The sequence below is a fragment of the Winogradskyella algicola genome (genome assembly GCF_005869935.1).
In the GTDB taxonomy this organism is placed as follows: Bacteria; Bacteroidota; Bacteroidia; order Flavobacteriales; family Flavobacteriaceae; genus Winogradskyella; species Winogradskyella algicola.
Genome location: NZ_SZQF01000007.1, coordinates 173,014 through 228,247, shown reverse-complemented (window position 1 = coordinate 228,247; position 55,234 = coordinate 173,014). Strand labels below are relative to the sequence as shown.

At 33.6% G+C, this 55,234-nt stretch carries 51 protein-coding genes and 1 other RNA gene (1 of these 52 cut by a window edge); 19 read left to right on the top strand and 33 right to left on the bottom strand.

Translation table 11 applies throughout. The features are described 5' to 3' along the window. The 4 genes from FC091_RS12170 to FC091_RS12155 form a co-directional block, all read left to right on the top strand. A partial coding sequence (locus tag FC091_RS12170; protein WP_138434541.1) for a gliding motility-associated C-terminal domain-containing protein occupies nt 1–2,390 on the top strand: 2,390 nt, incomplete at its 5' end. A gap of 11 nt (nt 2,391–2,401) precedes the next feature. Next, nucleotides 2,402–3,337 (top strand): PorP/SprF family type IX secretion system membrane protein, encoded by a 936-nt coding sequence (locus FC091_RS12165; RefSeq protein WP_138434540.1) that lies wholly within the window; start codon nt 2,402–2,404, stop codon nt 3,335–3,337. A 12-nt stretch (nt 3,338–3,349) separates the two neighbouring features. Further along, complete coding sequence (locus tag FC091_RS12160; protein ID WP_138434539.1) at nt 3,350–5,251, top strand: OmpA family protein; 1,902 nt, start codon at nt 3,350–3,352, stop codon at nt 5,249–5,251. Nucleotides 5,252–5,323: 72 nt separating this feature from the next. Continuing rightward, a complete protein-coding gene (locus FC091_RS12155) occupies nt 5,324–5,914 on the top strand; it encodes a hypothetical protein (protein ID WP_138434538.1) in 591 nt (196 codons plus the stop codon). Nucleotides 5,915–5,982: 68 nt separating this feature from the next. Here the strand turns inward: FC091_RS12155 and FC091_RS12150 are convergent, their stop codons facing one another. Both FC091_RS12150 and pdxH read right to left on the bottom strand, forming a co-directional pair. Further along, entirely contained in the window at nt 5,983–6,480 is a 498-nt protein-coding gene (locus FC091_RS12150) for a CAP domain-containing protein (RefSeq protein ID WP_138434537.1), read from the bottom strand. 189 nt (nt 6,481–6,669) lie between these two features. Next, a complete protein-coding gene (pdxH, locus tag FC091_RS12145; protein WP_138434536.1) occupies nt 6,670–7,317 on the bottom strand; it encodes a pyridoxamine 5'-phosphate oxidase in 648 nt (215 codons plus the stop codon). A 51-nt stretch (nt 7,318–7,368) separates the two neighbouring features. Here pdxH and FC091_RS12140 point away from each other — a divergent pair, with 51 nt between their 5' ends. Further along, on the top strand, nt 7,369–7,815 hold the full coding sequence (locus FC091_RS12140; protein ID WP_138434535.1) for a hypothetical protein: 447 nt from the start codon (nt 7,369–7,371) through the stop codon (nt 7,813–7,815). Here the strand turns inward: FC091_RS12140 and FC091_RS12135 are convergent. The 6 genes from FC091_RS12135 to rpsA all read right to left on the bottom strand — a co-directional run bounded on the left by FC091_RS12135 (nt 7,812) and on the right by rpsA (nt 13,495). Continuing rightward, a complete protein-coding gene (locus FC091_RS12135; RefSeq protein ID WP_138434534.1) occupies nt 7,812–8,717 on the bottom strand; it encodes a ribonuclease Z in 906 nt (301 codons plus the stop codon). The genes FC091_RS12140 and FC091_RS12135 overlap by 4 nt on opposite strands. A gap of 3 nt (nt 8,718–8,720) precedes the next feature. Beyond that, entirely contained in the window at nt 8,721–9,053 is a 333-nt protein-coding gene (locus FC091_RS12130; RefSeq protein ID WP_138434533.1) for a ribonuclease Z, read from the bottom strand. Between the two features lie 3 nt (nt 9,054–9,056). Then, nucleotides 9,057–9,986 (bottom strand): aspartate carbamoyltransferase catalytic subunit, encoded by a 930-nt coding sequence (locus FC091_RS12125; protein ID WP_138434532.1) that lies wholly within the window; start codon nt 9,984–9,986, stop codon nt 9,057–9,059. Nucleotides 9,987–10,000: 14 nt separating this feature from the next. Then, the gene (gene pyrR / locus FC091_RS12120; RefSeq protein ID WP_138434531.1) at nt 10,001–10,540 is read right to left on the bottom strand and encodes a bifunctional pyr operon transcriptional regulator/uracil phosphoribosyltransferase PyrR; all 540 of its coding nucleotides are present in this window, start codon (nt 10,538–10,540) and stop codon (nt 10,001–10,003) included. A 129-nt stretch (nt 10,541–10,669) separates the two neighbouring features. Further along, nucleotides 10,670–11,407 carry a T9SS type A sorting domain-containing protein gene (locus tag FC091_RS12115; protein ID WP_138434530.1) on the bottom strand — a complete coding sequence of 246 codons (738 nt, stop codon included), beginning with the start codon at nt 11,405–11,407 and terminating at the stop codon, nt 10,670–10,672. Between the two features lie 252 nt (nt 11,408–11,659). Next, the gene (rpsA, locus tag FC091_RS12110; protein ID WP_138434529.1) at nt 11,660–13,495 is read right to left on the bottom strand and encodes a 30S ribosomal protein S1; all 1,836 of its coding nucleotides are present in this window, start codon (nt 13,493–13,495) and stop codon (nt 11,660–11,662) included. 256 nt (nt 13,496–13,751) lie between these two features. Here rpsA and FC091_RS12105 point away from each other — a divergent pair, with 256 nt between their 5' ends. Next, nucleotides 13,752–14,171, top strand: coding sequence for a hypothetical protein (locus tag FC091_RS12105; RefSeq protein ID WP_138434528.1), 420 nt, complete (start codon nt 13,752–13,754; stop codon nt 14,169–14,171). A 140-nt stretch (nt 14,172–14,311) separates the two neighbouring features. Beyond that, a complete protein-coding gene (locus tag FC091_RS12100; RefSeq protein ID WP_171032520.1) occupies nt 14,312–14,689 on the top strand; it encodes a LysM peptidoglycan-binding domain-containing protein in 378 nt (125 codons plus the stop codon). 70 nt (nt 14,690–14,759) lie between these two features. On the opposite strand, the gene cmk is transcribed toward FC091_RS12100, so the two are convergent. From cmk to lon, 4 genes are all read right to left on the bottom strand, one after another. Further along, nucleotides 14,760–15,443 carry a (d)CMP kinase gene (gene cmk, locus FC091_RS12095; RefSeq protein ID WP_138434547.1) on the bottom strand — a complete coding sequence of 228 codons (684 nt, stop codon included), beginning with the start codon at nt 15,441–15,443 and terminating at the stop codon, nt 14,760–14,762. Nucleotides 15,444–15,453: 10 nt separating this feature from the next. Then, a complete protein-coding gene (gene porQ, locus FC091_RS12090; protein WP_138434526.1) occupies nt 15,454–16,485 on the bottom strand; it encodes a type IX secretion system protein PorQ in 1,032 nt (343 codons plus the stop codon). Between the two features lie 73 nt (nt 16,486–16,558). Next, nucleotides 16,559–17,332 carry a LysM peptidoglycan-binding domain-containing protein gene (locus FC091_RS12085; RefSeq protein ID WP_138434525.1) on the bottom strand — a complete coding sequence of 258 codons (774 nt, stop codon included), beginning with the start codon at nt 17,330–17,332 and terminating at the stop codon, nt 16,559–16,561. Further along, entirely contained in the window at nt 17,316–19,769 is a 2,454-nt protein-coding gene (lon, locus tag FC091_RS12080; protein ID WP_138434524.1) for an endopeptidase La, read from the bottom strand. Before lon ends, FC091_RS12085 begins: the two co-directional genes overlap by 17 nt. A 231-nt stretch (nt 19,770–20,000) precedes the next feature. On the opposite strand from lon, the gene FC091_RS12075 reads away from it, so the two are divergent. From FC091_RS12075 to FC091_RS12060, 4 genes are all read left to right on the top strand, one after another. Further along, nucleotides 20,001–20,552, top strand: coding sequence for an RNA polymerase sigma factor (locus FC091_RS12075; RefSeq protein WP_138434523.1), 552 nt, complete (start codon nt 20,001–20,003; stop codon nt 20,550–20,552). An 11-nt stretch (nt 20,553–20,563) separates the two neighbouring features. Next, complete coding sequence (locus FC091_RS12070; protein ID WP_138434522.1) at nt 20,564–21,127, top strand: hypothetical protein; 564 nt, start codon at nt 20,564–20,566, stop codon at nt 21,125–21,127. After that, entirely contained in the window at nt 21,105–22,193 is a 1,089-nt protein-coding gene (locus FC091_RS12065; RefSeq protein ID WP_138434521.1) for a hypothetical protein, read from the top strand. Before FC091_RS12070 ends, FC091_RS12065 begins: the two co-directional genes overlap by 23 nt. A 155-nt stretch (nt 22,194–22,348) precedes the next feature. Beyond that, nucleotides 22,349–23,074 carry a head GIN domain-containing protein gene (locus FC091_RS12060; protein ID WP_138434520.1) on the top strand — a complete coding sequence of 242 codons (726 nt, stop codon included), beginning with the start codon at nt 22,349–22,351 and terminating at the stop codon, nt 23,072–23,074. Between the two features lie 78 nt (nt 23,075–23,152). Here the strand turns inward: FC091_RS12060 and FC091_RS12055 are convergent, their stop codons facing one another. Beyond that, nucleotides 23,153–23,749 (bottom strand): DUF4136 domain-containing protein, encoded by a 597-nt coding sequence (locus FC091_RS12055; protein WP_138434519.1) that lies wholly within the window; start codon nt 23,747–23,749, stop codon nt 23,153–23,155. A 215-nt stretch (nt 23,750–23,964) separates the two neighbouring features. Beyond that, nucleotides 23,965–25,491, bottom strand: coding sequence for a polyamine aminopropyltransferase (locus FC091_RS12050; RefSeq protein WP_138434518.1), 1,527 nt, complete (start codon nt 25,489–25,491; stop codon nt 23,965–23,967). Nucleotides 25,492–25,530: 39 nt separating this feature from the next. Between FC091_RS12050 and FC091_RS12045 the strand changes: the two genes are divergently transcribed. Together FC091_RS12045 and FC091_RS12040 are read left to right on the top strand one after the other, a co-directional pair. Continuing rightward, entirely contained in the window at nt 25,531–26,091 is a 561-nt protein-coding gene (locus FC091_RS12045) for a hypothetical protein (protein ID WP_138434517.1), read from the top strand. After that, nucleotides 26,054–27,235 carry a glutathionylspermidine synthase family protein gene (locus FC091_RS12040; RefSeq protein WP_138434516.1) on the top strand — a complete coding sequence of 394 codons (1,182 nt, stop codon included), beginning with the start codon at nt 26,054–26,056 and terminating at the stop codon, nt 27,233–27,235. Before FC091_RS12045 ends, FC091_RS12040 begins: the two co-directional genes overlap by 38 nt. Here FC091_RS12040 and speD read toward each other — a convergent pair. The 11 genes from speD to glgA all read right to left on the bottom strand — a co-directional run bounded on the left by speD (nt 27,220) and on the right by glgA (nt 42,171). Then, complete coding sequence (gene speD, locus FC091_RS12035; RefSeq protein ID WP_171032519.1) at nt 27,220–27,603, bottom strand: adenosylmethionine decarboxylase; 384 nt, start codon at nt 27,601–27,603, stop codon at nt 27,220–27,222. The two genes, FC091_RS12040 and speD, sit on opposite strands and share 16 nt — an antisense overlap. Before the next feature lie 12 nt (nt 27,604–27,615). After that, on the bottom strand, nt 27,616–28,167 hold the full coding sequence (locus FC091_RS12030; protein WP_138434514.1) for a hypothetical protein: 552 nt from the start codon (nt 28,165–28,167) through the stop codon (nt 27,616–27,618). A gap of 77 nt (nt 28,168–28,244) precedes the next feature. Beyond that, entirely contained in the window at nt 28,245–29,171 is a 927-nt protein-coding gene (locus tag FC091_RS12025) for a hypothetical protein (protein ID WP_138434513.1), read from the bottom strand. 30 nt (nt 29,172–29,201) lie between these two features. Further along, entirely contained in the window at nt 29,202–30,533 is a 1,332-nt protein-coding gene (locus FC091_RS12020; RefSeq protein WP_138434546.1) for an MFS transporter, read from the bottom strand. A gap of 69 nt (nt 30,534–30,602) precedes the next feature. Next, nucleotides 30,603–31,433, bottom strand: coding sequence for a M48 family metallopeptidase (locus FC091_RS12015; RefSeq protein WP_138434512.1), 831 nt, complete (start codon nt 31,431–31,433; stop codon nt 30,603–30,605). Between the two features lie 78 nt (nt 31,434–31,511). Beyond that, on the bottom strand, nt 31,512–33,932 hold the full coding sequence (locus FC091_RS12010; RefSeq protein ID WP_138434511.1) for a glycoside hydrolase family 31 protein: 2,421 nt from the start codon (nt 33,930–33,932) through the stop codon (nt 31,512–31,514). Nucleotides 33,933–34,085: 153 nt separating this feature from the next. Next, entirely contained in the window at nt 34,086–35,996 is a 1,911-nt protein-coding gene (gene glgB / locus FC091_RS12005) for a 1,4-alpha-glucan branching protein GlgB (RefSeq protein ID WP_138434510.1), read from the bottom strand. Between the two features lie 4 nt (nt 35,997–36,000). Next, on the bottom strand, nt 36,001–37,632 hold the full coding sequence (locus tag FC091_RS12000; protein ID WP_076615133.1) for a maltokinase N-terminal cap-like domain-containing protein: 1,632 nt from the start codon (nt 37,630–37,632) through the stop codon (nt 36,001–36,003). Between the two features lie 2 nt (nt 37,633–37,634). Beyond that, entirely contained in the window at nt 37,635–39,572 is a 1,938-nt protein-coding gene (locus tag FC091_RS11995; protein WP_138434509.1) for an alpha-1,4-glucan--maltose-1-phosphate maltosyltransferase, read from the bottom strand. A gap of 121 nt (nt 39,573–39,693) precedes the next feature. Then, complete coding sequence (locus tag FC091_RS11990; RefSeq protein WP_138434508.1) at nt 39,694–40,962, bottom strand: glucose-1-phosphate adenylyltransferase; 1,269 nt, start codon at nt 40,960–40,962, stop codon at nt 39,694–39,696. Then, nucleotides 40,963–42,171 (bottom strand): glycogen synthase, encoded by a 1,209-nt coding sequence (glgA, locus tag FC091_RS11985; RefSeq protein WP_138434507.1) that lies wholly within the window; start codon nt 42,169–42,171, stop codon nt 40,963–40,965. Between the two features lie 265 nt (nt 42,172–42,436). Between glgA and msrB the strand changes: the two genes are divergently transcribed. The 3 genes from msrB to lpdA are packed head-to-tail and all read left to right on the top strand — an operon-like array spanning nt 42,437 to nt 44,912. Then, nucleotides 42,437–42,934, top strand: coding sequence for a peptide-methionine (R)-S-oxide reductase MsrB (gene msrB / locus FC091_RS11980; protein ID WP_138434506.1), 498 nt, complete (start codon nt 42,437–42,439; stop codon nt 42,932–42,934). Next, entirely contained in the window at nt 42,927–43,478 is a 552-nt protein-coding gene (locus FC091_RS11975) for a DinB family protein (RefSeq protein WP_138434505.1), read from the top strand. The genes msrB and FC091_RS11975 overlap by 8 nt, the downstream gene beginning before the upstream one ends. A 57-nt stretch (nt 43,479–43,535) precedes the next feature. Then, entirely contained in the window at nt 43,536–44,912 is a 1,377-nt protein-coding gene (lpdA, locus tag FC091_RS11970; protein ID WP_138434504.1) for a dihydrolipoyl dehydrogenase, read from the top strand. Nucleotides 44,913–44,961: 49 nt separating this feature from the next. Here lpdA and FC091_RS11965 read toward each other — a convergent pair whose 3' ends face one another. The 4 genes from FC091_RS11965 to FC091_RS11950 form a co-directional block, all read right to left on the bottom strand. Further along, entirely contained in the window at nt 44,962–45,435 is a 474-nt protein-coding gene (locus tag FC091_RS11965) for an outer membrane beta-barrel protein (protein ID WP_138434503.1), read from the bottom strand. A 2-nt stretch (nt 45,436–45,437) separates the two neighbouring features. Continuing rightward, nucleotides 45,438–45,857 (bottom strand): type II 3-dehydroquinate dehydratase, encoded by a 420-nt coding sequence (gene aroQ / locus FC091_RS11960; protein ID WP_138434502.1) that lies wholly within the window; start codon nt 45,855–45,857, stop codon nt 45,438–45,440. Between the two features lie 98 nt (nt 45,858–45,955). Next, nucleotides 45,956–46,543, bottom strand: a complete 588-nt coding sequence (locus tag FC091_RS11955) for an outer membrane beta-barrel protein (RefSeq protein ID WP_138434501.1) — start codon at nt 46,541–46,543, stop codon at nt 45,956–45,958. A gap of 221 nt (nt 46,544–46,764) precedes the next feature. Further along, nucleotides 46,765–47,373, bottom strand: a complete 609-nt coding sequence (locus tag FC091_RS11950) for a porin family protein (RefSeq protein WP_138434500.1) — start codon at nt 47,371–47,373, stop codon at nt 46,765–46,767. Nucleotides 47,374–47,591: 218 nt separating this feature from the next. Here FC091_RS11950 and xerA point away from each other — a divergent pair, with 218 nt between their 5' ends. Then, a complete protein-coding gene (gene xerA, locus FC091_RS11945; RefSeq protein WP_138434499.1) occupies nt 47,592–48,500 on the top strand; it encodes a site-specific tyrosine recombinase/integron integrase in 909 nt (302 codons plus the stop codon). A gap of 55 nt (nt 48,501–48,555) precedes the next feature. Here xerA and rny read toward each other — a convergent pair whose 3' ends face one another. From rny to FC091_RS11925, 4 genes are all read right to left on the bottom strand, one after another. Continuing rightward, a complete protein-coding gene (rny, locus tag FC091_RS11940; protein WP_138434498.1) occupies nt 48,556–50,133 on the bottom strand; it encodes a ribonuclease Y in 1,578 nt (525 codons plus the stop codon). Between the two features lie 56 nt (nt 50,134–50,189). Continuing rightward, nucleotides 50,190–50,310: non-coding RNA, 6S RNA (ssrS, locus tag FC091_RS11935), on the bottom strand. A gap of 60 nt (nt 50,311–50,370) precedes the next feature. Then, nucleotides 50,371–50,658 (bottom strand): cell division protein ZapA, encoded by a 288-nt coding sequence (locus tag FC091_RS11930; RefSeq protein ID WP_138434497.1) that lies wholly within the window; start codon nt 50,656–50,658, stop codon nt 50,371–50,373. Between the two features lie 19 nt (nt 50,659–50,677). Further along, nucleotides 50,678–50,968, bottom strand: a complete 291-nt coding sequence (locus tag FC091_RS11925; RefSeq protein WP_138434496.1) for a hypothetical protein — start codon at nt 50,966–50,968, stop codon at nt 50,678–50,680. A 178-nt stretch (nt 50,969–51,146) separates the two neighbouring features. Between FC091_RS11925 and FC091_RS11920 the strand changes: the two genes are divergently transcribed. Next, complete coding sequence (locus tag FC091_RS11920; RefSeq protein ID WP_171032518.1) at nt 51,147–52,832, top strand: M23 family metallopeptidase; 1,686 nt, start codon at nt 51,147–51,149, stop codon at nt 52,830–52,832. Between the two features lie 11 nt (nt 52,833–52,843). Next, nucleotides 52,844–55,234, top strand: partial view of a TonB-dependent receptor gene (locus FC091_RS11915; RefSeq protein ID WP_394344069.1) — the 5' portion only. The gene runs 75 nt beyond the window's last position; 2,391 of the gene's 2,466 nt are visible here — the first part of the coding sequence; it begins with the start codon at nt 52,844–52,846; the stop codon falls past the right edge of the window.

The following is a 55,234-nucleotide window of genomic DNA, read 5'->3' as shown; positions in this document are numbered from 1 at the left end:
GTGCAACGGCTAATGATACTTGTGGTAGTGTGACATGGTCTAATGACTATGGTGCTAATACTGACGTAGATTGTGCAAATGGAGCTATTACTGTAACATTTACTGCTACTGATGAGTGTGGTAACACTGCAAATACTACGGCTACATATTCTATTATTGATACAGTTGACCCTGTATTAACAATACCTGCTGATGCTACGGTAGAATGTACTGAAGATACATCACCTGCAAGTACTGGTACTGCAACTGCAACTGACGATTGTGCAACTCCAAATGTAACTTTTAGTGATGTTGAAGTAGCAGACTGTGGAAATACTAAGACCATAACAAGAACCTGGACAGCTACTGATGCATGTGGTAACAGCGTATCTGCTGACCAAACGATTACGGTTGTTGATACTACTGATCCTACAATCAATATTCCTGCAGATGTGACTATAGAGTGTACTGAAGATGAGTCTTCTGCTAATACTGGTGTTGCTACTGGTGCAGATACTTGTGGTACAGTTACCATTACTGAATCAGACGTTGAGACTGCAGCTTGTGGTAATACTAAAACTATTGTTAGAACTTGGACGGTAACTGATGAGTGTGGTAATTCAGTGTCTGCTGATCAAACCATTACGGTTGTTGATACTACTGATCCTACAATCAATATTCCTGCAGATGTGACTATAGAGTGTACTGAAGATGAGTCTTCTGCTAATACTGGTGTTGCTACTGGTGCAGACACTTGTGGTACAGTAACCATTACTGAGTCAGACGTTGAAACTGCGGCTTGTGGTAATACGAAAACTATTGTTAGAACTTGGACGGTAACGGATGAGTGTGGTAATAGCGTGTCTGCTGATCAGACTATTACTGTGATAGACACTACTGCACCAACGTTTAACGAAACGCTTCCTGCGGATATAACAGTTGAATGTGATGCTGTTCCCGCAGCTGAAACCTTAACGGCTAATGACAACTGTGGTGATGCTACGGTAACTTTTGAAGAAACAACGACGGCTAGTACTTGTGATAATGAATATACATTAACGCGCACTTGGACGGCTTCTGATGCTTGTGGCAATGAAACTGTGCATACTCAAGTGATTACAGTTCAGGATACAACGGCACCAACGTTTAACGAAACGCTTCCTGCGGATATAACTGTGGAGTGTGATGCTGTTCCTACAGCAGAAACGTTAACGGCGAATGACAACTGTGGTAATGCTACAGTAACTTTTGAAGAAGCTACTGCGGCTGGTACTTGTGATAATGAATATACATTAACACGAACTTGGACAGCTTCTGATGCTTGTGGTAATGAAACTGTGCATACTCAAATCATAACAGTTCAGGATACAACGGTACCAACGTTTAATGAAGCATTGCCTGTTGATGTAACGGTTGAGTGTGATGCGGTGCCTACTGCTGAAACCTTAACGGCTAATGACAACTGTGGTGATGCTACGGTAACTTTTGAAGAGGAAATTACAAATGGAGCTTGTATGGGTGATTATATAATAGAAAGAACTTGGACTGCAACAGATGCTTGTGGAAATGATAGTATTCATATACAAATCATTACGGTACAAGACACAACAGCTCCAACTTTAGTTACACCTCTTGATGAGAATATTATGGCTTCATGTGATGATATTCCTGAAGTACCAAATTTAGTCTTTGAAGATGCTTGTTCAAATAATATTAGTGTATCCTTTGATGAAGATTCAACTCAAGCCAACGATTTTGAAGATTATTCAATTATAAGAACTTGGACTGTAACAGATGATTGTGGTAATGTAGCAACATTTACACAAAATATCGATGTAGAAATTAGCAACGTTATTAATGCATTTGATGCGAGTCGTTGTGTACTGGATGCTGAGTTTGATTTATTCGATTTACTGTCAGGTGATTTTAGTATGGATGGAACATGGAATGTTGTGTCTGGTGATGCCACTATAGATGGAAGTTTATTCGATCCATCAACAGTAGAAGTTGGTATATATACCTTTATGTACTCTATTACTGATGGACCTTGTCCTACCGAGGTAGAAGTAAATGTGACTATTGATGATGACTGTGTTGTATTACCATGTGGTGCTGAAGATGTTGTTATATCAAAAACTGTGACAGCAAATGGTGATAGTTATAATGAATTCTTTACCATAACTGGTGTAGAAGATTGTGGATTTGTAATTGAATTACAGATATTCAATCGTTGGGGAGCAGAAATTTACAAGAATAATAATTATCAAAACGATTGGAATGGCGATGCTCATGGCTCGTCTGTAGGAAGCTCTGGAAAAGTCCCTACCGGAACTTACTATTATGTTATTAATTTAAGAAATAGTGGATTAAAGCCATTTGCTGGCCCTATCTACGTAGCAACTGATAAATAAACTTAACCGAGATGAAGTTATCTAAATCATTAAGTATTGTAATATTTATATTAGGTATTTCTACTGCCTTTGCACAACAGTTACCTCAATTTACACAATACATGTTTAACACTATTTCTATTAATCCTGCTTATGCAGGTAGTAGAGAAACATTCAGTGCTGTTGGCTTACATAGAAGTCAATGGGTTGGATTAGAAGGTGGACCAGAAACCCAAACATTATCTGTTCATACTCCGCTAAGGAATGAGAAGATTGGTTTAGGGCTATCATTCATAAATGATAAATTAGGATACGAGAACTTTTCATATATCTATGCTGACTTTTCATATACAATTCAAACTGGTGTTAATACTAAGTTAGCTTTTGGTATTAAAGGTGGTTTTACACATTACAATTTAGACGAGGAACTATTAAATGATCCGTCAGTTGTTAATGATCCCTTTTTCAATGAAATTTCTAATCGATGGAGTCCTAATGTTGGTGCTGGCCTATACTGGCACTCGCAACGATGGTATGTTGGACTTTCAGCACCTAGAATTTTAAATACAGACTATAATAACGGACGCCAAGGTCAATTAGACTATATCGCATTAGAACGCGTAAGCTATTACATTACTGGTGGCTACGTGTTTGATTTAAGTGAAACAACAAAACTAAAGCCTTCTGTTTTACTTAAAGCTACTAACGGAGCACCGTTATCATTTGATATTTCTGCTAATTTCTTATTCAATGAAACATTTTGGATTGGTGGTGGTTACAGAATTAATGAAAATGCAGCTGCCATTGGTGGTATAGCTGACTTTCAGGTATCAAAACAATTACGAATTGGTTATGCTTACGAATATCCAATTTCAGATTTAAGACCATATACTAGTGGTACACACGAAGTATTATTGATGTTTGAAGTATTTAAAAGTAAACGTATAAAATCTCCTAGATACTTCTAAAAGAATCGCATTATGAAAACAAGAATATTAGTTCTAACTCTTATACTTAGCTGTTCGTTATCGTATGCGCAAACGAAGTTAGCTGATAAATTCTTCAAAAATTATGGCTACATAAAAGCTATTGAGCTTTATGAAAAGGCTGTAGAAAATGGAGATAACAGTTCCCATGTACTTACACGTCTTGGAGATGCCTATTATAATAATTCTAACTCTGAGAAAGCTGCATATTGGTATGGTGAAGCTTTAAAAGAACACAAAAAAATAGATGCCGAATATTTATACAAGTACATACAGTCACTTAGAAGTATCGGTAATTATGAAGAAGCAGACAAATGGTTTAAAGAGCTAAGTGCCGCACAACAAGGCGACAGTAGACTTAAAGGCTATAACCCTGATGAAGTAGATTTATATGCAAAATTAACGTCAAAAAATGAAGTCGTTGTTAAGGTTGAAAACTTAGACTTCAATTCTGAAAATTCTGATTTTGGATCTTATATTTTCGATGACAAACTCTACTTTGCCTCTGCACGAGATGGTGATGGTAAAATCTACAGTTGGAATAAAGAACCTTTTTTAGATTTATATGAAGTCGCTTTGACTCATAACGATGGTGTTGTTACTTATGGATCGACAACTGAATTACCTGAAAATATAAATACAGAATATCATGAAGCATCTGTAGCTATAACAAACGATGGTAAAACGATGTATTTTACAAGAGATAACGTTAACAAACGTAACCGCATAAAATACGACAAAAAGGGTACTACACATTTAAAACTTTATAAGGCTACTTTAGTAAATGACGAATGGACAAATGTTGTAGAGTTACCTTTTAATGATGAAGTTTTTTCAACTGGTCATCCAGCATTGAGTCCAGATAACAAAATATTATATTTTGTATCAGATCGCGAAGGTGGCTTAGGTCAGTCAGACATCTACGCTGTTTCAATTAATGAAAATGGTTCATATGGAACACCAGAAAATTTAGGTGAAAAGGTAAACACAGAAGGACGCGAAATGTTTCCATATGTAGCTAAAGACAGTACACTTTACTTTTCTTCAGATGGGCATTTAAACTTAGGGCTTCTTGATATTTTTAAATCAGATATATTAAAAGGATTACGTAATGATCCAGAAAATATGGGTTCACCTTATAATAGTGGTTATGACGATTTTGCTTTTTTTATTAATTCTGAAACAGAACAAGGCTACTTCTCTTCTAATCGACCAGGCGGAAAAGGAAGTGACGATATCTACAGCTTTAACGCTAAAGCGTGTAAAGAAGTAATTTCTGGAGTTGCCAGAGATAGTAAAATAAATATTATACTTTCTGGTGTTACTGTACGTTTAATTGATGAAACCGGGAAAATAATAGAAGAGCTATTTACTAAAGATGGTGGAGAATATACATTTACTGTAGATTGCAATAAAACATATACTGTTGTTGGTAATAAACCAGATTACAAAGACGATCAGAAGACCATTACTACAAGTACAGAAGATGAAAAAGTCAATACTTTAGATTTAAGTTTAGAACCTTTGATTATTGATAATCAAATTGTCATAAACCCAATATTCTTTGATTTTGACAAATGGAATATTAGAACAGATGCACAATATGAACTAGAGAACATTGTAGATGTAATGCGCAAGCATCCTACTATGATTATAAAAATTGAATCTCACACAGACAGTCGTGGTGGTGATAGATATAACATGAAATTATCTGATAGACGTGCAAAGTCTACAAGAGATTACATAATATCTAGAGGTATTGATGCAAATAGAATTGTAAGTGCCATTGGTTATGGGGAATCTCAACTCCTTAACAAATGCTCTAATGGTGTAAAATGTACAGAAGAAGAACACCAATTAAATAGACGATCTTACTTTTATATTGTAAACGAATAATTTTACCCTCAAAATTATACCCAAAAAGCAAGCTTAATTGGGCTTGCTTTTTTATTTTATTATAAAATGATAATGATTAGGCCTAGATATATTCAAAAACACCTTTCTCTTTTAATAGGAATTATATTAGTATTCAATTGTAATAGTAAATCAAAAGGTAATTCTCAGAAGCCTAGTGAAGAAGTAATAATTGATACTGTTCACGAAATAAAAAAACACAAGATTATTGCTCCTAAAGGAAATCAAATATTTGAGAATAGTGAAAAACTATATAAACTTAAATGGGAAAATGGTTATATACTTAAAGCAATAAATATATCAGAATGTGATAACTCAAACACGGATGAAGGCATATACAAATTTGATAAAAAAATAGATAGTATAACATTTACTAATGATTCTTTTACAATTAATTTTAAAGCTGTTGAAAATTGTTGTTCTGAATTTTTATGCGAAGCAGAAGTTATTAATGACGCTACCTTAAATGTGATCTATAATGCTTATGGATCTCAATGCTCTTGCAATTGTTTATTTAATATGAGTTTTAAGTTTAGTTATTATAATAGATTAGATGATATTAAGGTTCCAAAAACTAATATTAAAAATGTTGTATTGAATAACAACTCGAATTCTAAAATTAAATTTGACAAGATAGTAAGGTAAATACAAACTAAAAAAGCCACAACTATCGTCATGGCTCTTAGGGGCTATTAATCAACTTTTATTGCGGTCTAACGCTTAATGAAGATATTAGTAAAGTACCATTTGCCTTCATTATTTTTTTCGGCAGAAATATCAAAATCTGTAAAATTGCCTTCTATATTTTCTCTATGGCTTGGACTGTTTAACCAAGCATTTACTACCGACTCAGCAGAGCTAAAGCCGTAAGCAACGTTTTCTGATACTATATTAGCGTTAGCATTAAGCTGTAAACTTTGCTTTCTTTGAAAGAAATTATCATGAGATACATTGTCTACTTCTACCATATAATCGGTATGTGTATAAGCAACAGCTTTAACTGTACTATGATCATGTAATGGGTTAAGGCCTTGATTGATTCTGTGAGCATTGATAAGTTCCATAATTTCAATTTCAATTTGTTTAGCCTGAGGTGCTACAGGTACTTCAATAGAATTGATTTTATCTTCGGCAGCACTATCTGTAGAACAAGATGTAAAGCCTAAGAGGGCAACGATAGCCAATAATGGCAATAGCTTTTTAGCTTTCATAAGTAGGTTAAATTTAGGTTTGGGATTACTAATTTAAAAGCCTACTTACGTCTATTTGTTAAATAAATGTTAAAATCGATTAAAAACATGCATTTTGTCGATTTTTTATGCAAAATATCGATGAAATACACTTTGTGTAAGAAAAATCAGGTACTTAAACGATGTTAATTACCTTTAATCGATAAAAAATCAAGGTGAAAGGCGTTCTATTTTCCAATTGTAATCTTCTTGCAATTGGTAACGTATTCTATCGTGCAATCTGTTGGGCCTTCCCTGCCAAAATTCCATTTCAACAGGTCTTACCATATAGCCTCCCCAATGTTTTGGTCGTTCAATATCTTTTCCTTCATATTCTTGTTCCAGCGCTTTTAATTTTTTTTCAAGCACATCTCTATTTACAACAACTTCACTCTGGTTAGATACTATTGCTCCTAATTGGCTACCTCTAGGACGCAACTCAAAATAACCATCGCTCATATTTTCGGCTATTTTTTCAGCTTTTCCTTTAATTATAACTTGTCGCTCTGCAGCATGCCAGAAAAAAGACAAGCAAACATTAGGATTAGCTTCAATAGCCTTACCCTTCTCACTATTATAGTTGGTATAGAATATAAAACCTTCGAACGTATACTTTTTTAATAGCACTACTCTACTCTTTGGGTAACCATCTAATCCCAAGGTAGATATAGTCATAGCATTAGCTTCATCGATATTAAAATGGTTATCTACTTCTACAAACCAATCTCTAAATAATTCCATAGGATTATCTGAGACATTGTTTAGTAACAACTCCCCTTTTTCGTATGTTTTTCTGTAATTGCTTAAGTCTTTCTCCATAGTTTTACGAAGTTAAATCAATATTTTGTTTCTATCAAAAAAAGTGTAGTTTTGGGTACCCTTAATTCAAATAACAACCCTAACATGTACTTTGAAGACTCTGATTTTTCAAAAACTTTACGCTATGATAAAGTTGTATCCAAGTTTGCCACTTACTATTTACTTGATGATTTTTTTGTCATGGAAGTTAATGAAGGTGAGCATTTTAATTGGGATAAGCTTAATATACTCTTAGATTCTCTGCGAGACCACTATGGCAATCATAAAGCACTAGCTTACATTGCAAACCGTGTTAATTCGTACTCAATTGACCCTGTGCTTTGGTCTTATTTTGATAAGGATGATAGTATTTTAGTTGCCGCCTCTATTGTTAGTTACAGAGATTCTTCATTTATGAATGCAAATATTGAGAAACAACTAGCTAAAATTCCTTTAAAGAGAGCTCACAGCTTAGGTGAAGCTATCAATTGGGTACAGCAATTAAAGGAATTGAATTAAAACTCAAAAGATCTACCATCTTTTGCTAAAAGAACATTTTCAAATTCTTCTTTGGCTTCAGATTTAAATTCTTCATAACCATTGTAACGTGTAGAAAAATGTCCGAGAATTAATGTCTCTACATTGGCTTTTTTTGCAATTATTCCTGCTTGTCGTGCAGTACTGTGCTTAGTGCGCTCACATAGATTTTCATTCTTGTCTAGGAATGTAGATTCATGATACAAAACAGTTGCTTTTTCTATTATAGGAATGATTTCTTCATTATAAACCGTATCACTACAATAGGCATAACTTTTTGACGGAATTGGGTCTTTTGTAACTGAAGCATTTTTAATTAATACTCCATCTTCGTTAACGACATCTGCACCTTGCTTTAATTTTCGGTAATAGGCCTTGTTAATATTTGCGTTTAAAACGGCATTAATATCTAATTTACGCTCGTTTTCTTTTTCCTTGAATAAAAATCCATTTGTATAAACACGATGTTTTAGAGGAATGGTATAAACTTCTACTTTATCGTCTTCAAAAATTAACTCGGATTTTTTAGATGTTAACTCATGAAAAATCAAAGGAAAATTTGTCCAGGAATCTGAAAGTTTTAATTGTAATGTTATGACCTCCTTAATACCTTTTGGACCGTATATATGAAGCTCAGTTTCGCGAGTTAACAAGCGAAACGTGCTTACCAAACCTATTAATCCAAAATAATGATCACCATGAAGATGAGAAATAAAAATGTGTTTTATTCTTGAAAACTTCACCTTATTTCTGCGTAATTCTACCTGAGTACCTTCGCCACAATCAATGAGAAACATGTGGTTTTTAATTTCTAAAACCTGAGATGTAGGATTTGTATTGGTGCGTGGTGTTGCGCTATGACAGCCTAGGATAGTGAGTTGCATAGATTAAAACCCTAAATCGCGTTCAATATCTTCCATTTCTATGATATCGTAGGCTTCATGAATTGTTGGTACAACTACAATTTCATCTGGCATTTGATCTAAATCTGCTTTGTCTGTAACTATTACAAAAGATTTTTTATCGCTTCTATGGTTATTACTTAGGCGAAGAAATTCAATAATATCTTCTAAGCTAATTTGATCTAAACTAGATAAATTAACTATGATATGATAATTCTTGTACTTATCGTAAGCCTGCTCAATATTATTAACCAAAGTTTTTACTGATGCTTTTTCTTGAGTAATAATCGTAATATTTCCGTCTCTATCTACAATCATAACCTACTGTTTTATTTTAGACGCTAATAAATAAATTACAGCCATTCTTACTGCTACACCATTCTCTACCTGATCTAAGATTATGGCTTGCTTAGAATCCGCGACATCACTTGTAATCTCTACACCTCTATTTATAGGTCCTGGATGCATTATTACAATGTCCTTATTTAAGCTATCGAGCAACTCTTTATTAACTCCAAATTGCTGTGTGTATTCACGTGTTGTTGGAAAATAGCTAATATCCATACGCTCGTTCTGTACACGCAACATATTAGCAACATCACACCACTCTAAAGCTTTTCTTAAGTTAGTCTCTACTTTAACACCGAGGTCTTTTATATATTTTGGCAATAAAGTCTTAGGACCGCAAACCATAACATTAGCACATTGTAATTGTAAAGCATAAATATTTGAAAGTGCTACTCTACTGTGTAAAATATCACCCACAATAACAACGTTTTTACCTTTAACAGAGCCTAATCTTTCTCTTATTGAATATGAGTCTAATAAGGCTTGTGTAGGATGCTCATGTGCCCCATCTCCTGCATTAATAATACTTGCGTTAACATGCTTGGATAAAAACACACCTGCACCAGGATTGGGATGACGCATTACTACCATATCTACTTTCATGGAAAGGATGTTATTAACTGTGTCTATTAAGGTTTCGCCTTTTTTTACCGAGGATTGTGAAGCCGAAAAATTTATAACATCAGCTGAGAGCCGTTTTTCTGCTAATTCGAAAGATAATTTGGTACGCGTAGAATTTTCAAAAAATAAATTAGCGATAGTAATATCTCTAAGCGAAGGAACTTTTTTAATAGGTCTATTAATAACCTCCTTAAACTGATCTGCAGTTTCAAAAATTAAATCTATATCTTCTTTTGTGAGATATTTTATACCTAATAAGTGTTTAACACTTAGTTCACTCATTGCTAGTTAATTTTCTATTTATCAATCAAATACACTGCATCTTCTCCTCCATTCTCAATCCAGTTTACCTTAACTTTCTGGTTATCTATAGCATCTACTTGTCGTCCTCTATAATTAGGTTGAATAGGTAAATGCCTACTAAATCTTCTGTCTATTAAAGTCAGTAATTCAATGTTATTTGGTCTTCCAAAAGATTGTATTGCAGTAAGCGCAGATCTTATACTACGACCTGTATACAGTACATCATCTATAAAAACTACATTTTTTCCTTCAACAATAAAATCTATCTCTGTTGTATTAGCTTCAAGAGGTTTGTCGCCTCTCCTAAAATCGTCTCTAAAAAAAGTAATATCGAGATGTCCTATTTGAATATTCTTAATCCTATAGTCTTCTTTTAGCATCTGTGCCAAACGGTCAGCCAAAAATTTACCTCTTGGTTGTATACCTATTAAGACGGTTTCCGAAAAATCATCATGGTTTTCAATAAGTTGGCAAGCCAATCTGTGTAGTATAATATTGACTTCCTTAGAATTGAGTAATACTTTTTGACTCATGTAGTATCCAAACGTTATTGATTCGCAAAGTTAAGTTAATTTCTTAGAGTTTCAAACAAATATAAAAGCATTAAAAAAGTCCATGTTCTACATGGACTTTTTTGTAAAATGGTATTACATGTTTTTAGATTAACGTTTTATAAACTTAGTGGAGTATGAACTAATATCATTCATCATATTCATAATGTAAACACCTCTTGTTAATTTAGAAATATCAATTGTACTATTTACATCGGTATATACGTCTATAAGGCGTCCATCTATGGCATAAATTTTAACTATTGAAGTACTAAAGTCATCTGAAAGTTTTATGCTGTTTTTTAAAATAGTAACTGCATTTGGATTTTCATCTGAACTCCCTAGAGACAACGTGGGATCAAAGCTACTATTCATTGTTATAGAGGTGCCACTTAACAACGAGCTAAGGTCTATGAGTGCTTCATTATTTTTAAAAACCCTGAGGTAGTACACATCCGAAGCATTAATCTCATCAAATATGAGTTCAAAACTACCACCAGCTAAAGCAACTACCGTATAAGAATCACATTTTATTTCTTGAAGAAGACCTAAGTCACCGTTTGGTGCCTTCAAGATTTGGTAATTTATATTAGCTATTAAAGTTAGTCCTGCACTGGCCATGCCAATCTCTAGTTTATTATCACCAGAACTTATAGTATGTTTATAAAAAATATCCTCATAAGGATTACATGCAGGCGATAATCCAGATGCTGTTGCTGAAGTGTAATCCAAAAGGTTTACACTTAAATTAGTACCATTAACTTCAATTGCATTTTCAATTGTGTTTCCGCTTTGAGAATACGATAACGAATAGACCAAAAAGCCTATACTGAGTAAGATTCTTTTCATAATATTAAAATTTGGTTAAACTTTTTTATTATGAGGCCTCAAAATATGTGCTCGTTAGCATTAATATACTAACTACTAGTACCTAGAAGTTAAAAATATAAACGGAGAATAATTGTAAGAATTAGATGATTTGCTTAATTATTTAACTTATTTAACAAAAACATAAAAATTTTTAACATTTTAACATATATTTTCTTACCAAAAAAAAGCCTCTCAATTTTTGAGAGGCTTTAAAATATATTTAGGATTGAATTACTTCTTTCCGTCCATTTTATCTTTAAGTGCTTGTAAAGCATCGTTTGCATCACCTAAAGTAGGTTTAGCTTCTGCCGCTTGTGCTTCTGCTTTCTTAACTGCCTGCTTAACGATTTTAGCTTCTTCTTCTCTAAATACTGCAGTGTGAGATGCTACAACTCTTTTGAATTCTTTATTGAACTCAATAATTTTGAATTCTGCTTCTTCACCTTTCTTAAGTTTAGAACCATCTTCTTTTTCTAAGTGACGTTGTGGTACAAAAGCAACAATATCTTCGTTAAATTCTATTGTAGCGCCTTTGTCTACTATTTCAGTAATAGCAGCAGTGTGAGATGTACCAACAGCAAACTCAGTTTCGTATTTGTCCCAAGGATTCTCTTCGGTTTGTTTGTGACCTAAAGATAATTTACGTCCTTCAACATCTAGTTCTAAAACTACAACGTCTAACTTATCGCCAACGTTACAGAACTCAGACGGATGCTTAATTTTCTTAGTCCAAGATAAGTCAGAGATATAGATAAGACCATCGATACCTTCTTCTAACTCAACAAACACGCCGAAGTTAGTAAAGTTACGTACTATACCTGTATGTCTAGAACCTACAGGATACTTAGACGTAATATCAGTCCATGGATCTGGTGTTAATTGCTTAATACCAAGAGACATTTTTCTGTCTTCTCTATCTAGAGTTAATACTTGTGCCTCGATTTCGTCACCTACAGAAACGAAGTCTTGTGCAGAACGTAAGTGTGTAGACCAAGACATTTCACTAACGTGTACTAATCCTTCTACACCATCTGCAACTTCTACAAAAGCACCGTAATCAGCGATAACCACTACTTTACCTTTTACTTTGTCACCAACTTTAAGATCTTCACCTAAAGCTTCCCAAGGGTGCTTAGATAATTGCTTAAGACCTAACTGAATTCTAGACTTGTTTTCATCAAAATCAAGAATTACAACATTCAATTTCTGATCTAACTCAACAATCTCGTTTGGATGGTTGATACGAGACCATGATAAATCTGTAATGTGAATTAAACCATCTACACCACCTAAATCGATAAATACACCGTAAGACGTAATGTTTTTAACAACACCTTCTAATACTTGTCCTTTTTCTAACTGGCCAATGATTTCTTTCTTTTGCTCCTCAATATCAGCCTCAATAAGTGCTTTATGAGAAACTACTATGTTCTTAAATTCGTGGTTGATTTTAACAACTTTGAATTCCATAGTTTTATTTACGTACTGGTCGTAATCTCTAATTGGCTTAACGTCAATTTGAGAACCTGGTAAGAATGCTTCGATTCCGAAAACGTCAACGATCATACCACCTTTAGTTCTGCACTTAACGAAACCATTTACGATTTCACCTGTATCATGTGCATTATTTACACGATCCCAAGCCTTGATTACTCTAGCTTTTCTGTGAGATAATACTAACTGACCTGTAGCGTCTTCGCGAACATCAATTAATACCTCTACTTTATCACCAACTTTTAAATCTGGGTTGTAACGAAACTCGTTAAGAGAAATTACACCTTCAGACTTAGCGTTAATGTCAATAATAGCATCTCTGTCTGTGATGTGGATTACTTCACCTTCAACAACCTCGTCATCTAAAGTGTCAACGAAATTTTCAGATACTAATTTTTCAAATTCTGCAAGTTTCTTGTCCTCTACCTGCTCAATTCCTTCTTCGTAATTGTGCCAATCGAACTCTTTTAAGAATTTTTCTGGATTTGCCTGAGCTTCAGAAACTACTGGAGCTTCAACTGTTTTTGCTTCAGTTGCTTCAACCTCAGCTTGTTTTGTTTTGTTTTCAGCCATTGCTGATTAAAAATTTGTATTCTGTATTTTCAGAAAGTATAGCGGATAAATTTACAGAAGCTAATTAAAATTTATTTTGTTTTTCCTTTCCTACTTTCTCAAGTCCGCTAAAAAGGAGCGCAAAATTAATCATTTTCAATTAATTAACAAACGAAATAACTTATTTAATTAGCCTATAGCTCAATTAACTAAAAGATAATATTCTATTAATCTTATAAATCAATCATTGAACTAAATTTATTTGAAACTATTTGCAATGAAAAATTTAAGAATATCACTTTCATTATTATTATTATTCTTACTATTAATTACGAGTTGTGATACTGATGACAACAACACTTTAAATCCTTTGATTGAAACTGGGCTTATTGGAGAATGGGAAATTAATGGACGTGGTATTAACAATATATCCTCTTTAGAAGCACTTTGCTGTGAAACCTTAAGTTTTCTGGACGATGACAATAAACGGGATTTAAACGGTTTATATATTTTTGACGAACATGGTATTATCACTAATGGTTCTTTTACTATTAACTTAGACGAAAACACCATTAACTATACCACAGAAAACAGTGATACGAGTACTTTAAAATTTACAATCAATAATTCTGTTTTAGAAGTTTGGTATTTTGACAATTCCAACAGAAACTGGACCACATATGTTAAACAAAATTAAGAATTATGATTAAAAATGTGACTTAAATACATTTTGAGTGTCTTACAATTGAATACAAATTTGATGCTCAAAAAAGCTAATTTTTGGCATATAAATTGGTATATTTACATTACTATTAATACTTATAAATCAAAACAATCATGGTTAAAGCAAAATACCAAGACGTTCTAGACTTAGGGGAACAATTAAACATCCAAGACGGTAAAGTTGAAGAAGCAAACGGTCAACTTAAAGTTTGGGGAACTGCAGCTACACAGTACGAGAAAAATTTACTTTGGGATAAGATAAAAGAAATCGGTGGTGATGAACCTTCTGATATTATGGCAGACATTAAAGTTGCTGATGAATCAGTTTATGCGAGACATACTGTAAAGTCTGGTGAAACTTTAGGGAAAATTGCTAAGCACTATTATGGTGATGCAATGAAGTATAAAGAAATTTTTGAAGCAAATACTAATATTCTTAAAAATCCGGATTTAATTCATCCTGACCAAGAATTAGTAATTCCTAATCTATAATTAGAATAAATTTATAAAAATTAAGCGACCTACTTCGACTACGCTCAGTAACCGAAAGGTCGCTTTTTTTTTATGCTTTAGACTTTGCCAGTTCTAAAATTGTTTTTAACTGCTCCTCTATGGTTAAATCTGAATTATCAATCTCAATAGCATCATCTGCTTTTACCAAAGGTGAATCTTCTCTTGTTGAGTCAATACGATCTCTTGTAGTAACATTTTCTAAAACTTCGTCATAACTTAGGTTATGTCCGCGTTCTAATAATTCTTTATAACGTCTTTGGGCTCTGGTTTCAGCAGAAGCTGTCATAAATATTTTCAATTCAGCATCAGGAAATACTACCGTACCAATATCTCTACCGTCCATTACGATGCCTTTGTCTTTACCCATTAACTGTTGTTGTTCTACCAGTTTTTGTCGTACTTCAGAAATTGTAGCTACTGGACTCACATATCGTGATACTTCTAAAGTTCTAATCTGCTTCTCAATGTTTTCACCATTTAAGTATACTTCGGCAAATCCTAACACTTCATTAAACTTAAAGGTTATATGTATTTCATTAAGTCGTTCAATGAGTTTTTCAGAATGAAAGAAGTCTTCACCTATCAATTCATTTTTCATAGCAAAATAGGTCACTGCTCTATACATTGCTCCAGTATCAACATAAATATAGTTGAGTTGCTTTGCTAATTGCTTTGCAATAGTACTCTTACCGGTTGAAGAAAATCCATCTATAGCTATTACAATCTTATTCATAGTTGTATCCTTATCGTCTTCTGCCATCTAAATCTATTTGAAGTCCAAAAAAACTAGTATTAGAAGCACTTGTGTATCTGGCATGTGTATAACTAAATCGCATTGAGTTTAATCGAATACCTACACCAACTGATAAACCTGAAAAATTTCTTTGATCTACTATTCTTAATTCTTCTGCACGTCTAAAGTTATAACCAAATCTTAGATTAAACCCACGTTCTGGCCATAACTCGGCTCCCAAAATTAAATGGCGTAAAGCATTATTGAAAAAACCAACCGTTTCTTGGGTCTGATTACCATCTAAATCTGTCGTGGCTCTAGCAGGATTAGATACACCTATTGGCCATTCCTGTAGATTTTCCATCGTTAGGTGCCATCTGATAGGAACGTTCTCTAATGTCTGGGACATCCCAAAATTGACTTCAAAAGGTAAAGGTTCATTCTGGCCTGCATATGTTGTAAACTGTGTTCCTATATTTCTAACCGTTAAAGCTGCATGAAAATCTAACTTTTCATTGATATACATTATACCCAAATCTACTGCTCCACCAACTGAATTGTATTGTTCTAAAAGAGAAGTAATAACCTTTACATTGGCTCCTACATAGAAATCGGTAAAAGGAATATTGTAATTATAACCTGCCGAAATAGCTGCTTCGTTTCCACTAAAAGTTCCTGTGGAATTACCATTAACGTCGTAACCATCAAACGTTCCGTAATTAATATATGTTACACCAAAATGAAATGTTTGTACGTGTCTGTCCCAAGTATAAGCATAAGCAGCTGTTCCGTATGTAATACCACCTAAATAACTAGATACATTTACAGCAAGTTGATTGTGCATTTGCCAGTTTAAAGATGCTGGATTGTATAAGGCCTCAGTAACATCATGATCAAAATTGGTGATAATTTTACCGCCTAATGCAGCCTGTCGTGGAGATGATACAAGATTGAGAAATTGATAAGTAGATTCTCCACCCAATTGTGCAAACAACGGTAACGCTAAAAGCATAAAACAGAATTGGGTAACCCTCTTTATCATAGATTGTGCAAAATAAACAAATCTATCTTAAAACGATGATATGATTTTTTTATTTTTTCGAGGTGTTTTATTTCTATTTTAACTTCAATTTTTGACCTACTAAAATGAGATTATCTGAAAGATTATTAATTGATTTTAGCTCATCTACAGAAAGCCCATTTCGCTTGGCAATATTGTATAACGTATCACCTTTAGATACCGTCCAAATTGAATTGTTTGATGATACTTTTCTGTATTCGGAGTGGGATACTTTTAATTCCTGACCAACTTTTATCAAGTTTGAAGTCAGCCCATTTTTACTTTTTAATTCATCAACAGTAAAGCCAAAACGCCTACTCAGACTATATAAAGTATCGCCATTTTCTACTATATGAGTACCAGATGTGTTTTCTGAAACAGTAACTATAACAGGTGATTCTTCACTTGAAACATTTATAGTACTTACTGATTGCTTATCAAAATTACCAACTCTAAGTTTTTGACCAGGATCAATCAAAGTAGTCTCTAAATTATTAGCTTCTTTTAAAGCTGTTAAAGTTGTTTTGTAACGATTAGCAATATCCAAGAGCGTTTCGTTTTCTTTTACAGTATGATAATCAGAATCTGCATCAATTACCAGTGAATCTTTGGTATTACTTTCTGATTTTTCTACAAAATCATCAAACTTTATTGGGCTCTTTTTGTCTTCAGAATTTACTAATATAATTTCCCCTGTAACTACATTAAGCTTTGCGGGTTTACCGTCTAAAACTACATCTTTATATTGCCCTTCTTCTTGACTAAAACTATTGAGCCATGATAAAAGGGCAATACACAAAGTAAAAACTAACTTAGAGTTTTTTAGCATTCCTTACTTTTTGATTAGTAATGGCAATATCTAAAACCTCGCTCATATCTTTCACATAATGAAATGTTAGACCTTTGAGATATTCTGGTTTTATTTCGTTAATATCGCGCTTATTATCTTCACATAAAAGAATCTCTTTAATTTTTGCGCGTTTAGCCGCTAAAATCTTCTCTTTAATACCACCTACAGGAAGTACTTTTCCACGCAGTGTAATCTCACCTGTCATCGCTATACTTTTCTTTACTTTACGTTGCGTAAATAAGGATACTAAAGATGTTAACATGGTAACACCTGCACTTGGACCATCTTTTGGTGTTGCACCTTCTGGCACGTGTATGTGTACATTGTACTTGTCGAAAACTTCTGGGTTTATTTCAAACGTATCTGCATTGGCTTTTATGTATTCCATTGCGATAGTGGCTGACTCACGCATAACTTTTCCCAAGTTTCCTGTAATGGTAAGATTACCTTTTCCTTTAGATAAAATAGACTCTATAAATAGGATATCGCCACCCACTCTAGTCCAAGCTAAACCAGTTACAACTCCTGCTACATTATTGTTTTCGTATTTATCGCGTTCTAGTCTTGGCGAACCTAACACTTCAATAACATCGTCGTTAGATATCTTCACGTTATAGTCCTCTTCCATTGCAATATTTTTGGCAGCGTAACGTACCATTTTTGCAATTTGCTTTTCAAGACCTCTTACTCCAGATTCTCTTGTATAACCTTCAACGATTTTTTCTAGTTGTGGTTTTCCAATTTTTAACGCTTTGCTATCTAGCCCATGCTCTTTTAATTGTTTCGGCAATAAATGGCGTTTAGCAATTTCTACTTTTTCTTCAATAGTATAACCTGTTACGTTAATGATTTCCATACGGTCTCTTAATGCAGGCTGAATGGTGTTAAGACTATTAGACGTTGCAATAAACATTACCTTAGATAAGTCGTAACCCATTTCTAAGAAGTTATCGTAAAACTCATTGTTTTGTTCAGGATCTAAAACCTCTAACATTGCAGAAGATGGGTCTCCTTGGCTACCTGTAGATAACTTATCAATCTCATCTAAAACAAATACTGGGTTTGACGTGCCTGCTTTCTTTAAACTCTGGATAATTCGTCCTGGCATAGCACCAATGTAGGTTTTCCTATGTCCGCGTATCTCAGCTTCATCACGTAAACCTCCAAGTGAAATTCTTACATATTCCCTTCCTAAAGCTTCGGCTATAGACTTTCCTAAAGATGTTTTACCAACCCCTGGAGGTCCATATAAACACAGTATTGGCGACTTCATATCATTACGAAGTTTTAAAACTGCCAAATATTCAATGATTCGCTTTTTAACATCGTCTAATCCAAAATGGTCGCGATCTAGGATTTCCATGGCACGTTTAAGGTCAAATTGATCATCGCTAAACTCATTCCAAGGTAAGTCCAAAAACAGATCTAAATAATTACGTTGTATAGAATACTCTGCCACCTGAGGATTCATGCGCTGCATTTTGGCTAATTCCTTATCAAAGTGCTCTTTTACTTTATCGTCCCAATTCTTTTCTTTGGCACGTGCTTTCATGTCTTCTATTTCTTGGCCAGAAGATACACCACCACCTAATTCTTCTTGGATGGTTTTCATCTGTTGGTGTAAGAAATACTCACGCTGCTGCTGGTTCATATCACTCTGAACCTTGTTCTGAATATCATTCTTTAATTCAAGTTTTTGATATTCTAAATTCATATATTTTAAAGTCTGAAGCGCACGTTCTTTTAAATCGTTAATTTTTAAAAGTTCTTGCTTTTCCTCAACTTTAAGATTCATGTTGGAAGACACAAAATTTACTAAGAACGAGTTACTTTCTATGTTCTTAATAGCAAAAGAGGCTTCGGTAGGAATATTAGGGCTTTCCTTTATAATCTCCAAAGAAAGATCCTTAATAGAATCTATTATAGCATTAAACTCTTCGTTATCCGCAGCTGGTTTAGCCTCAGGAATATCAGAAATTGTTGCCGTTAAGTAAGGTTTTTCAGAAATAATTTCATTAATCTGAAAACGCTTTTTCCCCTGAATAATAACCGTAGTATTACCATCTGGCATTTTTAGCACTTTAAGGATTCGAGCTACAGTACCCGTTTTATAAATGTCTTTGGCCGCAGGTTTTTCAACAGATTCATCTTTTTGAGCTACCACACCTATAACTTTTCCGCCTTTATTGGCGTCGTTTATAAGTTTTATAGAGGTATCTCTACCTGCTGTTATAGGAATTACAACACCTGGAAATAATACTGTATTTCGTAACGGTAGAATGGATAGAGACTCTGGTAAAGATTCGTTGTTAATTAATTCCTCATCCTCTGGTGTCATCAACGGAATTAATTCTGAATTTTCGTCAAAATCTTGAAATGACAAACTGTCAAGACTTAAAAAATTTGATTTCTTCATAAATATATTTAAGCCATTCTGTCATTAAAAAATGATAGAAAAGCATTTAATTAAATGTATTAAAAATTAACTTTACACTGAATATCAATACATTATAAGATATTCAAAGTTATTCACATCTATATAATTTCAATTGTTATGCCATTACCTTTAGACTTTATTAAAAGTTTTTTTATCAAAAGTGTAACAATGCCAAAACACCTTCATCTATAGAATAAAGCAATTGTTTTTTTGACATCAACCAATCAAAATATCGAACAGTTATTAGTGCTTTGCAAATCTTGTAACCAACGTGCGCAGTTAGAAGTTTACAACAGATACAACAAAGCCATGTATAACACAGCATTGAGAATTGTAAAAGATTCTTTTAAGGCTGAAGACATAATGCAAGAGTCATTTTTAACGGCTTTTACAAAACTTGAAACATTAGAGGACGCCAAACTATTTGGCGCATGGTTAAAACGTATTGTAGTGAATAATAGTATAGCACATTACAACAAAACCGTAAAACAAAACGAAGTACCTCTAGAACCAGTTATGTACAAAGTTGAAGATGATAACGGCATTGAAAGTCATAACCAAAATAATGATAAGGTGAAACAAATTATTAGTGTTATGAAAACACTAAAACCCAATTACAACTTGGGGCTAACCTTACATCTTATTGAAGGTTATGATTACGAAGAAATCTGTGATATTATGGATATTTCTTATGCAAATTGCAGAACCATGATATCCAGAGCTAAAGAAAGTTTAAGAAAGAAATTAGAGCTAACAGCTTAAATTATTGATGCATGGAAAAAGATACTTTAGACGAATTATTTGATAACCTTAAAGGTGAATTTGATATCAACGAACCAAATGCAGGTCATCAAGATCGCTTTTTAGAAAAGCTCAATACCAATACAATAGCTTCTACAGAAGAAAAAAAGTCTTCTGGCTTTAATTGGAAACCATTTTTAGCCATAGCAGCTTCTTTAGTCATTTGCTTAGCGGTATTTACAACATCAAATGCACAGCCAGAAGTTATGGATTTGGCAAGCGTATCACCAGAAATGTCCGAAACACAAGATTTCTTTACAGCAACAATTAATGCAGAATTAAAAAAGCTTAACAATGAACGCTCGCCTTTAACTAAACAAGTTATAAGAGATGCGCTTAACAGAATTGAACTGTTAGAAAAAGACTATCAAAAACTAAAAACAGATTTAACAGAAAGTGACAAAGACCAGCGTGTTATCTACGCTATGATTAGCAACTTTCAGAACAGGATAGACATTTTGAATACAGTTTTAGAACAAATTGAAACAATTAAAGAATTAAAAACCAACAGTGATGAACCAAAAAATACATTTTAGAATAGCAATTCTTCTATTGCTAATGCCATTTATAACGTTGGCAAACACAAACGCTGAAATTGGAAAAACAACGAAAGAGCGTAACATCAAAAAGTCATTTGATGTATCTGCTGATGCTACATTAAAAATAGATAATAGCTATGGCAACTTAGACATTGTAACTTGGGACCAGAATCGTATTGAGTTTGATATTACTATTGAAGTGACTGGTAATAATGCCAATAAAGTTGAAGAGCGACTTAATGAAATTTCAGTTAGTTTTAATAACACTAAAGATTTAGTAACGGCCAAAACAAATTTTGAAAATAAAGACAAAAATTGGTGGAGTTGGAATAACAACAAAAAATTAAAGATCGAAGTGCACTACCGTGTAAAAATGCCAATAACCAATAACGTAGATTTAGATAATAATTATGGCTCCATTAATTTAGATAGACTAAAAGGCAAAGCCAAAATTCACTGTAGCTACGGGAAAGTAACGACCAAAGAGCTTATGGCAGATGGCAACTACATTAATTTTGATTACAGTAAAGGTTGTTATTTTGAATTTATTAAAAGTGGTAAATTATATGCAGATTATAGCGAATTTACCATAGCCAAGACAAAATCCCTTTACTTAAACACTGGGTATACAAATTCTATAATTGAAAATTCGGAAGATGTAGAATTCAACTGCGACTACGGTTCGTTAAGAGTGGATAATATTAACAGTCTTAAAGGAAATGCAGATTATCTTACCCTACGTATTGTTAACCTATATAAAAGTATTAATTTAAAAGCCGATTATGGATCTTTAAAGATAGATCGCATCGCCTCAAAAGCAAATAATGTAGAAATCGATTCTGAGTTTATGGGTATTACTATTAGTTATGATAGTAATTACAGCTTTGATTTTGATATCGATTTAGAATATGCCTCACTAAGAGATTCAGACACATTTAATTTTACAAATAAAGAAGTCGATTCTTTTGAGAAAAAGTACAATGGTTACCATGGCACAAAAGGGTCTGGCAATTATGTAAAAATAAAATCACAGTATGGAAGCGTAAGCTTTAAACAACAATAATTTATCGTCACTTCGAGTAAATTCAGTAGATTTTATCTAATGAATTTGTATCGAGAAGACAAATAAAAGTGTTCTCGATACAATTCCGATTCTCGCGATCACTCGAACTGACATAAGAAATCAATAAACGAACAGTAACCAAACAATTCAAAATCATGAAATTATTAAAATCAATTACGTTAGTCGCATTCCTTTTTAGTGTTACAACATCTTGTGCACAATGGGGAAAATGGAAAAAACAAAAAGGAGATGGTAATATTATTACAGAAAACCGATCAACCGGAAATTATGATGGTCTTGAGGCTGCAGGACCAATGGATTTTAAATTAGTCCAAGGTAATGAAGGAACTATTACTATTGAAGGTGATGCCAATTTAATGCAATACATCATTACTGAGGTAAAAGGTAGTAAACTTGTTGTAAAAGTTGAAAATGGTATTAATCTGAAACCTACAAAAACTATTGTAGTTACCGTACCTTACGAATCTATCAATTCTGTCTCCTTGGCTGGCTCAGGTGATATTGAAAATTCAGGCACAATTAAAGCTAACGATTTTGATGTGTCCTTAGCAGGCTCTGGTGACATAGATCTAAAGATTAGCTCTAATTCTGTTGAAAGTAGTATTTCGGGATCTGGTGATATAGAATTAAGTGGCTCAACAAAAGATTTGACGACAAAAGTAACAGGCTCTGGCGATTTTGATGGTAGCGATCTAGACAGTACAAATGTAACTGCAAAAATCACTGGTTCTGGTGGTGCTAATGTGGTTTGTAATGGTGAACTTAAAGTAAGAATTACAGGTTCTGGCGATGTGAAATATTCTGGAAACCCAACCAACAAAGACACTAAAGTAACAGGTTCTGGTAGCGTTAGCAACTAGTGCGCAATCAATCAACTAAAAATAAGAAAGGACAAGCTAATACTTGTCCTTTTTTAGTTTAATCAGAGTTTTTATTTCTTAAACGGGGAATTTTTTAAAGATCTCATTTATCATTCGGGTCATAAGCGTAGGATCTGAAATATGGGCTTTAAAATTTTCTGCCATGCCAGACCACACCAATTGTTTGGTAGTTTTGTTAAATACCTGCACTATTAAAGTTCCTTCTTTATAAGGTTGATTATTAAGTGCATTTTCACTATTTCTAAAATAACGTTTATAATCTGTATCAGTAACAGAAGCATAGTTTGGACTATTGACTGAAGTAGAACCACCATCAATAGGTGCTTGCTCGTAATAGTTGTTACTTCTACCTCTTAAGTTACTTCTAATCGCATTAGATGTACTTAACAATACCAGCAAATCTGGATTTTTAATATCTACGGAAAACCCTTTTTCAACCATTTTTTCATTCATAGTTGTAATTAAAGATTCTTCGATAGATTTATCCATGTCTACATTAAACTCATCTATTTTAAACGAGGTGTTCGGCAAATATGCAAATGTTTTAAAACTATTGAAATCGTCATCAGTATATTTTTTTGATTTAACATTAGATGCACAACCCATAAAAATAAGTAGTGCTAGAATCGAAAAAAATCTTAAAGTTGTTTTCATAGCAAATTTGTTTTAAGTTAAAAAGTCAATTAAAATACAATAAGGATGAGCACGGAGTTTATGCATTAGTAATTGCAGTAAGGAATTTTGCCATTACTATTCTCCTTATAACACAAAAATAATAGTTAATTGATTTTCAGCATAATAGAAACTGTTATATTTGTGTTAATCAGATAAGTTTAGACTATAATTAAGAAAACAGAGCTTGTATTAAATCATTTCGTACCAGCTTCAAAATCTACTTTCCATTTTTCCCATTCGTCTAAGAAATAGTTAAGGATAATTGGGTTGTCTAAAGTATTTTGTTTAGTGTCGGCAATGGTAATATCCTTAGGAAAAATAAAGGCTTGTTCTATTTGGTTTGGGTTGAGATATTTTAAATCTTCTGGCAAAGCTCTAATATCTACTTTACTGTTGTTGCCATCATGTCTGGCAATAATAAATCCCCAATCGCCAAACGATGGTATGTAGGTATGATAAGGTTGTACGTCTTCAAAAACTGATGCTAGTGTATTATTAATACAACTAAAGACTTTGTTTGAGAAATAAATTTCACCAGATTGTGTTACAAAAACACCATCCTTTTTAAGGTTTCGCTTTGCCATTAAAAAGAACTGCTTGCTATACAATCTTGCCAAGGCCTGATTAGTTGGGTCTGGCAAATCTGCAATGATTACATCGTACTTTTCAGTATTATTAAACAGATAAGTAAACGCATCTTCTGGTATAAGGTTTACTTTTTCATTTTTTGCAGCGTTAGCGTTAATGTCCTTTAGATATTTGTTCTCTTTTGCGAGATAAAACATGGTACTATCAATATCTACAACATCAACACGCTGTACAGAGCTATGCTTTAGCACTTCTCTACTCGCTAAATTTTCACCACCTCCGAGAATTAAAATACGCTTTGGATTGTAATGCATTGCTAAAGGAATATGTACCAAAGATTCATGATAACGATGCTCATCTGAAGATGAAAACTGTATCACTCTATTAAGATACAAACGAACATCTCCTTGCGTTTTGGTCATTACAATTTTTTGATACGGTGTTTGCTCATTCAACACAATAGGACGCTTGTATATTTTCTGATCCCAAACCTTTAAAAGTTTACCTCCAAACAACACTAAAACGACTAAACCAATAACAGCCAAAAAGCCAAAAATACTGTTTCGTTTTTTGTCTTTGAGCAAAGTGTAATTCAAAAGAATACCTAAAACAATATTTACAATTCCGAAGATCAGCGACGAATAGTACAAGCCAACAAATGGAAGTATGATAAATGGAAAAATCAAGGTCGCAATAAGTCCACCTATATAATCTAACGACAACACGTTAGAAAGATTGTTTTTAATGTTGCTCTCTTCTAAGGCAAAAGTCAATAAAGGCACTTCCATACCTGTAAGTAAACCTATTACAAATATGATAGCCAAACAACTCATTTGTAATATCATTGGCGACACATACACAAACAGCATATAAAGTAGTGGCACAGAAACACCACCAATAAACCCAAGTAGATATTCAACATTGATAAAAAATGTGAGTGGTTTTTCTTTTAAGAACTTAGATAAAAAGGCACCTATTCCCATAGAAAACAAATACACACCAATGATTATGGAAAACTGTCTTACACCATCTCCTAAAAAATAAGTTGCAGTTGTGCTTATTAGCAATTCGTAGATGATTGAACATAAACCTGCAATAAATACAGCAAATGGAATTAGTGCTTTTTTATTCATTAAAAATTGATTATGTTTGAGGAAATTAACCTGTCAAAGATGAATAAAAAAATTATAACTGGTCTTGCTTTAACTAAAAAAATAACGTTAATGGCCGCTGTAGCTGCTGCATTAACATTTCAAAGTTGTGGCGATAACGATCCAAGTCCACGCATTAAAGATGCACAGCAAGAAACGGTTTACGAATCTACTCAAGGTGTTATCACTGAGGTTGAAGAAGTAGAGCCAGGAAATGATTATAAAATCATTGATGAGCGTTTAATTGACGATAAAGATAAATCTATTGCTATTGTACACACATTAGAAGGAACAACAGATACACTATCTTTAAGAAAAATGAAAAATGACGAGTCATCTTACAGTCGTCATTCTGGTTTAAGAAGCATACTATTCTACTCGTTAGCAGCTTCTTATTTTAATAGAAGTTTACGTAACGTTACACCAAACCAAAGTAACTACAAAAATGCTTCTGCTTATAATAAATCTACAGGATTAAAAAACGATTTAAGAAGCTCTGCAACATCTCGAAGAGTAAGTGTACCAGGAAAATCATCTAGAGGATATGGCAGCGGAAAGTCGTTTAGATCGTTTGGAGGATAGTCGTTTTAAAGAGATAAAACGTCTTAAAAAGAAACACGTTCCACATCGCTTACACTGGTATTTAGAAGAAGACTATTTTTCTGAAGAACTACTCGGTATTTACCGTTCTGAAGTAGAGCAACTACGTCGTATTTCTGACGAAGCGTTTTACTTATTTCAACGTGCAACAGACAAAATCATAGCCGAACATAAATTAGGAGAGCTTGGCATTCCGTCATCATTTCAAAAATGTATTGAACATAGCTGGAAGAACAAGAATAGACACCCTTTTCTTTATGGTCGTTTTGATATTAATGGAGGTTTAAAATCTGATTATGGTCGCATTATTGAGTTTAATGCAGACACATGTAGCACTTTACCTGAGACATTATTGTGGCAACCTCTTCAATTAGAACAATTAAAAGGTAATCCCCAAAGCTTTAATACTTTAAAATTTGATATAAAAGATACTTTGTCTAACCTAAAATCTTATTTAGGTAAAGACAACCCTGTTTTTCTGGGAACTTCTTTTGGATATATTGAAGACAAAGAAAACGTTAACTGTATTATAGATATAGCTTACCAAGCTGGCTATAAACCGTTTTATTCGGACTTGGAGCATGTTATTTTTTCGGATGAAGGTATATTTCATCAAATTGGTGATGAATACGAAGATGTTGATGTGCTTTTTAAAATGATCCCTTGGGATTGGATGTTCAATGACGAGCCTGAATTAGCACACACACTTTCAGACTTAATACTAAATGATAAAGTGGTGGTTTTAAATCCACCATACACTGCTATTTGGCAGAATAAAAAGTTTTTGGCTTACATCACACAGAACTTCCCGAATAATATTTTGGCTGAAACATATTTAAGCAAAGAGCCTAGCTTATACAATTATGTACAAAAACCTGTTTATGGTCGTTTGGGTGAAAATATTTCTATTGAAGCTATGGGTAATTCTGAAGCTAGATCTAAAGGTGATTTTGGACATCAGGATATGGTGTTTCAAAAATTTTACCCATTAAATAAAGATGAAGAAGATTATTTTTATCAAATAGGAATGTTCTACACATCAAGAGCGTCTGCCATAAACTTAAGAACACAAGAATCTAAAATTATTACCGATGATTGTGAGTTTATGTCTCATTTTATTATATAAGGATCTGATGAAATAATAGAGATAGCCTCTCCCCTTTCAATCTTCTTGATAACAACTTTATCCGAACTAAAAGATTTCATTAGTAATTCCTGAATTTTTTTAGCGTCAAAAGGTCTACAAGAAAATATATCTACTGCAGCAAATTGATGTTCTGGCCATGAATGAATACTTACATGGCTTTCTTCTAATAGAATAAAGCCGGTAACACCAATGGGCTTAAATTGTTTGTAAGACTCATTAACCTTGGTAAGCTGTAATTCTTCAACTATAACATTTAATACCGTTTTTACCGTAGGTATAAACGATAGTGTATCTGCATTACAGTTATACACATCCCAAGTGATATGAGTGCCGAGAGAGGTTTTCAAGTTTAGTGGTATTTATTCTTCTTCAGAATAAGAGTCGTATGCGCTCTGCATCATTTCTATAAACTCGTAAGAATCATAGACCTTTACAAGCGTTGTATAAGATTCGTCAGCATCTACTTCAACCATTTCTGGTAGTGTTTCCCTTGGGCCATAGTCCCAAGTTACTTTATTAATAACATTAGTTAAAACGTCGTAGTTACCTTCCATAGGAAAACCTAAAAAAGTAACTTCTTTACTTGGTAATGTAGATGCATAGGAATTTTGAAAAGCTGGTGGTCCGTAATATTCGTCAGCTACTAAATATTCCGATAATGAAGGATTAATCATATATACAGACTCAGTAAAATTATATTTTATAATACTATCATTCTCTAAGGTTAACTGGTGTTCCCCAGGTCCCATTTCTACCCAAATAACGTCTTTTGGCGGAACTAAAACCCGTAAAGTATCTACTACGATTTCTACAGGAGCATCTGTTGGATTATCAATAGCAAGGTCTACTTTACTACTACATGATGAAAATACAGTTAAGGATAAGATTGAAAGTATTAATAGCTTTTTCATTATTGAGTGTTTAGTTACTGGCAATATAAGAATATTAATGGATTATTTATTAATATATACTCAGTTGATAAGTAAATTTATAGTTTTTCATAAATATACGTAATAGAGTGAGTAATTGTAGAGGTATTGTCAACTGAGCTAGTTGCAACTAAACCATCATTAATGACAACATATAGACGATTTGCATTTCTGAAATAATATAATACTGTCCCATCTAAAAAGTTGAAAGTAACTGTATTGCCATCTTGAAACCAAGTGAAGAATATAGTTTGATCTATTTCGCTACATACTGTGGAAAATTCAACCATATCTGTGCCAACAATCGGTGTAAAGGTGATATTAGCTATTGACCTAAGATACAATCTGCCAGTACCATCAGAATAAAAATCAATTGTTTCATTATCGTAACAATTTATTTCATCTAGGAAATTACTGGATGATATACCGTCATTATCTAAATCTAAATCAGTTATTGGGTTGGGTTCCCACGCAATTAGCTTCCATGTGCCTAAAGTCTCTACATAAGTAAGCTCACAATCCCCTAGGTCTTCTATTAAAGTGTTTAACAATCCGTCTTCATCACCACAAATCTCTATTTGATTCATTAGTGCATTCTTATACGTATTGCATGTTTCCTCATAATCATTATCCGTTGTATTATTAAAATCATTTAATGCAATTTCTGTTGCGACTATGGCTTCTTCACAAGCATCAATTTCTTCTGTACAAGTACCTAAGTCATCTGCAAGTAATTGTAAGCTACCATCTTCATCTCCACAAGCTTCAATCTGATTTAATAAAGCTTCTTTATAGATAAGGCACAGGTCACTAAAATCTTCTTGTGTTCCATTTAAGAAATTCTGAGCAGCTATTTCGGTAGCTTCAATAGCTTCTACACAAGAGGTGTCTTCAACGATAATTTCACCTTCATAAGGCTCATTATCACAGTTAATTGCCATAAAGAGTGTGGCAAACAACCCTAACATAAATATTTTCTTAACCATAGCATGCTAAAGTTAAGAATTATTTTTGAATTATTTTTTAGGAACTCTAAAGAGTAAAACGATACCTATTAAAAAGAAAATAAAAAGAAACAATATAGAGTTACGCATACTACCAGTAATCTGATCAATAAAACCATAAATAAGCATCCCTATTACTATACCAATTTTTTCAGCTACATCATAAAAACTAAAATATGATGTTGTATCTTCTGTCTCTGGTAAAAATTTTGAATATGTAGATCTAGCTAATGATTGTATACCACCCATGACCAAGCCAACTAATGAAGCAGCTACGTAAAATTGAACTGGAGTTTTCATAAAATATGCATAGAAGCATAAGCACATCCAAATAAAATTGACAGCAATTAAAGTAGATATATTTCCAAATCTAGAAGATGCTTTTGAAGTTAACACTGCTCCAATAATTGCAACAAGTTGAATGACTAATATACTCAATATGAGTCCTGTTGTTTTTGCTTCATCACTTCCCCAAGCAATTTCTTCTTCACCAAAATATACAGCGACTAGCATTATGGTTTGTACTGCCATACTAAAGACAAAAAATGCATATAAATAACGCTTAAGCCTTAAGTTTTCTTTCAGTTCTCTCCAAACGCCTTTTAATTCTTTAAAGCCATTGAATATAACATCCTTAGTCACCTTATGTCCTGATGACGCACCTTTTGGCAACACATAAAATGTATATTGGCTAAAGCCTGCCCACCATATACCAACCATAATAAAAGAATATCTCATAGCAACCTGTGCTGCGGTCTCGATGACTTTGCCATTTTCGTCTATATTGTCCTCAATAAAGAATACACTCGGATACATTACCATAGCAAGATTAATTATCAATAGAATAACACTACCTATATACCCTAAACTAAAACCTTTTGCACTTATGCTATCTTGTTGGTCTTCATATGCTATATCTGGCAAATATGAGTTGTAAAACACTAAACTTCCCCAATAACCGATAAGTCCCATAAAATAGAATAACAAACTAAGATGAATTCTATCTAAACTAAACCAATATAAGCCTATACAACCTGCTGAACCAACATAGCAGAAAAACTTCATAAAATTCTTCTTATTACCAATATAATCAGCAATACCAGATAAAATTGGCGATAAAAAAGCAACAACTAAAAATGTAAATGCTGTAACAAAAGTAATAAGCGCAGTGCTTTTAAAATCATAACCAAACGCTGTTACTACCTTCTTATCTGAAAGAAATAATGCTGAATAAAAAATTGGAAAAATAGATGATGCAATTGTAAGGGTATATACAGAATTTGCCCAATCATAAAATGCCCATGCGTTAAGAAGTTTTTTACTTCCTTTTTTAAGTTCGTTCATAGAGGTTACAATAAAAAAGCTGCTCTCTTGAGCAGCTTCTAAAGTAATCATTTATTTTTTAAGCCAATATTAATTTATTGGTCTAAACGAAGTAACACCGAACTTTTTAGCCTCAGCTTTAGCTTTTGAGGATAATGCTTGTAAAGTTTCAATTCTAGAGTCGTTACTTGGGTGCGTACTCAAGAACTCTGGTGGTGCTTGTCCTCCACTATTAGCTTTCATACGTTTCCATAATTCCGCTGCTTCATCAGGATTATAACCAGCAATTGCCATTAAAATTACACCAATTTTATCTGCCTCAGTTTCGTGAGACCTACTAAATGGTAACATTCCCCCAACATTACTTGCTAAGCCATAAGCTTGCATCCACATTTGTTGTTTTTCTGGGCTTTCATTTCCTGTAGCTACTGCAACACCAATACCGCCTAATTGTTGTAACATCCCAGAACTCATTCGTTGTTGGCCATGATTTGCCAATGCATGAGCCACTTCGTGTCCCATAATAGCAGCAACACCAGTTTCATTTTGAGCTATTGGTAAAATACCTGTATAAAACGCTATTTTACCACCTGGCATACACCATGCATTAACTTGTTCTGATTCTATCAATTTATATTCCCATTTATAATCATCTAAGTAACCTTGATGTCCATTAGCATTTAACCAGCGTTCTGCAGCAACAGCAATGCGTTGTCCTACTCTGGTAATCATTTCGGCATCTTTTGTTCCTGTAATTACTTTACTTTCACTTAATACTTGGTTATACTGTGCAAAAGAAGAAGGGAATAATTGGTCATTAGAGACAAACGCCATTGTTTTTTTTCCTGTAAATGGATTTGTAGCACAAGAAACAATAATTGCTATTATTCCTAGTATTGATATTCCTTTTTTAAATGTCATAGCTAATGGTTTAATTTACATAATCACTAAAATACAAAAATCTATTCGTAATTATAAGACACTTCTTTTATTAGATGGTCACTTAGAATTTCCTTCTTTTCCAATAACATGAAGTTCAGAAAAGTTTTTATCTACCACAAAAGAATTTGTCCCATTAGATTTTAAATGCGTTAATGAAATAACTTGGTTGTCTATTTGGATTTCAGAAATGTCAAAAGGCAATCCATGAATTATAATCTTAAAGGTTTCATAAGTTGTTATAAACTTACCTTCTTTATGCTGATTTATAATAAGTTCATTCTTTCTTCCTGTAAGACTAAAGCTTCTTAAACTATAGCGTCCTTTAGTGTAATCATAGCCATCATTGGCATCGCTAAATAATTCGCTAACTTCTTTTCCGTCTTTATAATAAACATCTAGTGCTATCTCTGTAATCTCTTTTTCACCAACATATTGTTGTACAGGGAATTTAGGGATAATTGCACCTTCTTTTACAAAAATTGGCATACTATCTATATCTGCATCTACCCACATCTCTTTTCCACCTCTTATAATTTCATCAGTCCAGAAATTATACCAACTTCCTCTAGGGATATACATTCTACGTCCTTTAGCGTTTGGTTCTAAAATAGGACAAGCTAAAATCTGTTCTCCAAAAATAAATTCATCAGTTCTATAATGCGTTTGAACATCATCTTGATCGAACAAAACTAAAGATTTTAACAAAGGTGTTCCATGATCGGTATAATTCCAAAAAGCAGTATACAAGTATGGTAATAATTGGTAACGAAGTTCAATAAACTTACGTACTATGGCTGTAACATCCTCATCGAAAGCCCATGGTTCTTGGTCTCCATGATCACCAGATGAATGTACTCTGAAGAATGGATGAAAAACACCAAGTTGAATCCAACGTGTAAACAATTCACCTTGAGGTTGTTCTGCAAAACCACCTATATCACTACCAGCAAATGAAAAGCCAGACATGGCCAAACGTTGTGCCTGAATATTCGCTATCCATAAATGCTCCCAAGTGGCTACATTATCGCCTGTCCATGTAGATGTATATCGCTGTGTCCCTGAGTATGCAGCCCTTGTAATTACAAAAGGTCGTTTTGGAAACGAGTATTTCTTTAAACCTTGATAGGTTGCTCGCGCCATTTGCATTCCATAAATGTTATGTGCTTTTCTATGGCTACAAGGGTTACCATCGTAATCGTGCCTAACATCATCTGGAAAGGTTTTGTTTGGCACCTCCATTACGGCAGGTTCATTCATATCATTCCAAACCCCTTTAATTCCAATCTCTTCGATTAACTCCTTAAAAAGTCCTGACCACCATTCTCTCACTTCAGGATTTGTAAAATCTGGAAAATAGCATTCGCCAGGCCAAACCTTACCTTTCATGTAAGGCCCATCGGCACGCTTACAGAAATAATCATTCTCTAATGCGTCTTTAAAAACCGAATAGTCTTTATCGATTTTAATACCTGGGTCTATTATAGCTACTGTTTTAAAACCTTGATCTTGCAATTCTTTAACCATACGTTTTGGGTCTGGAAAATAGTCTTTATTCCAAGTAAAGCAACGAAACCCGTCCATATAATCGATATCTAAATAAATAGCATCGCATGGAATTTTAAGCTCTCTAAAGGTTGTTGTTATTTCCTTTACTTTACTCTCGGGATAATAACTCCATTTGCATTGATGAAACCCAAGTGCCCATAATGGTGGTAAGTGGTGTGGTTTTCCTGTTAAATCTGTATAGCTTTCAACCACGTCACTCATATTTGGGCCATAGAAAAAGTAATAGTTCATTTCACCGCCTTGTGCCCAAAAACTGGTAACATTTCGTCGCTCTTGAGAAAAATCAAAAGAACTCCTAAAAGTATTATCAAAGAAAATCCCATAAGCTTTGCCATGATGAAGGCCTGTGTAAAATGGAATGGTTTTGTAAATAGGGTCTGTATCTTTTCCGTATGCGTAAGAATCGGTAACCCAATTATCGTAACGCTTTCCTTTTAGGTTCAGATGGTTAGGCTTATCACCGAGTCCATAATAACTTTCACCATCGTTAGAGACTTTGCTCATTTTTACGATATTACCGCCAAATTCGTAGCTTTCCTCCCAATGAAAACCAATTTCGTCTTGGTTGATTAAAATGCCATCTTTAGCATCATATATTGAAACACGGAGACTTTCTTTAGAAATTTCGCATCGCAACTTAGAAGTTATAACAATGTAACAATCATCATTTTCTTCAATTTCAAGTTTATTATAGCCAATACTTGCATATTTGGTTATGGCGTAGGAGAAATCATTATCAAAAGTACCTACGGTTGTGTATCTAAATCTTAAAAGACTATCGCGAACAACAGTTAATTGTAGAATAACATCGTTATCGGTTGAGAAATAAAGTTTATCAACATCTTTCTCAAAGCCTATTATATTTGAAGGAAATTGATTTCCTTTATTTTCTAATTCTGTATTTGTAATCATAGCTCGATTTAATATGTAAGGGCGCGTAAAAAAACGGAAAATTAAGAACTTTAAAAAGCTTAAATGCGTGTATTTATACAGTTTTATGAACTACATCGTTTTCGAGAGCGTAGTATAGATAAAATTTAAATTTTATGTCTTTAAATCTTGTCTTTATTGCGTGTACTTAAATACTACCATGCCTAATGGTGGAATTGTAATAGCGATTGAGTTATCCCTAAATTGCCATGGTTCAGTTTCGGAACTCTGTGTCTTATTTTTGTAAGAACCCGATCCAAAATATTTTTTTAAATCACTATTAAACACCTCTTTAAGCTTTCCTTTTTTTGGTACACCCATCTTGTAGTTTTCTCTAGGTATTGGTGTCATATTGCAAGCTACAACCAAATCATCTTTAGTATTGTCCCCTTTGCGGATGTAAACTAATACTGAATTCTCAGCATCGTTATAATCTATCCATTCAAAACCTTCTCCCATAAATTGCTTTTGGTGCAAAGCCGGTTCTTTTCTGTATAAACTATTTAAATCTTTAATTAATGCTTGCACACCTTTGTGTGGTGCATATTGCAGCAGATGCCAATCTAAACTTTGTTGAAAGTTCCATTCTTCACTTTGCCCAAATTCAGCACCTTGAAATAATAACTTTGTCCCTGGATGTGTAAACATATATGAATACAACAATCTAAGATTTGCAAATCGCTGCCACTCATCACCAGGCATTCTACCCAAAATAGAGTGCTTGCCATAAACAACTTCGTCATGGCTTAGAGGCAACATAAAATTCTCGGTAAATGCATAAGTCATACTAAAGGTTAAATCGTTTTGATGATGCTTTCTATAGATTGGTTCTTTTGCAAAATATTGTAAGGTATCGTGCATCCAGCCCATCATCCATTTCATTCCAAAACCTAACCCACCTAGATAAGTTGGCTTAGAAACCATTGGAAACGATGTCGATTCTTCTGCGATTGTTTGTACATCTGGAAACGAACTATATACTGCTTCATTCATTTCGCGCATAAAGGAAATGGCTTCAAGATTTTCTCTACCTCCAAACATATTTGGTTCCCACTCACCTTCTTCCCTACTGTAATCTAAAAACAACATCGAGGCTACAGCATCGACCCTTAGACCGTCCGCATGATATTGATCTAGCCAAAAAATAGCATTACTAATTAGAAATGATTTCACTTCATTTCTACCATAATTAAAGATCAAACTTTTCCAATCTGGATGGTAGCCTTTACGCCTGTCTGGATGCTCATATAAAGCTGAGCCATCAAAAAATCCAAGCCCATGAGCATCTTCTGGGAAATGCGATGGTACCCAATCTAAAATGATTCCTATATCGTTTTGATGTAGTTTATCTACTAGTAGTTTAAAATCTTCAGGATAACCAAAACGTGATGTTGGCGCAAAATAACCTGTTAACTGATAACCCCAAGATGGGTCATAAGGATATTCCATAATTGGCATAAGCTCTACGTGTGTAAAGTTCATATCCTTTACGTAAGTTACAAGATCTTCCGCAAGTTCTTCATAGGTTAAAAATCTATTTTCTTCAACTTTCTTTTTCCAAGATCCTAAATGAACTTCGTAAACCGAAAAAGGAGCATCTAAAGCGTTATGTTCCTTACGTTTTTTCATCCATTTGTTATCCTTCCACTTGTAATCATCATCCCAAACAATAGAGGCTGTATTTGGCGGATGTTCACAACGTCTGGCATACGGATCTGCTTTCTCAGTTTTTATATCGCTATGATGACTATGAATTTTATACTTGTAAATGTTGCCTTTACCAACTCCAGGTATAAAACCTTCCCAAATACCACTTTCGTCCCAACGCACGTTGAGTTTATGATCTCCTTCTAACCAAAAGTTAAAATCACCAACAACGGAAACTGATTTAGCACTTGGTGCCCAAACCGCAAAATAGGTGCCTTCTACACCATTAACGGTTGTAATATGAGAACCGAATTTTTCGTAAAGACGGTAATGTTTACCAGATTTAAACAAATTGATATCGAAATCTGTAAATAAACTGTGTGCAATTACTTCTGCCATAAATTTAGTGGTTGATAATATTTGAAATTCCTTTTAAAGGAATAACTGCCCAAAGTGGTCGAGAATTAAGCTCGTAACCTAATTCGTAAACTGCTTTTTCTAATAGTGAATATTTTAATAAAAAGATACGTTCTTGCTGATAGCCGATATTAATATTAGCATTTTGAATTTCGACAACATAAGTTCCTAAAAACAAACCAATAAAATATTGATACAAGATTTCACCAGCTTTAAAAAGTTCTTCTTGACTTTGTTTATATTTATCTTGATTATTAAAGATTGTCGCATATATAGCATAATGAAATGATCTAAATAAACCTGCAACGTCCTTTAATGGTGGCTGCTTTACTTTTCTATCTCTAATGGTACTTTCAGGCTCACCTTCAAAATCGAGAATGTAGAAATCATCGTTCTTAACGAGAACTTGACCTAAGTGGTAATCTCCGTGTACTCTCAAACGCTCCCCTTTTAGCTTGGTCCAATCAAAATTTAAGAATCGTTTTCTAATTTCATTTTTACGTTCTAAAAATTCATTGGCTAGTTCTAATGCTAAGCCATCTAACTTATGTAGATTGTTTTCAACCGCATTTAAACGGTTTTGGAACTGGTAAAGCAATCTGTTTTTTAGCCATACTGTGTAATCGCCATTAAATCTTTCTGGAGTAAAGGATGTATCTTCAAACTCAGAGCCCAGAGCGATGTGCATCTCGGCAGTACGCTTGGCAAGTGTCTGTATTTTTGTAAAAACATTTAAACCTGCCCAATCAATAATTTGCGCAGGAATATCTCTAATGGTCAACCGCTCAAAAGGTTCTGTGTGAGGCAGACGATTTATGTTAATGTTTTTATACTCTAAATTTGAAAACACCTTATGAAGTTCTTTTAACATATAATCCCAAGCATCGCCTTCATTTGGCACCAATTCATTCATTAAAGCTATGGTTATATTGGTGTTTTCATGGTCTTTAATTTGCATACTGCCCAAATAAGCAGGTGTGTTCTTAAAGTCTTTCTTTTCGGACAAAAAACGACTCATCTCGTAATCTGGATTGCGGTCTGCATAGATGCGTCTAAAAAACTTTAAAACATACTTATCATTGTATACAATAGAAGTATTACTCTGCTCCATACCCATGAATCTTGACGACTCGTAATGGCAATCTGAAAAATTTGAGCTTTTTTTATACTGTACTCGAGTTCTGTCTTTTGGCACAGCATTTAGTATGCGCTCAAAAACCACTTTTCTAAAGGCTTCTAGATTTATGGCATCTATTATAAATCCTTCTTGGTTTTGAATACTTATGGGAAGTATGCGGTCGTCTTTTGCGAAGCTTTCGTCTGACACAAACGCTATAGGCAAAAAATAGTGTTGGTAAAAAGCTTCGGTGAAATTAACTTCTAAAATAAGTCCATAATATACTTCTTCATTTTGCTGAATTCTGAAATATTCAGCTAATTCAATATATTTTAGTTTACTCGATTTACCACCATACCAACGTTGCTTAATAATATACTTTTCTAAAACGTCTGAAAGAAATGTTTTTACAAAATCTTTATTTTCCATCAAATCTTCCCACTCTACATCAAAATTGTAAGGAGTTTTTAGATTGACTGTTGTAGATTTCTTTTTAGACATTTCTATTTATTTATTTTAAATATATGAAATGGTAAGGTGGGATGCAACTCAATGAAATTCCATTCGTTATGCCAATTATAACTGCTTCCTGTAACTAAATCATTTACAGTTACTTGCTGGCCAGAATGAATTTCTAAATCTTGCAAAGGCAATTGAACTGTTCCCTGTTGTGCATAGTATTGTTCTAAACTAACAATGATTAATAACTCGTCTGTTTTTGAATCATTCCATTTATAATAAGCCAATAGATTATCATTCTCTACATGACAGAATTTAATGTTATTTGTTTGTTGCAATGCTTCATGTTGATGACGGATAGCATTTACCTTTGATATTATAGACGTCAGTTTATTTTGCACATCCCAATTGTAGTGCTTCACTTCAAACTTTTCAGACATATAATACTCTTCCTTTCCAGGAATAGCATTATCTAACTGTTGTTCAAATACAGGGCCATAGATACCAATATTAGAACTTAATGTTGCAGCTAATACATAGCGTTGTATATATTTAGACTCGTTAGCGCCTTGCAAGTGATATGGGTTGATATCTGGTGTATTTGGCCAAAAATTCGGTCTCATATACTCACGCTGATCGGTTTGAGTAAGCTCAGTCATATACTCAATAAGCTCTTGTTTATTATTCCTCCAAGTAAAATAGGTATATGATTGCGTATAACCTTGTTTAGCTAATTGCTGCATAACCTTTGGTTTTGTAAATGCTTCTGCTAAGAAAAGGACATCTGGATGTTGTTTTTTTACTTCAGTAATAATCCAATTCCAGAAATAGTAAGGTTTAGTATGTGGGTTGTCTACCCTAAATACTTTGATGTCGCAATCTATCCAATAGATTAAAATATCTAAACATTCTTTCCAAAGGTTTTTATAGTCTTTACTTTCCCAATAAATTGGTAAAATATCTTGATATTTTTTTGGTGGATTCTCGGCATACTGGACGGTTCCGTCTGGTCGCCATTTAAACCAATCTGGATGCTCTTTTACCCAAGGATGATCAGGAGCAGCTTGCAATGCGTAATCCATTGCAACTTCAATACCCAAATCTTTAGCTTTTTTAACCAAAGCTTTAAAATCCTCAACAGTTCCTAGTTGTGGGTGTATATCGTTATGTCCGCCATATTGCGAGCCAATTCCCCAAGCAGATCCTACATCTCCTTCATTGGCATTAGTTGTATTGTTTTTTCCTTTACGATTAACTTCCCCTATAGGATGAACTGGCGGAAAATACAAGGTATCAAAACCCATTTCGGCAATACGAGGCAACAAGCGTTCACAATCTTTAAATGTGCCGTGCTGACCTTCTATCTGAGAAGAAGATCTAGGGAAGAATTCATACCAGGTACTAAAAAGCGCTTTTTTTCTATCTACATAGATTTGTAACTCTTTAGATTCATTAACCAAATGCTTTTCTGGATATTTTACAAAGATATCGTGTAGCTTATGAGATGTTGCTTCTTTGATTGCCTCATCATATTTACTTTCATTTTCAAAACAATCTATGCAGTGGTCTAAGTATTCTTTTTCTTTTTTTGAGGCTTTTTTTAGTAACGGTTTAAGATAGGTTACTCCTTCTAAAAGTTCTGACTTTACATGTTGATTATCGTCAATTTTTCGTTCAATACCATGTTGCCAATTCAATGCATAGTCTACCCAACCTTCAACCTTATATACGTAAAAACCTTGTTTTTCTACAGTAAACGAGGCTTTCCATTCATCATTAACTACATGATGCATTCTTACCTCGCTCCACTTTTTAGCGTTTTCGTGTTTAAACAAGACCGAAGCTGCAATAACGTCGTGTCCATCTACCAGTACATGAGCTTCTACATTTACAATTTCGTTTACAATACGTTTTATAAAAAATTTACCACAATTTATTTGTGGTTTTACTGCGTCTATGACAACACGTTTTTGGTTCTGCATCTTGCTAATTGATTGTTGATTACATAACGAAAGTAATATACAAACTCGACATATAAAAGGAATAAATAAAGAGGTGCAAACTACAACGTTTGAATTAATTAAGTATTACTAAATTTATTGATTATTGAATAATGGTTCTTGGTGGAATAACTGCGTTTTTTTTCACAACCACAATGCCATCTTTAACAAAATAACTGTCAGTTTCAACATCTTTTAATTGCTTTCCGCCGTTAATCCTAACATCATCACCTATTCTGCAGTTTTTATCGAGAATTGCATTTTTTATAAAACAACGTTCACCAATACCCATAAAAATTTTAATCTTTTTTGATTCTACTTCCTCTAAAGACTCATAGCGATCACAACCCATCATGTAGCAGTTAATAACTGTAGATTCTGCACCAATTCTAGAACGAATTCCAATAACCGAGCGTTCAATTTTTGCAGCATGTATAATAGAACCTTCAGAAATTACAGTTCTGTCTAGAAGCGTACCTGATATTTTTGAAGTTGGTAAAATCCTAGCATTGGTATAGATACGTCTTTCATTATCGTACAGGTTAAACTTCGGTATATCGTCAGTCAATCCAAGATTTGCTTCAAAAAAGCTATCAATATTTCCTATATCTGTCCAATAGCCTTCAAATTGGTAGCTTAACGTTTTATGGTTTTTAATTGCCTCAGGAATTATTTCTCTTCCAAAGTCAACTGTATCAGGATTTTTTAATAATTCAACCAATAACTCTTTATTGAAAATATAAATACCCATTGATGCCAAATAATTTCTTCCTGCTTTCTGCATGTCTTCACTTACGGGTGAGGACCAATCGGGCAATAATGAAGCATCTGGTTTTTCTACAAACGAAGAAATAAAATTATTATCATCGGTTTTTAATATACCAAAAGAAGTTGCATCCTTAGCGTTTACGGGTTGAGTTGCTATTGAAATTTCTGCGCCACTCGCTTCATGAGCATCAATCATTTTGTTAAAATCCATTTGGTAAAGTTGATCACCTGAAAGTATTAAGGCATATTCAAAATCATGCCTTAAAAAGTGATGCAAACTCTGCCTAACTGCATCTGCAGTACCCTGAAACCATTTATCACTAGCAATAGTTTGTTCTGCTGCCAAAACATCTACAAATGCCGAACTAAAAAAGCTAAAGTGGTAAGTATTTTTTATATGCCTGTTTAAGGACGCTGAATTAAACTGTGTTAAAACATACATACGTTTAATATCAGAATTGATGCAATTTGAAATAGGTATATCTACCAATCTATACTTTCCGGCAATGGGTACAGCAGGTTTAGACCTGCTTTCTGTTAATGGATAAAGACGAGAGCCTTGTCCTCCTCCTAATATTATACTTAATACTTTGTCGTTTATCATTTACTTAACGCTTAAGGATTGATATATGCTTTTGGTTTGCTTTGCAATGGCTTTCCAGTCGAAAAACTCTTCTACACGCTGTCGTCCATTCTTGGCCATTTTTTCTCTTAGTTCCTTATTCCCAATAACTTTATTGATACCATTAGCTAAATCTCTAGAAAATTGGTCTGGATTTACAGGCTCAAAAGGTGCAACATTTTGCTGCTCTAGATTTACTAGTAAACCTGTTTCACCTTCAATAACTACTTCTTTTATACCACCAACTGCACTAGCTACTACGGCTGTTTCGCATGCCATAGCCTCTATATTTATAATTCCAAATGGCTCATAGATTGATGGACAACAAAACACATCTGCATGAGAATATAATTGAATAACATCTTTTTTATCTAACATTTTATCAATCCAAAAAATGTTATCACGTGTTTTAGAAGCTTTTGCTACAGCATCTTCCATTTCTTTGGCAATCGCTTCTGTATCTGGAGCGCCAGCACATAATACAATTTGAGTATCAGCATCAATATACTTAATGGCATTAACTAAATGAACTATTCCTTTTTGTCGTGTTATTCTTCCAACAAAAAGGACATATGGTTTGCTTTTGTCGATGCCGTAAGCTTCTAGTACATCGGTTTCGTTTACAATGCTATACTCTTTTAAATCAATGCCATTATATACGACTTCAATTTTATTTTTATCAACATCAAAATGTTTGATAATGTCTTGTTTCGTTTCTTCTGATACAGCAATTAAACAATCTGCCATTTCTATAGCGGTTTTTTCTACCCAAGAAGACGCATCATAGCCTCTACCTAATTGCTCACTTTTCCATGGTCTCAAAGGCTCTAAGGAATGTGTAGTTACCACTAAAGGTTTTCCATAACACAACTTTGCCATAATACCTGCAAAATGCGAGTACCAAGTGTGGCAGTGTACAATATCTGCGTCTATGGTATCAGCATTCATATGAAGTCCTGTACTTAAGGTCTTAAAAATAGACTTAAGCTTACTATCACTATCTTTAAAAAAACCATCTTCAAAAGGATAACCTTTAATACTGAGATTGTTAGTTTTTTTATCTTGGTCTCCAAAAGTTCTTACTTCTACTTCCATTAATTCAGACAATTCCTTTGCTAAATATTCTACGTGCACACCTGCACCACCATAAACGTAAGGAGGAAATTCTCTGGTAAGAAACAATACTTTCATCTAAATTTATTTAATACTTGTTAGTTGTAAGATCTAAATTACTTATTTACACAATGAATGTTTACAACACATTATAATAGTCACTAGGCATAACTAATACGATGGAAAAAGGTATTTAAAAAAATATCAATGTAATTTACTTAAATATTATGATTTTATCAACTCTTTAATCCAATTACTTAATAATAAAAATTATACTGAAAGCTTTGTAATTTTTTAAAACTTAATACGACAAAAGGTTTATTTAAAATCGTAAATTTAAGCTATGAAAAAGATCTTATTATTTTCCTTAACCGCTCTTTTATTCAATTGTAATGGCTCTGCTCAAAAAAAAGAAAATGAGGAGTCGGAAGAGTTTCCAATTACAAAAACCGAAGCTGAATGGAAAGCTGAATTAACCGAAATGGAATACTATGTTCTTAGAGAGGCAGGTACCGAACGTGCTTTCTCAAGTCCATTGAACAAAAATTACGAAAAAGGAGTTTACCATTGTGCTGCTTGTGATACACCGTTATTTAAAAGTGAACATAAATTTGATTCTGGTACTGGCTGGCCAAGCTTTGACAGAGAAATAGAAGGTAATGTTGCTTTTTCCACAGACTACAAAATTGGTTATGCTCGTACTGAAGAACATTGCGCAACTTGTGGAGGACATCTAGGCCATGTGTTTAATGATGGCCCAAAAGACACCACAGGAAAACGTCATTGTATTAATGGCGTGGCATTAAATTTTGTACCAGAGGACACTAAAAAAGATGAATAATTACATTGAGAGCAGTATTAAGCAATTTGAATATTACAAAAGTCTTGGCGATAAAACTTTTGCAAACTTAACTTTTGATGAATTAAAAAGAGAGTTTGCTGAAGATTCAAATTCTATATCTATAATAGTAAAGCATATTGTTGGCAACATGCTAAGTCGCTGGACAAATTTTCTAACCGAAGATGGCGAAAAAGAATGGAGACAACGCGATGAAGAATTTATTGATACATTTCACTCTAAAGAAGAACTTCTATCCACATGGAATAAAGGTTGGGATTGTCTGTTTGGCGCTATAAAGTCTTTAAAGAATGAAGATTTAGAGCGTATAATCTACATAAGAAATCAAGGCCACACAGTTGTTGAAGCTGTAAATCGACAAATGATGCATTATGCCTATCATGTTGGTCAAATTGTATTTTTAGGAAAACTTACTAAAGGAAATAATTGGCAATCCTTATCCATACCAAAAGGAAAATCGAAAGATTACAACAAAGAAAAATTTTCTAAAGACAAAGGCAAAAGACATTTTACAGAAGACCTTTAATATTACATTTTGGTTTCGTAAATTCGTACTCTCAAAAATTCAATTAAAAAATTACTCATGAGTAAATACGATATCATAGTATTAGGAAGTGGTCCTGGTGGCTACGTAACAGCAATTAGAGCATCTCAATTAGGTTTTAAAACCGCTGTTGTAGAGAAAGAAAGTCTTGGAGGTGTATGTTTAAATTGGGGCTGTATACCTACAAAAGCACTTTTAAAGTCTGCTCAGGTTTTTGAATATCTAAAACACGCTGAAGATTACGGTTTAAAAGTTAAAGATGCAGAACACGATTTTGATGCCGTTGTAAAGCGAAGCCGTGGTGTTGCAGATGGCATGAGTAATGGTGTAAAGTTCCTAATGAAAAAGAATAAAATTGATGTTATTGAGGGCTTCGGAAAAGTTAAGCCAGGAAAGAAAGTTGATGTTGATGGTAAAGAGTATTCGGCTGATCATATCATAATTGCAACAGGTGCTCGTTCTCGCGAGTTGCCTAGCCTGCCACAAGATGGTAAGAAAGTAATAGGTTACAGAAAAGCAATGACGTTAGATAAACAACCTAAAAAAATGATTGTGGTTGGCTCTGGAGCTATTGGCGTTGAGTTTGCTTACTTCTACAACTCAATGGGAACGGAAGTTACTATCGTAGAATATATGCCAAAAATTGTTCCTGTTGAAGATGATGAAGTTTCCAAGCAACTAGAGCGTAGCTTCAAAAAATCTGGAATTAAAATCATGACTTCTGCAGAAGTTACTTCTGTGGATACATCTGGTGAAGGTGTAAAGGCTACTGTAAAAACTAAAAAAGGTGAAGAAGTTTTAGAAGCTGATATGGTATTATCTGCAGTAGGCATTAAATCTAACATCGAAAATATTGGATTAGAAGATGTTGGTATTGCAGTTGACAGAGATAAAATTTTAGTAAACGACTACTACCAAACTAACATACCTGGTTACTATGCTATTGGAGATGTTACACCTGGACAAGCTTTAGCCCACGTTGCTTCTGCTGAAGGCATACTTTGTGTTGAAAAAATTGCAGGAATGCATGTTGAAGCTTTAGATTATGGAAACATACCTGGTTGTACGTATTGTTCACCAGAAGTTGCTAGTGTAGGTCTTACTGAAGCTCAAGCTAAGGAGCAAGGTTATGATATCAAAGTTGGTAAGTTCCCATTCTCAGCTTCGGGTAAAGCAAGTGCAGGTGGAAACAAAGATGGTTTTGTAAAAGTGATTTTTGATGCTAAATATGGTGAATGGTTAGGTTGTCACATGATTGGTGCTGGTGTTACAGATATGATCGCAGAAGCTGTATTAGGTCGTAAATTAGAAACAACTGGTCATGAAGTATTAAAAGCGGTTCATCCTCACCCAACAATGAGTGAAGCCGTTATGGAAGCTGTAGCAGATGCTTATGATGAAGTGATACATTTGTAATAAAACATCCACAATACACAAAAAAGCGATTCGTACTGAATCGCTTTTTTTATAATCTATATCCAAGTCCAAGGAAAAGTACGTTGGGAGATAATTCTTCAAAACCAATAGTATATTTCATGTGTATACTCAAATCTGAAGAAAAATCATAATCTAAACTAAGATCTGCTCTTATCTTAAGTTTATTAGAGAAAAAATCAAAAAAGTAATTTAAACTAGGTCCTACCAAAATATGAACCGTATCGTAAATATCATACTTTAAGTAAATCGGAGCATTTAAAAATCTAAAATCACCAATGCCTTTATAAAGTAACTCTGGTTGAATATGAAACCCATTGTCTATAGAAAAATCTACAAAAACACCACCATAATAACCTGTTTCAATATCTGGATTAGTACCAAAATCACCTTCGTTAACTTTAAAAAAGGTAAAATTTAATCCACCTTTAATTCCAAGTTCTGTTTGTGCAAAAGCCACAAAACTAAAAGCAACGACTACTAAGGATAGGATACATTTTTTCATGATTATAAGATAAAACTTTCTATTGCCAAATCATAGCTTTTTAGACCAAAACCAAGAATAACTCCTTTGGTATAAGGTGAAATATAAGATTGGTGTCTAATTTCTTCACGAGAAAAGGTATTAGAGATATGAACCTCTACTACAGGTACTGTAATTGCTTTTACCGCATCACCTATACCAACAGAAGTATGTGTATAAGCACCAGCATTTAAAATAATGCCGTCATAACTAAAACCAACTTCTTGTAACTTATCTATGAGTTCACCTTCAATATTAGATTGATAATAATCTAACTCAATATTGCTGTACTTAGACTGAAGTACTTTTAGATAATCTTCAAAAGTTTGGCTACCATAAATCTCAGGCTCTCTTTTTCCTAGAAGATTTAAATTGGGTCCATTAATTATTATAAGTTGCTTCATAAAGTAAATATAGTAAAACCTACTTCGACTAGACGGATAAGGGCATAAAAAAAACCGAAGCACTTGCTTCGGTTTTTTTTAAATTATTTCTAAACTTTTTAGAACTTGTAGTTAACACCAAATGATACATTGGTCCAATCACCACCAAAAGCGAATGAATTAGTAGCTTCAGCACCATCAAAATCTGGCTTAGAAGAAGAATAACCTAATACACCTACTAAAGCTTCAATAGAAAAATTATCTGAAACAAAATAGTTAAGACCTCCTGCAAAAGAAGCAGAGATTACGTCAGTTTTAACATCAGCTAGTTTATTGTCCATAGACTCATAACCTAGACCCAATTGACCAAAAAGTGAGAATTGGTTAGCTGGCGTAAAATAATAACGACCAAAAGCACCAACACCGAAAGTACTCATATCTACTACGTCTGTACTTCCTGATTCTGCTTTAGCAGATCCGAACGCTAACTCAGCACCAACTGCAATGTTGTCTGATACAAAAAACCCTACTCTAGGAGCAATTTCAAAAGTATTCGCCTTATCATCATCGAGTTTTTCTGATCCAAAAGTTAAAGAACCTGTAATAAATACATCACCGTTCGAAAAACCACCAGTAGAGGCATCTTCTTGTGCATTAACACTTACAAAAGCAAAAACTGCTAAAGCAGTAAAAAGTAATTTTTTCATAATCTTTTAAGTTTTAAAATTGATTTGATCTGCAAATGTAAATTATTAACTACTTCAATTTCTCAAAAAAATGTTAACAAAAGAAGCTTTTCATCGATATTGTAAAAAACAAAAAAAAATCTAAATTATCAATGTTCCAGCTATTTAGAGTAATTCTAAATCAGAATAAAAAAAACCGAAGCACATTATACTTCGGTTTTTCTCTGATTTATGTTTCTAAATTAGAACATGTATCCTACAGAAATTTGGAAAACATTATTTTGGATTGAAAAATCATCTCCTGCATCTTCAGCGATATTAGCAAGACCTAATGTATATCTTGCGCTAAAATTAAGACCATTATCAAGCTTATAACCAGCTCCAAACCCTAATCCAAAGTCAATACCTTTAAATTCATCTTTTACATCTTCTTCTTCTGACTCACCATCTACTTCAACTTCAGCATCAGCAGATAATAAAAATCCAATTTGCGGTCCAGCTTCTAAACTGAAACCTTCTGCTACATAATACTTAGCCATAACTGGTAAGTTTAAATAGTTTAGCTTGATTTTTTCTTCTACATCAAAGCTTCCAAATTCACCAAAATCTTCAGTGTATTCACTCTTAGCACCTTGAGAAGAGAATAATAATTCTGGCTGAACAGAAAACTTATCTGAAATAACAATCTCGGCTACACCACCAATATGAAATGAAGTTCTTGCATCTACATCTTCTGCATCACCACCAATTGAAGCTAAGTTAACACCAGCTTTGGCACCGAATTTTACCTCTTGTGCATTAACACTTGCAAAAGCAAATACTGCGAAAGCAGCTAAAAATAATTTTTTCATAATCTTTTAAGTTTTAGAATTGATTAATACAAACTAAAGCCTTTTTTTTATAATATTAAAATTTTAAGGTAGAGTTATTAACAACATTACAAACATTTTTATATAAACCATTGATAATTAATTATTTAATTTTTACGTTATTAACAAAATTTATAAAAATACGATGAATTACGTATGATTTTCACTACTTTTTAGCCCTAAAATCTCTTTTTTACACCATGAAATGGCCTCAAGCAGTTAAAGATTATAAACATTATTTACAGATTGAACGTGGTTTATCTCTAAACTCTATTGAGAATTATAACTATGATATAAAGAAACTTACAAACTACCTAGAAGATAATCAGATAGATATAGCACCAGATAAAATTACCCAAGAACATATCAAACAGTTTGTTTATAGCACATCTAAAACTATTAATCCAAGATCTCAAGGACGGTTAATCTCTGGGTTAAGGAACTTTTTTGATTATCTGGTTTTTGAAAATTACAGAGATTCTAATCCTATGGATTTAATTGAGTCACCAAAGATTGGTAGAAAACTGCCAGACACTTTATCTGTAGAGGATATAGATCTATTAATTAATACTATTGACCTAGGCTACCAATACCAAAGTGTTAATCTTGGTGAACGTAATAGAGCTATTTTAGAAACATTATATAGTTGTGGCCTACGAGTTAGTGAACTCATAGAATTAAAAATTTCTGATTTGTTTTTTGATGAAGGGTTTATTAAGGTAACAGGAAAAGGTGATAAACAACGTTTTGTTCCTATCGGTGAGTCTACACAAAAATATATTGAAATATGGAAAGGTATTAGAAACCATATTGATGTAAACCCAGAATCTAAAGATATTTTATTCCTTAATTATAAAGGTAACAAACTTACACGTGCTATGATTTTTACAATAATTAAGAATCTGGTTAAAAAGTCTGGCTTAAAGAAAACAGTGTCCCCTCATACCTTTAGACATTCGTTTGCTACCCACTTATTAGAAAATGGTGCAGATCTCAGAGCCATACAAATGATGTTGGGTCACGAAAGTATTACCACAACAGAAGTATATATGCACGTAGACCGATCGCACTTAAGTGATGTTTTAAACAAGTTTCATCCTAGAAAATAAAAAGGCGCTCTAAAATTAATAGAACACCCCTTTACATTACTTGAGTTAGTTATCTTTATTTTGCAATATTTACTGCTCTTGTTTCTCTTATTACAGTAACTTTTACCTGTCCTGGATACGTCATATCAGTTTGAATTTTTTGAGATATTTCAAAAGACAAACTTGCTGCTTTCTCGTCTGATACTTTTTCGCTCTCTACAATAACACGTAATTCTCTACCAGCCTGTATTGCGTACGCTTTTTTAACACCTGTGAAACCAAATGCTACGTCTTCTAAATCTTTAAGACGCTGTATGTAAGAATCTAAAACTTGGCGTCTTGCTCCTGGTCTAGCACCAGAAATAGCATCACATACCTGAATGATTGGAGATAACAACGTTGTCATTTCTATCTCGTCGTGGTGCGCTCCAATAGCATTACAAACTTCTGGTTTCTCGCCATGCTTTTCTGCCCATTGCATACCTAATATAGCGTGAGGAGTTTCAACATCTGTTTCAGATGATGGTACTTTTCCAATATCGTGAAGTAATCCTGCACGTTTCGCAAGCTTAGGATTTAATCCTAATTCGGCAGCCATAACGCCACATAGCTTAGCAACTTCTCTAGAGTGCTGTAATAAGTTCTGCCCATACGACGAACGATATTTCATTCGACCTACCATCTTTATCAATTCTGGATGAAGACCGTGAATGCCTAAATCTATTACAGTACGTTTACCAACTTCTATAATTTCCTGCTCTATTTGTTTAGTTGTTTTTTTGACAACTTCTTCAATTCGAGCTGGATGAATTCTACCATCAGTTACTAGTTTGTGTAATGACAAACGTGCTATTTCACGTCTTACAGAATCAAAACAAGATAATATAATCGCTTCTGGCGTATCATCTACAATGATTTCTACACCAGTTGCAGCTTCAATAGCTCTAATGTTACGACCTTCTCTACCAATAATTCTACCTTTAACATCATCGGATTCTATATTAAAGACAGATACACAGTTATCAACAGCTTCTTCAGTGCCTATTCTTTGAATAGTGTTAATGATAATTTTTTTAGCTTCTTGCTGAGCTGTTAGCTTAGCTTCTTCTATTCTATCTTGTACAAAAGCCATGGCATCAGTTTTAGCTTCTTCTTTTAAAGATTCTACTAATTGTGATTTTGCTTCTTCAGCAGATAGTTGAGAAATAACCTCAAGCTGCTTTATTTGACTTTTATGGGCTTTCTCTATTTCATCTTTCTTCTTTTCTAAGAATTCTAATCTAAAGTTATAGTCCTTTATTTTATCGTCTAAAGACTGATTAGACTTTTTAGCTTTTGAAAGTTCATTAGAAACTTGAGATTCTTTATCTCTAATGCGCTTTTCGGCTTCTGCCATTTTCTTATCTCTTGATAAGATTACTTTTTCGTGTTCTGCTTTAAGCTCTATAAATTTCTCTTTAGCTTGAAGGATTTTATCCTTTTTTAAAGCTTCTGCATCTGCTTTAGCTTGTTTTAAAATTGATTTGGATTCGCTCTCGGCATTAGCAATTAACTTAGATGCTTTACCTTTTTCCAAAGATTTTGCAATTACGTAGCCAATTACTAATCCTAATACCACTCCTCCAACTATAAATAGTATCGTGTTAGTGTCCATGATTTGTGTTTAGTTTAGTATATAAAAAAAGCCTACATCAGTTTTGGATTTTGTATAAACTCCTTAAAAACAAGTTTAGGGCTAACAAACTGATCAAGGATCTGCCCAAATACATAACGTATTAGCAGCATGCTTTTACAATTTAAACTCACCCTTTTTAAAGAATTAACGTTGAGTTTATCAAAAAATATAACTAATGTAGGCAGTAACCTTTTTGTATTTTAAAGAACGTACGAGTTAAATATGCTGATTTAACAGGTCATTTAAAGCTTCTAACTTTTCTTGTACCTCTTCGTTAACATATTCTTTATCTATCGATTTTTGCTCTACCTGAGCTGCAAACTGTAAGGCACACATTGCCAAAACATCTTGCTTATCTCTAACAGAGTAATTCTGCTCAAACTGACCAATCATTGCCTCAATCTTTTTTGTGGCCTTACGTAAACCTTCTTCCTGCTTTGGATTAATTGTCAACGGATATACCCTATTGGCAATTGAAAGTTTAATTTTTAATTGATCTGACATTTAGTCTAAATTTACAACTTTATTCTGAGAGTTGACCTATACAATGGTCAATTTCTCTTATAAGTGCATTTATTTTGAGCTTTGTTTCTCGTTTATTTTCGTCACTACCAAGCATTGAATTTGCTATTTTGAGTGTTTCATACTTATCTGCCCAAGAAGCAATCTCTTCTTGCTGTTCTAGAAGTTTCTGCTGCTGCTCTTCAAGCTGTTGAGATAATCTTGCATTGGTTTGCTTTAAGACTTCTTGCTTATGTAAAACCTTGCTGATTTTATTCTCTAAAGCATCAACAATTTCTTCTATTTTACTCATTTAAGTAATTCAATACTGTTGAAACAAATTTAACATACCTATTTAAAAAACACAATTCTTTTACAATTATTTTTAATTGAGATAACAACTTAAAAATTAAAACGTTCAGAAAAATAATACAGTTTTCTGGTTTGCAATTCTTGTTCAATTTGATATTTTAGCTGTAATAGTGCTCTTTATGAAAAAATTTTTGCTTTTACTTTTAGTTTCGAGTTCATTGTTTTCACAATCAGAATATCCTCAAGACTATTTTAGAAATCCACTAGACATCACTTTGGTACTTTCTGGAACTTTTGCAGAATTGAGATCTGCCCATTTTCATTCTGGATTAGATATTAAAACGCAACGTAAGATAGGCTTAAAGGTTTATACTGCAGCAGAAGGCTATGTGAGCAGAATAAAAATCTCACATTATGGCTATGGCAAAGCACTTTATGTTACGCATCCTAATGGATATACCACTGTGTATGCCCATCTTCAGAAATTTTCTGATCGTATAGAAAAATATATAAAGGAATGCCAATACGAAAAGGAAAGCTTTGAGGTTGAAGTTTTTCCTAGTACAGAAGAGTTAATAGTTGCGCCAAATGAAGTTATTGCATATTCTGGTAATACTGGTGGTTCTGGCGGACCACATTTGCACTTTGAAATTAGAGACAATCAAGAACGTCCTATAAACCCTATGATGTTTGGTATTGATATAAAGGACTCTAAAAGTCCATTTGTGTCTGCTGTGTATGCCTATCCTAAAGATAAAAATGCTGTAATTAATGGCAAAAATGAGCGTGTTCCTCTACGTTTAATTCCCAAACAAAATGGGGATTACGAAGTTGAAAAAATTACAGCATATGGTAATATTGGATTTGGTGTTACCTCATATGACAAGCAAGATTTAGCACCCAATAATAATGGTGTTAGTAACATACAAACCTTTTTTAACGGTAACAAAAGTCTCGAAATAGACTTTAAGCGTTTTAGCTTTGATGAAACAAAACATATAAAACGTCTTATAGATTACGAATACTTTAAAACCAAAAAGTCTAGAATTCAGAAATTATTTATTGAGGAAAATAATCCTTTAAGCCTCTACAAAGATGCTTATGACAATGGTTATATTAACGTTGAAGACAGTACATCATCTGTATTTAAAGCAAGGATTAGAGATTATAAGGGCAATGAAACTTGGATAAATATTCCTATTAGAGGTAAATACGAAATATTAAAACCATTAGAAGATGACTTTTCTAATAAAACCACTATTTATTCTGATCAAGCGACAGAATTAAAATCTGGTCTTATTACAGTTAACTTTTATAAAAACACTGTTTATGAAGATGTAGATATAGATTTTAGTGTAAGTTCCGATACGCTTCACCTCCACGAAGACAAGATTCCTTTGCAAAAGAATTTTTATATCAATTATGATTTAAGCAATTACAAAGCCGAACACCTCGACAAAATCTTTATTGCGAGATTATATGGTTATTACAAAAGACCAAGTTATGTAAGTACAAAACGAAAAGGAAATATACTCAGTGCTGGCAGTAAGACTTTTGGCACCTATACTTTAGCAATGGATACTGTAGCACCTATCATTAAGCCTGTTAACTTTAAAGACAAAAAATGGCTGAGTAAATACCGCTACCTAAAAGTAAAAATAGACGATGATTTATCTGGAATAAGCAAGTACAGAGCAACAGTTAACGGCCAATGGATTTTAATGGAGTATGATTATAAGACAAAAATGTTGGTACACGATTTTAATGATAATATCGTTAAAGACACTAAGAATGATTTAAAAATAATTGTTACCGATAATGTTGGAAATAGTTCTACATTTGAAGCAACCTTTTTTAGAAAATAAAACTAAACTAATTGAAACGCTTACATTTTACCCTTCTTCTTGGCCTGCTCTTTAGCATGCTTTCTTTTTCTCAAACAGCAGTTATAAGAGGAGTTATCCTAGATGAAATAAACAATCCCATTGAGAACGTAAACATTAAAGCCTCAACTGGCGAAGGTGCAGCAACCAACCAAAACGGTTTTTATGAACTGAGAATACCATCTGATGTCGAAATAACCATAGAATTTACTCATTTAGGCCATAAGCGTATCTTTCAGAAATTTAATCTAAAAAACGGGCAGGAACTAGAATATAATCCTGTAATGAAGGTAGAAGCAGAACAAATTGCAGAGGTTGTAATTTCTACCAATACTAGACAAAACGAAGATGGTGTGGTTACTATTGCACCAAAAACCTTACGGACCATAAAAGGTGCGCAACCAGGTATAGAAAACATACTGAAAACGCTTCCTGGTGTAAATATTTCTAACGAATTAAGTACACAATATTCTGTACGAGGTGGGAATTTTGACGAAAATCTTGTTTATGTTAACGAGATTGAAGTCTACAGGCCATTCTTAATTCGTTCAGGTAATCAAGAAGGATTAAGTTTTGTTAATACGGATTTAGTGTCTAATGTAGATTTTTCGGCTGGTGGTTTTCAAGCTAAATATGGAGATAAGCTGTCATCTGTTTTAGATATTACGTATCGCAATCCTGTAGCTTTTGGAGTGCGTGCAGATTTAAGTTTACTTGGTGGAAGTGTTGCGGCTGAAACCGTTTCTAAAAATGGTAAGTTTTCTGGGATTGCCGGGATACGCTACAGAGATAATAGTTTAATTCTTAATAATCTTGAAACAGAAGGTAATGTAGAGCCTATTTTTGCTGATGCTCAGACATATTTGACGTATCGCTTTTCTGACAAATTTCATTTAAATTTTCTTGGAAATATTTCTCTAAACAGATATAACTTTCAACCTGAAAATAGACAAACCAACTTCGGAACATTACAAGAACCAGTGGCATTATTGGTCTTTTATGATGGTAACGAAGAAGACGAGTACCAAACCTATTTTGGAGCTTTAAAAGCTAATTACTTTATAAACGACGATTTAACTTTAAAATTTATTGGTTCTGCCTACCACACTTTAGAACAAGAATACTTCGACATTTTTGCACAATATCGTTTAGGAGAAGTAAATACTAATATAGGTGATGAGAATTTAGGTGAAGTTGAATTTAGTGAAGGTATTGGGTCTCAACTAACGCATGCACGTAACGATTTAGATGCTTTTATTATAAATGCCGAACATAGAGGCGATTATAAAATAGATGAAGAATCTACAGTAGAATGGTCCGTAAAATATACACATGAAGATATAAGGGATCGTTTGGTAGAATATGAAATTATAGACTCAGCAGGTTTTTCTATACGACCACCAAACTTTAGCATTCCTAACCTTCAACCCTATGAACCATTTGAAGGACCATTAACAGCATTTGAAGATATAAGAGCTCTTAACAGAGTTAAAATAGATAGAATACAAGCCTTTGCACAGTATAGCAAACGTACAGAATGGAAAAACAATGATGTATTCTTCAATGCTGGTGTTAGAATGCATAATTGGACTGTTAGTGGCGAAAACTTAGAGAGCAATACGCAAACTGTATTTAGCCCAAGAATGCAGTTAGCTATAAAACCAGACTGGGAAAAGGATATGCTTTTTAGGGTTGCTGGCGGTTTGTATTACCAACCACCTTTTTACAGAGAATTGCGAGATTCCTCTGGCGTTGTGCAACCTAATGTAAAAGCACAAAAGTCGTTTCATGTTGTATTAGGAAATGAGTACAGTTTTAAGATGTGGGACAGACCTTTTAAATTGGTTACGGAAGCTTATTATAAAGGCTTGTCTAATGTGAATACCTATACTGTAGAAAACGTAAGAATTCGATATAGAGCAGATAATAATGCCAAAGCTTATGCCTACGGATTAGATATGCGATTAAATGGAGAGTTTGTTCCAGGTACCGAATCATGGTTTAGTTTTGGTTATCTAAAAACCGAAGAAAACATTAATAACCGTGGCTACATAGCCAGACCAACAGACCAACGATTAAAGTTTGGTGCACTATTTCAGGATTATGTACCAAATATGCCTAATCTAAAAATGTACCTTAATTTGGTCTATAACACAGGTGTTCCTGGTGGTTCTCCAAGTTATGCAGATCCTTACGATTTTCAGATACGACTTAGAGATTACAGACGTGCAGATTTAGGTATTCAGTTAGAATTAGTTAATCCAACAAAAACATATAAAGCCAACTGGAAAAAAACCTTTAGAGAGCTCTCTCTCGGTTTTGAAATCTACAACATGTTTAACAATCAAAACTCAATTACCAATACATGGGTTAGAGACGTGTAT

What these genes read in the sequence shown, in the direction of transcription:
- FC091_RS11990 (WP_138434508.1), bottom strand. Translation starts at nt 40,962, where the DNA reads ATGATAAACGACAAAGTATTAAGTATAATATTAGGAGGAGGACAAGGC.
- glgA (WP_138434507.1), bottom strand. Translation starts at nt 42,171, where the DNA reads ATGAAAGTATTGTTTCTTACCAGAGAATTTCCTCCTTACGTTTATGGT.
- FC091_RS12060 (WP_138434520.1), top strand. Translation starts at nt 22,349, where the DNA reads ATGAAATTATTAAAATCAATTACGTTAGTCGCATTCCTTTTTAGTGTT.
- aroQ (WP_138434502.1), bottom strand. Translation starts at nt 45,857, where the DNA reads ATGAAGCAACTTATAATAATTAATGGACCCAATTTAAATCTTCTAGGA.
- FC091_RS11995 (WP_138434509.1), bottom strand. Translation starts at nt 39,572, where the DNA reads ATGCAGAACCAAAAACGTGTTGTCATAGACGCAGTAAAACCACAAATA.
- cmk (WP_138434547.1), bottom strand. Translation starts at nt 15,443, where the DNA reads ATGAATAAGATTGTAATAGCTATAGATGGATTTTCTTCAACCGGTAAG.
- rpsA (WP_138434529.1), bottom strand. Translation starts at nt 13,495, where the DNA reads ATGGCTGAAAACAAAACAAAACAAGCTGAGGTTGAAGCAACTGAAGCA.
- xerA (WP_138434499.1), top strand. Translation starts at nt 47,592, where the DNA reads ATGAAATGGCCTCAAGCAGTTAAAGATTATAAACATTATTTACAGATT.
- pdxH (WP_138434536.1), bottom strand. Translation starts at nt 7,317, where the DNA reads ATGGAGAAAGACTTAAGCAATTACAGAAAAACATACGAAAAAGGGGAG.
- FC091_RS12115 (WP_138434530.1), bottom strand. Translation starts at nt 11,407, where the DNA reads ATGAAAAGAATCTTACTCAGTATAGGCTTTTTGGTCTATTCGTTATCG.
- FC091_RS12130 (WP_138434533.1), bottom strand. Translation starts at nt 9,053, where the DNA reads ATGATTGTAGATAGAGACGGAAATATTACGATTATTACTCAAGAAAAA.
- FC091_RS12100 (WP_171032520.1), top strand. Translation starts at nt 14,312, where the DNA reads ATGGTTAAAGCAAAATACCAAGACGTTCTAGACTTAGGGGAACAATTA.
- FC091_RS11950 (WP_138434500.1), bottom strand. Translation starts at nt 47,373, where the DNA reads ATGAAAAAATTATTTTTAGCTGCTTTCGCAGTATTTGCTTTTGCAAGT.
- msrB (WP_138434506.1), top strand. Translation starts at nt 42,437, where the DNA reads ATGAAAAAGATCTTATTATTTTCCTTAACCGCTCTTTTATTCAATTGT.
- FC091_RS12050 (WP_138434518.1), bottom strand. Translation starts at nt 25,491, where the DNA reads ATGAATAAAAAAGCACTAATTCCATTTGCTGTATTTATTGCAGGTTTA.
- FC091_RS11955 (WP_138434501.1), bottom strand. Translation starts at nt 46,543, where the DNA reads ATGAAAAAATTACTTTTTACTGCTTTAGCAGTTTTTGCTTTTGTAAGT.
- FC091_RS11920 (WP_171032518.1), top strand. Translation starts at nt 51,147, where the DNA reads ATGAAAAAATTTTTGCTTTTACTTTTAGTTTCGAGTTCATTGTTTTCA.
- rny (WP_138434498.1), bottom strand. Translation starts at nt 50,133, where the DNA reads ATGGACACTAACACGATACTATTTATAGTTGGAGGAGTGGTATTAGGA.
- FC091_RS12000 (WP_076615133.1), bottom strand. Translation starts at nt 37,632, where the DNA reads ATGTCTAAAAAGAAATCTACAACAGTCAATCTAAAAACTCCTTACAAT.
- pyrR (WP_138434531.1), bottom strand. Translation starts at nt 10,540, where the DNA reads ATGAGTCAAAAAGTATTACTCAATTCTAAGGAAGTCAATATTATACTA.
- FC091_RS12030 (WP_138434514.1), bottom strand. Translation starts at nt 28,167, where the DNA reads ATGAAAAAGCTATTAATACTTTCAATCTTATCCTTAACTGTATTTTCA.
- FC091_RS11965 (WP_138434503.1), bottom strand. Translation starts at nt 45,435, where the DNA reads ATGAAAAAATGTATCCTATCCTTAGTAGTCGTTGCTTTTAGTTTTGTG.
- FC091_RS12040 (WP_138434516.1), top strand. Translation starts at nt 26,054, where the DNA reads ATGGCAGCGGAAAGTCGTTTAGATCGTTTGGAGGATAGTCGTTTTAAA.
- porQ (WP_138434526.1), bottom strand. Translation starts at nt 16,485, where the DNA reads ATGATAAAGAGGGTTACCCAATTCTGTTTTATGCTTTTAGCGTTACCG.
- FC091_RS12055 (WP_138434519.1), bottom strand. Translation starts at nt 23,749, where the DNA reads ATGAAAACAACTTTAAGATTTTTTTCGATTCTAGCACTACTTATTTTT.
- glgB (WP_138434510.1), bottom strand. Translation starts at nt 35,996, where the DNA reads ATGGCAGAAGTAATTGCACACAGTTTATTTACAGATTTCGATATCAAT.
- FC091_RS12165 (WP_138434540.1), top strand. Translation starts at nt 2,402, where the DNA reads ATGAAGTTATCTAAATCATTAAGTATTGTAATATTTATATTAGGTATT.
- FC091_RS12010 (WP_138434511.1), bottom strand. Translation starts at nt 33,932, where the DNA reads ATGATTACAAATACAGAATTAGAAAATAAAGGAAATCAATTTCCTTCA.
- FC091_RS12135 (WP_138434534.1), bottom strand. Translation starts at nt 8,717, where the DNA reads ATGCAACTCACTATCCTAGGCTGTCATAGCGCAACACCACGCACCAAT.
- FC091_RS12065 (WP_138434521.1), top strand. Translation starts at nt 21,105, where the DNA reads ATGAACCAAAAAATACATTTTAGAATAGCAATTCTTCTATTGCTAATG.
- FC091_RS12020 (WP_138434546.1), bottom strand. Translation starts at nt 30,533, where the DNA reads ATGAACGAACTTAAAAAAGGAAGTAAAAAACTTCTTAACGCATGGGCA.
- FC091_RS12125 (WP_138434532.1), bottom strand. Translation starts at nt 9,986, where the DNA reads ATGAGTGAACTAAGTGTTAAACACTTATTAGGTATAAAATATCTCACA.
- FC091_RS12160 (WP_138434539.1), top strand. Translation starts at nt 3,350, where the DNA reads ATGAAAACAAGAATATTAGTTCTAACTCTTATACTTAGCTGTTCGTTA.
- FC091_RS12155 (WP_138434538.1), top strand. Translation starts at nt 5,324, where the DNA reads ATGATTAGGCCTAGATATATTCAAAAACACCTTTCTCTTTTAATAGGA.
- FC091_RS11975 (WP_138434505.1), top strand. Translation starts at nt 42,927, where the DNA reads ATGAATAATTACATTGAGAGCAGTATTAAGCAATTTGAATATTACAAA.
- FC091_RS12085 (WP_138434525.1), bottom strand. Translation starts at nt 17,332, where the DNA reads ATGCTAAAAAACTCTAAGTTAGTTTTTACTTTGTGTATTGCCCTTTTA.
- FC091_RS12015 (WP_138434512.1), bottom strand. Translation starts at nt 31,433, where the DNA reads ATGACATTTAAAAAAGGAATATCAATACTAGGAATAATAGCAATTATT.
- FC091_RS12025 (WP_138434513.1), bottom strand. Translation starts at nt 29,171, where the DNA reads ATGGTTAAGAAAATATTTATGTTAGGGTTGTTTGCCACACTCTTTATG.
- lpdA (WP_138434504.1), top strand. Translation starts at nt 43,536, where the DNA reads ATGAGTAAATACGATATCATAGTATTAGGAAGTGGTCCTGGTGGCTAC.
- FC091_RS11925 (WP_138434496.1), bottom strand. Translation starts at nt 50,968, where the DNA reads ATGAGTAAAATAGAAGAAATTGTTGATGCTTTAGAGAATAAAATCAGC.
- lon (WP_138434524.1), bottom strand. Translation starts at nt 19,769, where the DNA reads ATGAAGAAATCAAATTTTTTAAGTCTTGACAGTTTGTCATTTCAAGAT.
- FC091_RS12150 (WP_138434537.1), bottom strand. Translation starts at nt 6,480, where the DNA reads ATGAAAGCTAAAAAGCTATTGCCATTATTGGCTATCGTTGCCCTCTTA.
- FC091_RS12070 (WP_138434522.1), top strand. Translation starts at nt 20,564, where the DNA reads ATGGAAAAAGATACTTTAGACGAATTATTTGATAACCTTAAAGGTGAA.
- FC091_RS12045 (WP_138434517.1), top strand. Translation starts at nt 25,531, where the DNA reads ATGAATAAAAAAATTATAACTGGTCTTGCTTTAACTAAAAAAATAACG.
- FC091_RS11930 (WP_138434497.1), bottom strand. Translation starts at nt 50,658, where the DNA reads ATGTCAGATCAATTAAAAATTAAACTTTCAATTGCCAATAGGGTATAT.
- FC091_RS12105 (WP_138434528.1), top strand. Translation starts at nt 13,752, where the DNA reads ATGAAAAATTTAAGAATATCACTTTCATTATTATTATTATTCTTACTA.